Below are 57671 nucleotides of genomic sequence, written 5' to 3'. Positions count from 1 at the left end.
CTGCGCTTGGTCGTAACTTCCGTATTACGGGTATCGACTCAACGGCTGAAGCTCATAACTTGGCACTTTTACTACGTGCTGGTGCATTGATTGCACCTATCTCGATTGTAGAAGAACGTACGATTGGTCCATCTATGGGTCAACAAAACATCGATATGGGTATCATGGCGATGGTTTGGGGTATGGCTGCAGTAATGTTGTTTACTCTGCTTTACTACCGTACTTTCGGTTTGATTGCGAACGTTGCTCTGATGGCTAACTTGGTGTTGATTATCGGTGTTATGTCGATGATCCCGGGGGCTACTATGACTCTGCCAGGTATTGCCGGTATCGTATTGACGGTTGGTATGGCGGTCGATGCCAACGTACTTATCTTTGAGCGTATACGTGAAGAACTTCGAGATGGACGCAGTCCACAACAAGCGATTCACCAAGGTTATGCGAACGCATTTAGCACCATCGCCGATGCCAATATCACCACACTACTGACAGCAATTATTCTATTTGCTGTAGGTACAGGTGCAATTAAAGGCTTCGCGGTAACGCTGTCTATCGGTATCTTAACTTCAATGTTTACAGCTATTGTCGGAACACGTTGTATCGTGAACCTGATGTATGGCGGCAAACGCGTTAAGAAACTGTCGATCTAAGGCTAGGAATTAATATGTTTCAGATTCTAAAAGCAGAAAAAATGATCGACTTTATGCGTTGGTCAAAGGTTGCCTTTTTATTCTCAATCTTGATGATTGGTACTGCCATCTTTACCTTAACAACGAAATCGTTGAACTGGGGTCTAGATTTTACCGGTGGTACTCTGATTGAAGTGGGTTTTGAGCAACCAGCAAACCTACCTGATATCCGTAGTGCACTAGAAGCTGAAGGCTTTGGTGATGCTACGGTTCAGAACTTTGGTTCTGCGCGTGAGGTAATGGTACGTCTACGTCCACGTGACGGTGTTGCTGGCGAAACGCTTGGTAACCAGATCCTGTCTGCAATTAAAGATGGTACTGGTGAGCAAGTTGAGATGCGTCGTATCGAGTTCGTTGGCCCTAATGTGGGTGACGAGCTAACAGAAGCGGGTGGCCTTGCTATCCTTGTTTCTCTGATCTGTATCTTGATCTATGTGTCAGTGCGATTCGAATGGCGTTTGGCAGCAGGTGCGGTATTAGCACTGGCGCACGACGTTATCATCACACTGGGTGTGTTCTCTCTAATGCAAATTGAGGTGGATCTTACCATCGTAGCAGCCTTGCTAACGGTAGTCGGTTATTCCCTCAACGATACCATAGTCGTATTTGACCGTATTCGTGAGAACTTCCGTAAGATGCGTAAGGGTGAAGCACCCGAAGTACTGAACAGCTCAATCACACAAACATTGAGCCGTACATTGATTACTTCTGGTACAACGTTATTCGTAGTTATCGCGCTGTTCGCTCAGGGCGGTGCTATGATTCACGGCTTCGCGACTGCACTTCTATTGGGGATTACCGTTGGTACTTATTCTTCTATCTACGTTGCATCTGCACTCGCTATGAAGTTGGGTATTACGCGTGAACACCTAATGCCACCACAAGTGGATAAAGAAGGTGAAGAGTTTGACGAAATGCCTTAGGCCTTGGCTTAACAATTTTCGCTGAACCAAAAAAAACCGCTAGGCAACTAGCGGTTTTTTTACGTCTGTATTCTGTCGATAAGCTCTACGCAACTTATTGGCGAATTGCGTTGTGCTCGTCGCAGCTAACTGCCATCTTGCTCGTATCTCGTATCTCGTATCTCGTATCTCGTATCTCGTATCTCGTATCTCGTATCGCAGATACAAAAAAGCCCCGCAATAGCGAGGCTTTGAAAATCTTCTGCTCTTAACTAAAGAGCATTAACGTAAGGTCTGAATTACTTCAGCATACCTTCGTTAGAGTTCTCACGAACGTGCTTAAGAATAGACTTAACACCACGTGCGCTTGAAGCAACAACATTACCAGACGTCATGTAATCAGTACCGCCAGCAAAGTCAGTCATGATAGCGCCAGCTTCACGAGCGATTAGATCGCCAGCTGCTAGATCCCATGGCTTAAGGCCTAGTTCTAGGTAACCGTCAACACGGCCAGCCGCTAGGTAACATAGGTCAAGTGCTGGAGAGCCAGTACGACGGAAGTCCGCACAATCAACGAATAGACCAGAGATGATCTTCATGAAAGATTCAGAGTGTTGTTTTTGCTTGAATGGGAAACCAGTCGCTAGAACAGTACCTTGAAGGTCTTTAAGTTGAGTAACACGCATACGAGCGTTGTTAAGTTGAGCGCCAGAGCCACGTTGAGCTGTGAATAGCTCGTTTAGCATTGGGTCATAAACACAAGCAACTTCTGTACGACCGTTCATACGAACAGCAATAGATACAGAGAAGTGAGGGAAACCTTTTACAAAGTTGTTGGTGCCATCTAGTGGGTCAACGATCCATTGTACGTCAGAATCTTTACCTTCAGTCAGGCCTGACTCTTCAGAAATAATGCTGTGCTCTGGGTAAGATGATTTGATTGTCTCAATAATCATGTACTCAGCTTCTTGAGCAATGTTAGTAACGTAATCGTTGTTACCTTTTAGAGACGATTCGATCTTATCAGTTGTTTCTAGAGATTTAGCAATATGGTTGCCAGCTTTACGCGCAGCGCGTATCGCAATGTTTAGCATTGGATGCATATGGTTTTTCCCACAAGATGTTAAAGAACAATTTAAAGCGGCGGCGAGTATACCAAAGTTTCCCCAAAAGGGAAGTGGTTATTTTTTGAACTCTTAGTTTCACATTCCGAGAAGGGTCTGACCATTTTACTTTGCTATGTGTTAATATCTCGCGATTATTTTTAAAGTGGTGTCATATAGCATGTTAGACAATGTAAAAGTCGTTCTGGTTGGTACGTCTCATTCAGGGAATATCGGATCAGCAGCTCGCGCAATGAAAGTGATGGGTTTGAGTCAATTAGTTCTTGTAGACCCTCAATGTGAAGTTGACGAGCAGACCTTAGCACTGGCTGCGGGTGCGGGTGACATCGCAGAAAACGCGACCATTGTGTCTACATTGGATGAAGCAGTAAAAGACTGTGGTTTGGTGGTCGGTTCAAGTGCGCGTTCAAGAACGCTTGAATGGCCAATGCTAGAGCCTCGTGAGTGCGGACAAAAGTTTGCCGTTGAAGGTCAAAAGCACCCAGTCGCATTAGTCTTCGGCCGTGAGCGCACTGGCTTGACTAACGATGAGCTTCAGAAGTGCCACTTCCATGTATGTATCCCAGCCAACCCTGAGTACAGCTCATTGAACCTAGCGATGGCCGTGCAAACGCTAAGCTATGAAGTTCGCGTGGCACACCTTGATATGGTTGCGAGCCAATATCAACCACAGCAACAAGATGAGTACCCACGTCACGAAGAACTAGAAATGTTCTATGAACACCTTGAAAAAGTGATCATTGATACCCAATTTATCTCTAAGGATAAACCGGGTCAGGTGATGAACAAGCTACGTCGTCTGTTCAGCCGAGCTCGTCCTGAACTGCAAGAGATCAATACTCTACGTGGTATTTTGACTTCAATTGAGAAGAGCAAAAACGACAAATAAAGCCCACTCTAGTTGTAGGGATGAATACCTGACTAAAATAGTCAACTAAATACTTGACCAATTTAGTCGGGTATGGGAAAATTCCAACCACATAAACAATGTGGATACGGTGTGATATGAAACTTACATCTAAAGGAAGATATGCGGTAACAGCTATGCTAGATGTAGCACTGCATTCGCAAAAGAGCCCAGTTCCTCTGGCTGACATTTCAGAGCGACAAGGCATCTCGTTATCTTACTTAGAACAACTATTTTCTAAGTTACGTAAAGCTGGCTTAGTTGCTAGTGTTCGTGGTCCTGGCGGTGGTTACCGTTTAGGTGCTGAAGCGAGCGACATCGCTGTCGGAACTGTGATTGCTGCAGTAGACGAATCAGTGGACGCAACTAAGTGTCACGGTCGAGCAGACTGCCAAGGTGGTAGTCGTTGTTTAACTCACACTTTATGGCGTGATTTAAGCTCCCGAATCAGCAGCTTCTTAAACGACATTACGCTCGGTGAGCTAATGAAAGATAACGAAGTTTTACAGATTTCTGATCGTCAAGATATCGATCTTGCGGTTAATAATGGTTTTGCACATAAAAATACGAGCACTACAACGATTAGTGCAGCACCTCACGGTGTTAATGCCCGCTCTTAGCGGTCAGTTTTTACATTGGAGTAGAAAATGAAACTGCCTATTTACTTTGACTATTCAGCTACATGCCCAGTCGATCCACGTGTTGCTGAAAAAATGGTTCAGTGCATGACGATGGACGGTAACTTCGGTAACCCTGCATCTCGTTCACACCGTTACGGCTGGCAGGCAGAAGAATCAGTAGATAATGCTCGTGAGCAAATTGCCGATCTACTAAATGCAGACCCACGTGAAATTGTTTTCACGTCAGGTGCTACAGAGTCAGACAACCTTGCTATCAAAGGTGCAGCGCACTTTTACGAGAAGAAAGGTAAGCACGTAATCACGTGTAAAACAGAACACAAAGCGGTTCTTGATCCATGTCGCCAACTAGAGCGTGAAGGTTTTGAGGTAACTTACCTTGAGCCAGAAGCAAACGGCATCATTGATCTAGACAAGCTACAGTCTGCAATGCGTGAAGATACTGTTTTAGTTTCTATCATGCACGTTAACAACGAGATTGGTGTAATCCAAGATATCGGTGCAATCGGCGAGTTATGTCGTGCACGCAAGATCATCTTCCACGTTGATGCGGCGCAGTCTGCGGGTAAAATCCCACTAGACGTAAAAGAGATGAAAGTTGATCTTATCTCTATGTCTGCACACAAAGCATACGGCCCTAAAGGCATCGGCGCTTTGTACGTTCGTCGTAAGCCACGTATTCGTCTTGAAGCGCAAATGCACGGTGGCGGTCATGAACGTGGTTTCCGTTCTGGTACGCTTGCTACTCACCAAATCGTGGGTATGGGCGAAGCGTTTGCTATCGCTAAACAAGACATGCAGAAAGATTACGATCACGCACTAGCACTTCGTGAGCGCCTATTGAAAGGTGTTCAAGATCTAGAAGCAGTAACTGTAAACGGTGACTTAGACCAACGTGTACCACACAACCTAAACGTGAGCTTTGCTTTTGTTGAAGGTGAATCTCTGCTTATGTCTCTAAAAGACCTAGCAGTATCATCAGGTTCTGCATGTACATCAGCAAGCCTAGAGCCTTCATACGTTTTACGTGCTCTTGGTCTGAACGATGAACTGGCACACAGCTCAGTACGTTTCTCATTCGGCCGTTTTACAACGGAAGAAGAAATCGACTACGCGATTGCACAAATTCGTGTAGCGGTAAATAAATTACGCGACATGTCTCCTCTATGGGATATGTATAAAGAAGGGATTGATTTGAACACTGTTGAGTGGGCTCATCACTAATCTCACGGAAATAGAGGATTCGAGGTAACTATCATGGCATATAGCGAAAAAGTAATTGATCACTACGAAAACCCACGTAACGTAGGTTCGTTTGATAAAGAAGACCCAAGTGTAGGTAGCGGCATGGTTGGCGCTCCAGCTTGTGGTGACGTAATGAAACTGCAAATCAAAGTATCTGCAGAAGGTATTATTGAAGACGCAAAATTCAAGACTTACGGCTGCGGTAGCGCAATCGCTTCTAGCTCACTAGTAACTGAGTGGGTTAAAGGTAAAAGTATTGATGAAGCAGCTGCAATCAAAAACTCTGAAATCGCAGAAGAGCTTGAGTTGCCACCAGTGAAAGTTCACTGTTCAATTCTTGCTGAAGATGCAATCAAAGCAGCTGTTGCGGATTACAAAAAGAAGCACTAATCGCTTCAATACCGTAATCACGTCGAAAAAATAAGTAATATTTGGGAGCACCCTTTGTGCTCCCACCTGAGTTCTCAATTTATATAAAACACAAGGTTGTAGTATGGCCATCACCATGACAGATACGGCAGCAAGCCGAGTTCAAGCTTTCCTAGATAACCGTGGTAAAGGTCTCGGATTACGCTTAGCAGTAAAAACTACTGGCTGTTCGGGTATGGCGTATGTACTGGAATTCGTTGACGAGCTTAACGAAGAAGACGAAGTGTTTGAGCATTCAGGTGTTAAGGTCATCATTGATCCAAAGAGCCTAGTATACCTAGATGGTACTGAGCTTGATTATGTAAAAGAAGGCCTAAACGAAGGTTTTGAATTCAACAACCCGAACGCGAAAGGCGAATGTGGTTGTGGTGAGAGCTTCAATGTTTAAACGCTTGAATCGTTAAGCGTTGTAAGCGAAGAATAAAATTAGGCTCTGAACAAAGAGCCTAAACTTAGGACCACCTTTACATGAATCATTTCGAATTATTTGGGCTACCACTTCAGTTTCAACTGGATGGTAGCCTTCTTTCTTCTCAGTTTAGAGATCTGCAACGCCAATTCCATCCTGATAAATTTGCGATAGCTTCTGAGCGAGATCGCTTATTAGCCGTGCAAAAAGCGGCACAAATCAATGATGCGTACCAGGTATTGAAGAATCCAATTAGCCGAGCAGAATACCTGCTGGTTCAACACGGCGAAGACATTCGTGGCGAACAACAGACCATGCAAGATCCAATGTTCCTGATGGAGCAGATGGAATTGCGTGAAGAGCTAGAAGACATCGCAGACAGTTCTGATCCCGAAGATGCGCTATTTGCATTTGAAGGCAAGGTTAGCAAAATGTATAAACAACAATTAAGCGCTATCCAACAAGAACTCGAAAGCGAAGCTTGGCTTGAAGCTGCAGACCGAGTAAGAAAGCTTAAGTTTATTGCAAAATTAAAGAATGAAATCGAATTAGTTGAAGATCGTTTGATCGGCTAGTTTGTATAACAAGGACACCTCCATGGCACTACTTCAGATTGCAGAACCAGGGCAAAGCGCCGCTCCTCACCAGCATAAGCTTGCTGTGGGTATTGATTTAGGTACAACAAACTCGTTGGTTGCTGCAGTACGCAGTGGCGAGGCGAGTACACTCGTTGATCAACAAGGTCGAAGCATTTTACCTTCAGTTGTTCACTACCAATCGGAATCTTATACGACTGGTAATGAAGCGCGTGCAAATGCACAGACTGATCCTAAAAATACCATTATCTCAGTTAAGCGATTAATCGGTCGCTCACTGTCAGATATTCAACAGCGATACCCGTCTCTGCCATATCAGTTTGAAGAAAGTGATAATGGTTTGCCTGTGATTCGCACAGAGCAAGGCAACAAGAATCCAATTCAAGTATCAGCAGACATTCTGCGAGCGCTAGGTCAACGTGCTGAGTCAACACTAGGTGGCGAGCTATCTGGTGCAGTGATTACCGTTCCTGCGTACTTTGATGATGCACAACGTGCTGGTACGAAAGACGCGGCGCAACTGGCTGGTCTTCACGTGTTACGTCTTCTTAATGAACCTACTGCCGCTGCGATTGCTTACGGTCTGGATTCAGGTAAAGAAGGGGTAATCGCCGTTTATGACTTGGGTGGTGGTACGTTTGATATCTCTATCCTACGCCTATCTAAAGGTGTCTTTGAAGTTTTAGCTACGGGTGGTGACTCTGCGTTAGGTGGTGATGATTTTGACCATTTGATTGCAGAACATTTCCAAGCGCAAATGGGCTTATCAGAGCTAACGGCAGAACAGAACCGTATTCTTCTAGACGCAGCAACAGAAGCGAAGATTGGCTTATCTGAAGCTGAAAGTGTTGATGTTGACGTACTAGGTTGGTCTGGTTCATTAAATCGTGAAGAGTTCGAAGAGCTCATCAAGCCACTAGTTAAGAAAACTCTACTTTCTTGCCGTCGCGCACTGAAAGATGCTGAAGTTGACGCGGACGAAGTTCTGGAAGTGGTTATGGTTGGTGGTTCAACTCGTACCTTACTTGTCCGTGAAATGGTGGGTGGCTTCTTTGGTCGTACGCCATTAACCAGCATTAACCCTGATGAAGTGGTTGCGATTGGTGCGTCGATTCAAGCGGATATCTTAGTTGGCAACAAGCCTGACTCTGAGATGCTACTTCTAGATGTTATCCCACTTTCCTTAGGTATCGAAACTATGGGTGGCTTGGTCGAAAAGATCATCCCTCGTAACACCACGATCCCTGTTGCTCGCGCACAAGAATTTACCACGTTCAAAGACGGTCAAACTGCAATGACAGTGCACACCGTGCAAGGCGAGCGTGAAATGGTCGACGACTGTCGTTCACTAGCTCGATTTGCTCTGAAAGGCATTCCGCCAATGACAGCAGGTGCTGCGCATATTCGTGTCACTTACCAAGTGGATGCTGATGGCCTGCTATCGGTTACCGCGATGGAGAAGAGCACTGGCGTTCAAGCTGAAATCCAAGTTAAGCCTTCTTACGGTCTAAGTGACAACGAAGTAGCTAGCATGCTGAAAGATTCGATGACGTTTGCAAAAGAAGACATGCAAGCGCGCGCTCTGGCTGAGCAACGCGTAGAAGCGGATCGTGTTATCGAAGGCCTTATTGCTGCGATGCAAGCCGATGGTGACGAGCTGCTTGATGAACAAGGAAAACAACAACTTGTTCAAGCGATTGAAGCACTGATCGAAGTGCGTAATGGCGATAATTCCGATGCCATTGAACTAGAAATTAAGAATACCGACAAAGCGAGCCAAGACTTTGCTTCTCGTCGTATGGATAAATCAATTCGAGCTGCACTGTCAGGTCAGTCAGTCGATAATATTTAATAGTTAGAGAATAGATAAACATGCCAAAGATTATTGTTTTACCTCACGAAGATCTATGTCCAGAAGGCGCTGTTTTAGAAGCAAAAACTGGTGAGACGGTTCTTGATGTTGCACTGAAGGCCGGTATTGGTATTGAACACGCATGTGAAAAGTCGTGTGCATGTACTACATGTCACGTTGTGATTCGTGAAGGTTTCGACTCATTAGAAGAAAGTGATGACCTAGAAGACGACATGCTTGATAAAGCATGGGGTCTGGAAATGGAATCTCGTCTTGGTTGCCAAGCTAAAGTGGCGGATACTGACCTGGTTGTTGAGATTCCAAAGTACACATTGAACCTAGCTTCTGAAGAGCACTAAGAACTCAGCTCGGCTAAAACTGTTAGTAAAACTGGCATAGAATATAAATCATGAAGATGACAAATCGTCGCTGATAAATATAAGGAAGTGTTATGAGCTTGAAATGGATTGATTCGCGAGATATTGCGATTGAACTATGTGATTTATACCCAGATACCGATCCTAAAACGGTGCGTTTTACGGACTTGCATCAATGGGTGTTAGATCTCGAAGATTTTGATGATGAGCCGAATCACTCGAATGAGAAAATTCTAGAGGCCATTATTTTGTGCTGGATGGATGAGATGGACTAGCCCTCTTGTTCTATAATTTGGCCGTTGGTTGGAATTTATCCAATATAAAACACAGCCAAGTTAACAATTCTTACTAAAAAAAGCGGACCTTATGGTCCGTTTTTTTATCAAAATGACATTTTTCTCCTACATAATGCTAACATCAGTCCGCTAATAAAAAATAATCAGAACCACACACTCAAGGTGGTTCATGACAAGGAGAAATCATGTCTACACAGATGTCAGTATTTTTAAGTCAAGAAGCTGCCCAGCCTCAGTGGGGAGCAAGAGCTATTTTATCGTTTTCTGAAGCGGGAGCGACAATTCACATTGGTGAAGGCCACGATTTAGGGGCGGTTCAACGTGCTGGTCGTACGCTTGACGGACAAGGTATCGCATTGGTTTCACTTAGCGGTGAAGGGTGGGATTTAGAAAGCGTTTGGGCTTTCTACCAAGGCTACCGTGGACCAAAGAAAAAGAATGCATTGGAATGGGATACACTTTCAGAAACCGATCAAGCTGAGCTAGAAGCTCGCATTCGCTCTACTGATTGGACTCGTGACATTATCAACAAAACCGCTGAAGAAGTGGCCCCTCGTCAATTAGCGACAATGGCTGCGGAATACATCAAGTCAGTGGCTCCTGCGGGCACAGTTAAAGCGAAAATCGTTAAAGACAAAGACCTACTAACCGAAGGTTGGGAAGGCATCTACGCGGTAGGCCGCGGCTCTGAGCGTACTTCTGCAATGCTTCAACTGGACTTCAACCCTACCGGCGACGAAGACGCACCTGTATTTGCTTGTCTGGTTGGTAAAGGTATCACTTTCGACTCAGGCGGTTACAGCATCAAGCCAGGTCAATTCATGACAGCAATGAAGGCTGACATGGGCGGCGCAGCAACTATTACGGGTGGTTTAGGTCTAGCGATTGAACGCGGCTTGAACAAGCGTATTAAGCTTATTCTATGTTGTGCAGAGAACATGATCTCGGGTCGTGCATTGAAGCTTGGCGACATCATTACTTACAAAAATGGTAAGACGGTTGAGATCATGAATACCGATGCGGAAGGTCGCTTGGTTCTTGCTGATGGTTTGATGTACGCAAGTGCACAAAACCCTGAGTTGATCATCGACTGTGCAACGCTTACCGGCGCGGCTAAAAACGCACTGGGTAATGATTACCACGCGCTATTGAGCTTCGATGATGAGTTGTCTCACCAAGCACTAACGGCTGCAAATCAAGAGAAAGAAGGCCTATGGCCATTGCCTCTTGCTGATTTCCACCGTGGCATGTTGCCTTCAAATTTTGCTGATCTATCAAACATCAGCTCTGGTGATTACACTCCGGGTGCAAGTACAGCTGCTGCGTTCCTTTCTTACTTTGTTGATGACTACAAAAAAGGTTGGATCCACATGGACTGCGCGGGTACTTACCGTAAGTCATCAAGTGATAAGTGGGCTGCAGGCGCGACCGGTATGGGTGTTCGTACACTGGCTCGTCTTCTTATCGACCAAGCAAAATAATAATAAGAGTGAGCGGTATTTCGATACCGCTTATTCATCAACTCAGATCGAATGATCTCAGTAATTTCAGTATTTAATAACAAAAAAATGAAGTGAAGGAATCCCTATGGCTCTAGAAAGAACGTTCTCAATTGTTAAGCCGGATGCAGTTAAGCGTAACCTTGTTGGTGAAATCTACCACCGCATTGAAAAAGCAGGCCTACAGATTATTGCCGCTAAAATGGTTTCTCTTACTGAAGCGCAAGCAAGTGGCTTCTATGCAGAACATGAAGGTAAAGAGTTCTTTGGACCACTAAAAGAGTTCATGACTTCTGGTCCTATCATGGTTCAAGTACTTGAAGGCGAAAATGCGATCGCTCGTTACCGTGAACTAATGGGTAAAACTAACCCAGAAGAAGCGGCATGCGGCACTATCCGTGCTGACTACGCAATCAGCATGCGTTACAACTCAGTACACGGCAGTGACAGCCCTGAGTCTGCAGCTCGCGAGATCGAATTCTTCTTCCCAGAATCTGAAATTTGCCCACGTCCAGCTGAATAAGCAGACAGCAGCAAATATCAATAAAGGCTTCACTTCGGTGAAGCCTTTTTCGTATGTGGACTTTGCATTCTCGATAATCTATTTAGTCGTCATTCCCGAGAGCGACGTAGGAGTGTAATCGGGAATCTCTGTTAGTTGTTGGAGATTCCAGATACCTCGTTCCTCAGTTCTGGAATGACGGGGCCACAATCTTGTGGTAAGTACTGGTGAGCTTGTGGAGATTATTTACGTCATTCCCGAGAGCAACGGAGGAGCGTAATCGGGAATCTTTTCTTTAATTTAGGTATTCTCAGACCGAACAAAACAATTGTTCAAATTTTAATCGCTTAACTTTGAATGTCTTAATAAACACAGGGTTTTACAGCGCTTGTTGAAGTTACGTAAAGCCTGTACAATTCGCGCCCTTAATTATTGTTCCGTCATTGAGAGGCATCATGACCACAGCTAAAGTCAATCTACTCGATTTTGATCGTAAAGGTCTTCGTAAATTTTTCACAGAAGAACTGAATGAGAAAGCGTTTCGAGCAGAGCAAGTGATGAAGTGGATTTATCACTTCGGTGTCGATGACTTCGAACAAATGAACAACATCAACAAAAAATTACGTGAGAAACTGCTGCATCGCTGTGAGATTGTTGCACCTATCGTTTCTGAAGCTCAGCACTCTGCGGATGGCACCATTAAATGGGCTATGAGCGTTGGTGACCAAGACGTTGAGACGGTATACATCCCAGATGGTGACCGTGCGACGCTATGTGTATCTTCGCAAGTAGGTTGTGCGCTTGAATGTAAATTCTGCTCTACGGCTCAACAAGGCTTCAACCGTAACCTGAAAGTTTCAGAGATCGTTGGTCAAATCTGGCGTGCTGCACGTGAAATCGGTTTAGAGAAAGATACGGGTCGTCGTCCAATTACTAACGTCGTAATGATGGGTATGGGTGAGCCTCTGCTTAACATGAAGAACCTAATTCCATCATTAGAACTGATGCTTGATGATCTAGGATTCTCACTGTCTAAGCGTCGTGTGACAGTATCAACATCTGGTGTTGTTTCTGGTCTTGATCAGATGACAGACAACATCGATGTAGCTCTGGCGATTTCTCTACACGCACCAAACGATGCACTACGTAGCCAAATCATGCCAATCAACGACCGTTGGGATATCCAAGATTTCCTAGCATCGGTTCGTCGTTACATTGCTTCTTCAAATGCTAACCGCGGTAAAGTAACGGTTGAGTACGTTCTATTGGATCATGTGAATGACGATATGGACCACGCTCGTGAACTTGCTGAGCTAATGAAAGAGACGCCTTGTAAGATCAACTTGATCCCATTCAACCCTTATCCGGGTTCGCCTTACAAGAAGCCAAGCAACTCTCGTATTGATCGCTTCCAAAAAACGCTGATGGAATACAACTACACAGTAACGGTTCGTAAAACACGTGGCGATGATATTGATGCCGCATGTGGTCAGTTGGTTGGTGATGTTATTGATAGAACCAAGCGTACTAAAATGCTGAAAGCCGCCTCTGAAGCCAACTTAATCGCAGGTGATGTGATTCAAGTAAAAGCGGTTTAAATACCATTTAGATCTAAACAAGCCAGAAGGATTCCTTCTGGCTTGTTGCTTTTCTGGAAGGTGAATTTCCAAAAATTGGATTTTTTCCCCACGCTTTCTTACATTTTTCGTTAAATTTTGGACAAAACCATGAGCTGACGGTAAATTTTGTCGAAAGTGTTTTTGCCTTGTAATGGCATTAGCTTATGATTAAATAATCTTAAATTAATTTAAGTGCTCGCTTGTTACCCGATAATCGTCAATGTGTCTATTTAGGTTGGCTACTTGATAAACTAGCTTCCTGAGAAAGTCGCTCACCAACAGTGTGTGGTTTTCTACTTTAAGGGTTGATGAACCGGGTGACAGGAAAAATTCCACATAGTAGGTTGTAAGATTGAGCTTAAACGAAAATAAAAAATGCTCTCATCAACCTGCAATAATACTTTAGAAGTTCACTCTCTATGAACACAGAACAAGAAACACAAACGCAAGAAACTGTCGCTCCAGCAATTGAAGCGGGAACGCTGCTCAAAAATAAACGAGAATCTCTTGGTTTAACACAAAAGCAGATCTCTGATCGCTTGAAGCTACGCGTTACGCTTATCCAGCAAATTGAAGAAAACCAATTCGAGTCAGATCAGGTTGCCACCTTTATGCGTGGTTACATTCGTTCATACGCGAAATACGTCAATCTTGATGAAAAAGTCGTGTTGAACGCGCTTCATCATTCTGGTGATGCCCAACATCAAGAACAAGAAATGTTGAGCTTCTCTCGTAAGACTAAAACCGAGAAGCACAATAGCCGTATTATGCTCCTTACTTGGAGCATCTTTGCTGTGATTGTGGGTATCTCCTCTCTTTGGTGGTGGCAGAATCAACAGCAAGACACCTTATCTCAATCTTTAGCCAATACTGAAAGCTCGGAAGAGCTAGTGGTAGAAGAGTCGCTTGATCCTGAGCTGACTTCATTAGAAGTGATTGAAGCAGAACAAAACACAGAGACATCACCTGTTACTGAAAACTCTGATGAGCTTACTGAAGTGAGTTCAGCTGAAGATTCAGTAACTCTTGACCCTGTTGAAGTCATTGAAGAAGCACCAGAAGCAGCAGACGTTGCTTCGGTTACTGCGGAACCAGAGACTGTAGCGCCTGAAGCTGTGGTTAACGAGCTAGTGATGCAGTTTTCTGCTGATTGCTGGATCCAAGTGAAAGATGCTTCGGGCAAAACGTTATCTACTGGCATTAAAAAAGCAGGCCAGACATTAAATCTTTCTGGAACTGCACCATATAAAGTGATTCTGGGTGCGCCTGAAGGCGTATCGATGACATTTGCAAGTGAACCTGTCGACCTTTCTGGGTATACTTCAGGCAAAGTAGCTAGAATAACCTTACCTTAGAGTTAATATGCAACACGAATCTCCTATTATTCGTCGCAAATCAACCCGTATTTATGTGGGTGATGTGCCGATCGGTGATGGTGCACCAATTGCTGTGCAATCCATGACCAACACAAGAACAACAGATGTCGCCGCGACCGTCGCTCAAATTCGAGCTTTGGAAAAAGTGGGGGCAGATATCGTTCGCGTATCTGTACCGACTATGGAGGCCGCTGAAGCCTTTAAGCTAATCAAGCAGCAGGTCTCTGTTCCTTTGGTTGCTGACATTCACTTCGACTACCGTATCGCTCTTAAAGTGGCAGAGTATGGGGTTGACTGTCTGCGTATCAACCCAGGTAACATCGGTAACGAAAGCCGCATTCGCTCTGTTGTGGATTGTGCTCGTGATATGAATATCCCGATTCGTATTGGTGTTAACGGCGGTTCTCTTGAAAAAGAGATCCAAGAGAAATACACAGAGCCTACAGCAGAAGCGCTGGTTGAATCTGCAATGCGTCACGTCGATATCCTAGACCGTCTGAACTTTGATCAATTCAAAGTCAGCGTGAAGGCTTCTGATGTATTCCTAGCCGTCGGTTCTTACCGTTTGCTTGCTAAGCAGATTGATCAACCACTTCACCTAGGTATTACTGAAGCGGGTGGAGCACGTGCGGGTTCTGTGAAATCGGCTGTAGGTTTGGGCATGTTATTGTCTGAAGGTATCGGCGATACGCTGCGTATCTCGCTAGCAGCAGATCCAATCGAAGAGATCAAAGTGGGCTTTGATATTCTTAAATCTTTGCGCATTCGCTCGCGTGGCATCAACTTCATTGCGTGCCCAAGCTGTTCTCGTCAAGAGTTCGATGTTATCAACACCGTTAACGCCCTTGAAGAACGCTTAGAAGACATAGTGACTCCAATGGACGTCTCAATAATCGGTTGTGTCGTTAACGGCCCTGGTGAAGCTGAAGTGTCTCACTTAGGCCTTGCGGGTAGTGCTCGTAAGAGTGCCTTCTACGAAGACGGTAAGCGTCAGAAAGAGCGCTTCGACAACGATGACCTTGTAGACAAACTTGAAGCTAAGATTCGTGCAAAAGCGTCAGTGCTTGATAAAGCAAATCGCATTGATGTAGAAAACTTAGAAGATTAATACAACGCGATGGGGTGTGATTGTCTATTCGCACTAACACCTGGTCGTGAGAAATTACGGAATAAATACTGTGGCTAAAAATATCCAAGCAATTCGAGGCATGAACGACTGCCTTCCAACTCAATCACCACTGTGGCAGAAAGTAGAAAGCGCAGTTAAAAGTGTGGTGAGTGCATACGGTTACAACGAAGTACGTATGCCTATCGTTGAAGAAACGAACCTATTTAGCCGTGCGGTTGGTGAAGAAACTGATGTTGTTTCTAAAGAGATGTACACCTTTGATGACCGTAATGGTGATAGCCTAACGCTGCGTCCAGAAGGCACAGCAGGTTGTGTACGTTCATGTATTCAAAACAGCCTTATCAACCGTGATGAGCAGCGCCTATGGTACATGGGTCCAATGTTCCGTCACGAGCGTCCTCAAAAAGGTCGTTACCGTCAATTCCACCAATGTGGTGTTGAAGTGTTTGGCCTAGACGGTCCAGACGTTGACGCAGAACTTATCATGATGACAGCACGTCTATGGCGTGAACTCGGCATCGATAAGCACGTTCGCCTCGAGCTGAACTCAATCGGTTCTCAAGAAGATCGCGTAAGCTATCGTACAGCGTTAGTGGCTTTCCTTGAGCAACACATTGATGTGTTAGATGAAGACTGCAAACGTCGCATGCACACTAACCCTCTACGTGTACTTGATACTAAGAACCCAGATGTTCAAGCGATCTTAGGTGACGCACCTCGACTATCTGAATATTTAGGTGAAGAATCGAAGCAACATTTTGCTGGTTTGTGTGAACTTCTTGACGCTGTTGGTATCGAATACCAAGTTAATGAGCGTCTAGTACGTGGCCTAGATTACTACAACCGCACAGTATTTGAGTGGATCACTGACAGTCTTGGTGCTCAAGGTACAGTTTGTGGCGGCGGTCGTTACGATGGTCTTGTTGAGCAACTAGGCGGCAAAGCAACCAATGCTGTTGGCTTCGCAATGGGCCTAGAGCGTCTGGTTCTTATGATGGAAACGCTAGAGCTAACAGAAGTTCGCCGTAGCGTTGACGTATACGTGGTTGCTGCTGGCGAAGGTACTATGATCGCAGGCATGCAGTTAGCGAATCAATTACGCGATACCGTTGAAGGCGTACGCGTAATGAACCACTTCGGTGGTGGTAACTTCAAGAAGCAATTCAAGCGTGCTGACAAAGTAGGTGCTGTTGTAGCACTGGTACTTGGTGAGAACGAAGTTGCTGACAATACAGTTGTGCTAAAAGATCTGGTTGGCGGCGAGCAAGAAACCGTGTCTCAAACGGACGTTGCAGAGAAAGTTGCTGCGCTAATCTAATTAGCCATTGAGCAAACGCTCATCATGAATATCAACGTCAGCACTATGCTGGCGTTTAAAGAATTAAAGAGGACAGGAAGTGGAACTTTACGATAGCGAAGAGCAACAAGTTGAAGCCATTAAAGATTGGTGGAAAGAGAACGGTAAAGCCGTAATCTTTGGTGCAGTTATTGGTTTAGGCGGTCTATTTGGCTGGCGCTATTACCAAGATTCAGTCGTTGAAGCGCGTGAAGTCGCTTCAGAAGGCTACACCTCTGTAATTTCAGCTCTTGATGCTAAGGGCGTTGATGCTCAATCTGATATTCAAGCTTTTATCGACGCTAACAAAGACGCTGAATACTCTGTACTTGCTGCTATGCAATTAGCAAAAGCGCAAGTTCAAGCGGGTGAGCTTGCAGCAGCACTTGAACAGCTTGAGTGGGCAAAATCGGCAACTAAGGATGCGGCTCTTACGCCACTACTGACTTACCGTGCTGCACGTATCAAAGCTGAGCAAGGTGAATTTGACGCAGCATTGACTGATCTTGAAGCGATGACTGACGAATCTTGGACTGGCCGTGTTGCTGAACTGCGTGGTGATATCTCACTTCGTAAAGGCGATACAGATGCGGCTTACAGTGCTTATTCTGAAGCACAACAAGCAGCTGATGCGAGCCAAACGCTTCAAATCAAACTTGACGACCTAGCTAAATAAGGCGCTTTGAATGAAGAAGATGTTTCCAAAAGCGGCGTTGTGTGCGATTGCTCTTGGCCTATTGGCTGGCTGTGCGGGTGAAGAAGACACCGTAATCATGGCGCCAGTACCAACAGTAAATAGCGAATTCACTCCTAGCCAGGAATGGTCTACGTCGGTTGGTGATGGTGTTGGCCACTACTTTTCAAAACTAACGCCAGAATTGGCTTACGACAAAGTGTTTGTTGCGAGCCGTGAAGGTATGGTTAAAGCGCTTGACCCTGAAACAGGTAAAGAGCTGTGGAAAGTCGATCTTGAGAAAGAAGTACTGGCTCGTTTATCGGGTGGTTTAACGGCGGCTTACGGCAAAATATTTGTTGGTTCTGAAAATGGCGAAGTGATCGCTATGGATGAATCAACCGGTGAAGAGCTGTGGCGTGTATCAGTAAATGGTGAGGTGCTTGCATCCCCAGCAACTGAAAGCAACATGGTTATTGTTCATACCAGTCGCGGTATGTTGATCGCGTTAGATCAAGAAAGCGGCGAACAAAAATGGACGATTAGCACTGAAGTTCCAAGCCTAACACTTCGTGGCGATAGCTCGCCTGTTGCTGTTTCTGGCGGTGTATTCTGGGGAACGGCAAATGGTCGTTTAGCAGCCGCAATTGTTGACCGTGGTCAGCTTATTTGGCAACAGCCAGTAGGCACACCAAAAGGTGCAACGGAAATAGATCGTTTGGTTGATGTTGATGCATCACCGATTGTTCTTGGCGGCACCCTGTATACAGTAGGTATTAATGGTCAGCTAATCGCTATCGATCTTCGTTCTGGTAAGCCAATTTGGAAGCGTAACTATTCGTCAGCGATTGATTTAGCAAGTGACGGCAGTCGTTTGTTCGTTGTTACCGACAAAGACCATGTGGTTGCGGTTGATGCGCGTAGTGGTACTGAACTTTGGAGCACTCCATTGTTAGAAAACCGCTTACTGACAGCACCTGCTATTATTAATGGTTATGTAGTTGTGGGTGATACTGAAGGTTATCTGCACTGGTTAGATCGTTCATCGGGTGAGTTTGTTGCTCAACAGCTCGTCGATGATAGCGGCTTTGCGGTTGCGCCAATTGAAATGCCTGAAGGCTACTTAGTGACGACTCGCAATGGCGATGTAAAGAAACTAACGATTAGCCAATAAAAGCGTGATACAATTCACAGTCGGCTCCTGGTTGGTAACAGCCAGGAGCCGTTTTGTTGTTTAAAATTAATAAATCGTGTGGTTATAGGTAAGAGTTTTAACTTGAAAACAAGTGCTTACCTATAACTACATTTATAGAAGAAATTGTAGAGGTTGTTATGGTACCTGTTGTTGCTCTAGTAGGGCGTCCGAACGTAGGTAAATCTACGTTATTTAACCGATTGACTCGAACTCGTGATGCATTGGTTGCGGATTTCCCTGGCTTAACGCGTGACCGTAAATACGGTCATGCTCATTTTAGCGAGCATGACTTTATTGTTATTGACACTGGTGGTATCGACGGTACCGAAGAAGGTGTTGAAACTAAAATGGCTGAACAGTCGCTAGCGGCGATTGATGAAGCTGATGTCGTTCTATTTATGGTAGATGGCCGCGCAGGTCTAACTCCTTCAGACGTGGCTATCGCTAAGCACCTTCGTCAACTAGAAAAGCCTTCAATGCTAGTCGTAAACAAGGTTGATGGTATCGACCCTGATGCTGCAAGTGCTGACTTCTGGCAACTAGGTGTAGAAGACATGTATCAAATCGCAGCTGCGCACGGTCGTGGTGTAACAGCGTTGATTGACCTTGCTCTTAACCCGTTCGCAGAAGCTTTAAAAGCTGAGAATGGCGAAGTAAGCGATTTGACTGAGTTTGAAGACGACGAAGAAGAGCAAGTTGATTTCACTGAAGAAGAAGCAGAAGAAGAATTCAAGCGCCTTCAAGATCAACCAATTAAGCTAGCGATCATTGGCCGTCCTAACGTAGGTAAATCAACACTAACTAACCGTATTCTTGGTGAAGAGCGTGTGGTTGTTTACGATATGCCAGGTACAACTCGTGATTCTATTTATATTCCAATGCAGCGTGATGAGCGTGAATACGTTCTAATCGATACTGCTGGTGTACGCCGTCGTAAGAATATCAACGAAACTGTTGAAAAGTTCTCGGTTGTTAAAACACTGAAAGCGATTGAAGACGCTAACGTTGTATTACTGCTTATTGATGCTCGAGACAACATTTCTGATCAAGACTTAAGCTTGTTGGGCTTTGCGTTGAATGCTGGTCGTTCTATCGTAATTGCAGTAAATAAGTGGGATGGTCTAGACAGCGATGTTAAAGATCGCGTTAAGAAAGAACTAGACCGCCGTTTAGGTTTTGTTGATTTCGCACGTATTCACTTTATCTCTGCACTTCACGGTACAGGTGTTGGTCACTTGTTTGAATCTGTTCAAGAAGCTTACAAGTCAGCAACGACTCGTGTTGGTACTTCTGTGCTAACTCGTATCATGAAGATGGCGACTGATGATCACCAACCACCTATGGTTCGTGGCCGTCGTGTTAAATTGAAATACGCGCACGCTGGTGGCTACAACCCACCGATTATCGTTATCCACGGTAACCAAGTACGTAACTTGCCAGATTCATACAAACGATTCTTGATGAACTACTACCGTCGTTCACTAGAGATTATGGGTACACCTATTCGCATTCAATTCCAGAACAGCGAGAACCCATTTGAAGCTAAGACAACCAAGCTGACAATTTCTCAAGAACGTAAACGTAAGCGTATGATGAGCATGGTTAAAGGTCGTAAGTAAACCTTTCCAATAGATTTGATACCCGAGCCTGTCTCGGGTATTTTTTTAAGCAAAATTCATGTTAAGCCATAACCTCATATCTCCATATCGTGATGGGTTAACGAATTAGACTCAATTTCAAAAGAAGAACGATATGACCACTAGCGATTCCATGACACCAGCGACATCCATGAAACCAATAATAGTTATCACACCAACCATCACTCAATTTTGTCATCAGGCTTGGCAGATCAAAGCAAAGGCGTTGTACGTTGAAAACGACGACAGCAAAACCTACCTGATCACCGACATGACACCTTTCCACCCAGTGAGTCATATTTGGCCAGATCACCCTGCAGACCAAGGCTTTGTTAATGTTGGTGACGTGCAATATCCAGTTGAAGACTGTCTTGTTGGTGCAATAGAACAATCTACTGGCAAGCTTCATATCGCAGCAGATATCCCTGTTAAGCGTGATACGGAAGGGTGGGCGTTTGTGGTTGTCCACCAGCTACCTGTATCTGCTTCTATGATTAAGGTTAACGACGAAGTCATGTTGACGGTTGATAAAGAGTATCAAGCTAGTTTGAGCCGTGGTCACAGCGCTGGCCACATCGCTTTCCTAGCCTTGAATAAAGTATTGGCTGAGAGCTACTGGCGTAAAGATGCAGATAGAAAAGATCCGCTTGGCAGTTACGACTTCAATAGCTACGCGCAAGTGACTAGCTTTGTGACTCCCGAGTTGTGTACCGATAAGTATCGTTTGGGAAAAACCCTGAAGAAGCGCGGTTTGAACGTTGCAGACATGCTAACCAATCTTGATGGTATCGAAGCCGACATCAATCAGATGATTAAAGGTTGGCTCGCAGACTCGACGCCAGTAGCAATGAGACTGGAAGGTGAGGCATTAACAGACTCTCGCTATTGGGAATGGCAGTTGGATAGCGACACTTTAGTGTCTATTCCTTGTGGTGGTACTCACATCGAGAATACGTCAGAGCTTAAGTCTTTATCGGTTAAGTTAACCCAGTTAGATGACCAGCATATTGAAATGCTGACGCATGTAATACGATGATTTAGACTACAGATCGAAATGGCTTATGCTGTTTGTTTTGTTTTAATAGGTAACTTTTAATATAAATGACTATTTAAAATTGAAATGCAGCACATGTAACTTATGCTTTCGGTGTGTGGTGATATAAATATTCTTTTTGGGGTAGATCGCTGATCAAAATAGATAAAGCGAAAGATCAACCTATGATCTTCGATTGTGTGTACAGCTTATTTAGTGTGTTATTATTAACCAATAGTAAGCTTGCATAAGAACAAGCTGTACCCTATTACACAATTGAAAGCTTTAGTGAATGGAACAACAATTTTTATTAGAAGGCCATCGAGCCGTCAACAGTTTGCTGCGCAAGCTTGCTCTTGGGATGGATCGCAAAGATTTAAACCATAAGATCATTCAGCTTACCGAGCAGATTTTTGGGCAGCGCATGGCTTCAATTTTACTGCTCAACTCTGAGTCAAAGACTTTACACCTTGAATATGCCCCAAACCTGCCTGATTTTTACAATCAGCAGATAGAAGGGGTTGGGATTGGTGCAGGGATTGGTTCTTGTGGCGAGGCGGCTGCACTCAAGAAAGCAGTGATGGTCTCCAATATAAATACACACCCAAACTGGGCACCTTTCTTAGCCTTAACCAATCAAGCCAATTTACATGCCTGTTGGTCGGTACCTATCATCTCATCGCACGGTCATGTACTGGGTACCTTCGCCATTTATAGCCAGTACATATCTGAGCCGCATGAATTTGAGCTTGAGATCTTAGAGCTATTGGCCTCCCTATATTCGGTCGCACTAGAAAAGTTTGAACTGGAGAATCAGCTTAACTTTTTTGCTAATCGTGATTCTCTTACCCATTGCTTGAATCGTCGCGCATTGTTTAATGAAGCTGAGAAAGTGTTGGCTAAGCGATGTTTTGGTGACAAGGTTATGGCGTGTCTGTTTGTTGATGTCGATAAGTTCAAATCGATTAACGATACTTATGGTCATAGTTTTGGTGATGATGTGCTGTTGGCGGTTGCAAAAGTCCTCGATGAGGCTACCACAGCATGTGCCAAGATAGGGCGTTACGGTGGCGATGAGTTTGTGGTGTTCTCTTGCTTTGATGATCAAGAAAGCGTTGTTAGCTTCTACCACGACTTAGAGAAAGCACTGCAACAAGCGCTTTATATCAATGATGTGCAGTTCTCAGTGAGTGTTGGGTTGTCTTGTGAGAAAGAGCCTCAAGGATTAGACCAGTTGATCGCACAAGCTGATAAGAACATGTATCAAATCAAGCAAGCCAAGTCTCAGCGGTAGTAGATTGTAAAAATAGTAGTGAATTAGGAAATGCTAATGAGTGAAAATATCTGCCCTAAGTGCCAGTCTGATCTAACTTGGGATGGCAAGTATCACTGTGAAAGTTGTCAGGCTCACTTTACTAAAGTTGGGTTTTGCCCTGAGTGCAGTAGCCAACTTGAGAAGCTTCAAGCCTGTGGTGCGGCGAGCTATTTTTGTAATGCCGATTGCAACGAATTGAAGTCTAAGTCGAGAGTAAAATTCGAATTCCAACCAGCGGAATAGTCTTAAGCTACATGGTTTGAACGATTATCGTTGATGCTTTATCAAAGACCCAGTACCAAAGTGTTGGGTCTTTTTTGTATCTGATGAACAGGAATGTGTCATCTTGGTTCATTCTCATCGCCACTGCACCAGCATGAAACATAGTGACATGATCGCTATGCACTCCATTGGTGTTAGTTTCTTTTAACTTCCATCAATACAATTACTTATAAATAATTTTGTTGGTTTATAAGTTTGGCACTCTTCTTGTAACTCTGTAATTGAATAACAAAAATACAATTATGGAGTAATATCATGAACAAGGTGTTCAATTTATCGCTAGCTGCACTGTGTACAACACTTTCATTTTCTTCTGCAACAGTGCTTGCTGCTGATGAGACCATCAAGGTCGGTGTTCTACACTCACTCTCTGGCACTATGGCGATCAGTGAAACCACGCTAAAAGATACCGTGCTAATGCTTATCGAAGAGCAGAACAAAAAGGGCGGTTTGCTTGGCAAGAAGTTGGAACCTGTGGTTGTTGACCCTGCGTCAAACTGGCCGCTATTTGCAGAAAAAGCACGTGAGCTTATCGAAAAAGAGAAAGTGGATGTGGTGTTCGGTGGTTGGACATCGGTATCACGTAAATCCATGCTGCCTGTTTTTGAAGAACTTAACAGCATCCTTTTCTACCCAGTACAGTATGAAGGCGAAGAGTCTTCTAAAAACGTTTTCTACACCGGTGCCGCGCCAAACCAACAAGCGATCCCTGCAGTGGATTACTTGATGGAAGAGCTTGAAGTTGAGCGCTGGGTACTTGCAGGTACCGATTACGTTTATCCACGTACCACCAATAAGATCCTTGAAGCCTACCTAAAAGATAAAGGTGTCGCAGAAGAAGACATCATGATCAACTACACGCCATTTGGTCACTCTGATTGGCAATCTATCGTTTCAGACATCAAAAAGTTCGGCGAAGCAGGCAAGAAAACCGCTGTGGTTTCTACTGTGAATGGCGATGCGAACGTGCCTTTCTATAAAGAGCTAGGCGCTCAAGGCATTTCATCTGAAGACATCCCAGTTATCGCATTCTCCGTTGGTGAAGAAGAACTATCAGGTATGGACACAGAACCACTGGTAGGCCACCTAGCGGCATGGAACTACTTCATGAGTGTTGATACAGAACCCAATGAAGAGTTTGTTGAAACGTGGCAGTCGTTCATTAAAAGTGAAAAACGTGTCACCAATGACCCAATGGAAGCTCACTATGTTGGCTTCAACATGTGGGCTCAAGCGGTCACTAATGCGGGCACAACCGATCCTGAATCTGTGCAAGATGCCTTGATTGGTGTGTCTGTTCCAAATCTTTCTGGTGGCTACTCAACCATGCTGCCAAACCACCACATTACTAAACCAGTCCTGATCGGTGAGATCCAAGACGATGGTCAATTCGACATTGTTTGGGAAACCACTGGACTAGTGGCGGGTGATGCCTGGTCGAGTTACTTACCTGAATCGGCAAAACTGTTCTCTAGCTGGTCGAAGCCATTCTCATGTGGTGCGTTTAACGTCGAAACGAAGAAGTGTTCTGGCGGTAACTAGAGCGTTAAGTCAGGAATATTGAGCCTTCCTGTTTGGGAGAACGCCCTTGTTTAAGGGGCGAAGCGACCGGAAGGTTCATAGTTTCAGGTAACAACCACTATCCACACATCCTCCAAGTAAAAATAACAATATCTAACTTGGTTGGTTAAGGAAGCAGGGATGAAAAACGTATTAAACGTATTTAAGGCACTATTGCTCATGGCAGTCAGTGCTCAGTTGGCTTTTGCGGGAATAACGGATGAAGCTAGCTTTACCAAGGCGCTAGTTGGTAAGAAAACATCGGATAAAGAATTAGCTATTGATTGGGTGATTGAGACGCAAACGGAAGATGTGTCGAAACCTATTTTAGATGGCTGGTTAAACGGAAACCTTTACTACTTCAATGAGAAACAGAGCGAGCAGTACAAACAGCTCTACCTCATTCAAAACATCAAAACGGCAACGTCAGCTCAGTCAGTATGGACTGATTCAACGCTTAATATCGAGAATGCTAGACAGTTTAAAAAGGTTCGTGTGAATAACAAACTTCGCGGGATATTACGCGGGGAAATTGCTTCTATTGGACTGAACAGCGGCAACCCTGATGTGCGTTATAAAGCGGTTTTGGATTTGTTAGGAACCAAAGACGCTGACATTATCGAACGACTCACTGAACTCAGAACCAATGAATCAGATGGCAAAGTAGCTGAGCTAATGGATTTGTCGTTAGCGATTTCCACCTCTCTTAATAACAGTGCCACCATTGAAGATCGTGTGGCTTCAATTGAACGAGTTGGCGACTTCAAACACTCGGTCGTTCTGAAAACACTGAACCAACTACTGAACAGTGAGCAAGATCCAAGCATTACCGCTGCAGCAGAGCGTGCGATGGATAGCTATCAACAAAGCCAAGCACTCTATTCGGGTGTAGAAACGGTATTCTTCGGTTTGAGTTTAGGTTCGGTATTGGTGTTAGCGGGTATCGGCTTAGCGATCACTTTTGGTGTGATGGGTGTTATCAACATGGCTCATGGCGAGTTGATCATGATTGGCGCTTATACCACCTATGTCATGCAATTGTTGATGCCCAATCATATTGGTTTGGCACTGATACTCTCTATCCCTGCTGCGTTTATTGTTTCAGGTTTGGTGGGCATTGTGATCGAGCGAAGTGTGATTCGTCATCTTTATGGTCGCCCATTGGAAACCTTACTTGCGACCTTTGGTATCAGCTTGATCTTACAGCAAGCCGTTCGCTCGATTTTCTCTCCTTTGAACCGCTCAGTGAGTACACCTGAATGGATGTCTGGCGCACTTCAATTGAACCCAATGTTGTCCCTGACTTACAACCGACTTTATATCATCTTGTTCTGTGGTTTGGTGTTTATGGGCTTATTAATGGTTCTGAAAAAGACACCACTAGGCTTACAGGTTCGTGCGGTTTCTCAAAACCGTGGCATGGCTCGTGCGATGGGGATTCGTTCTGAGCGAGTTGATGCGATGACCTTCGGTTTAGGCTCTGGCGTCGCAGGTGTTGCGGGTGTAGCGCTTTCTCAACTGACTAACGTTGGCCCAAATATGGGGCAGGCGTACATCATCGACTCATTCATGGTGGTGGTATTCGGCGGGGTTGGCAACCTATGGGGCACACTAGTCGCAGGGCTCAGCCTTGGCTTATTTAATAAGATTTTAGAACCATGGGCTGGTGCGGTTCTCGCCAAAATTCTGGTACTGGTTTTCATCATTCTATTTATTCAAAAACGCCCACGCGGACTCTTCCCGCAACGTGGTCGTGCGGCTGAAGGTTAAGGACAACATCATGCAGTCAAAATCATTTGTACTTTCGGCAATGCGTGGTGACAAAGGTGGCCAACTGACCATCCTTGCCATTCTTGCGGCCGTCATTCTTATCCCACTGGCTAACACCATGTTACCAAGTGGGCACCCGCTCCATGTCGAGACTTTCACTATCTCGCTGATGGGTAAATACCTGAGCTACGCAATGTTGGCGTTGGCGCTCGATCTTGTGTGGGGCTATCTCGGAATCTTGAGCCTCGGCCACGGTGCTTTCTTTGCGCTTGGTGGTTATGCGATGGGCATGTACTTAATGCGTCAGATTGGTGACCGTGGGGTTTATGGTGATCCAATCCTGCCTGACTTTATGGTGTTCCTTGATTGGTCGGCGTTGCCGTGGTTCTGGCAGGGTTTTGATCAGTTCTGGTTCGCGTGCTTAATGGTGGTGTTGGTGCCGGGCGCATTGGCTTACTTGTTTGGTTACCTTGCTTTCCGCTCTCGCGTATCAGGGGTTTACCTTTCTATCATGACTCAGGCGTTAACTTACGCATTGATGCTGGCATTTTTCCGCAACGAGATGGGCTTTGGTGGTAACAATGGACTGACAGACTTCAAAGACATCATAGGTCTGAGCTTGCAGAGTGATGCGGTCAAGATAGGTCTGTTTGTCGCGACTGGTATTGCGCTTATTCTCAGCTACATCGCTTGTCGTATGGTGGTGACCAGTCGATTAGGTCGTGTGGCATTAGCGATTCGTGATACGGAATCACGTACTCGTTTTATGGGCTACGACGTCGATGGCATCAAGCTGTGGGTCTTCGTTCTTTCTGCTGTTATCGCGGGTATTGCTGGGGCTTTATATGTCCCTCAAGTTGGTATCATTAACCCGGGAGAATTTGCCCCGCTTAACTCGATTGAGATTGTGGTTTGGGTTGCATTAGGCGGTCGTGCCACTCTGTTTGGTGCCATTGTTGGGGCTCTGATCATCAACTACGCCAAGAGCTGGTTTACGGTTGAGTTCCCAGAGGTGTGGTTATTTGCTCTGGGTGGGCTATTCGTTCTTTCGACCATGTACTTCCCACAAGGTGTGATTGGTTTTGTCAGTGAAAAGTGGCGGCAGCTGCGCAAGGCATCGAATGGGAAAAACCAAGATAAAGATAAGGATGATCAGCACAAAGCCAAGGAGGTGATCGCATGACCACATTTAATAGCGTAAAGGAATCGGTTCAGGCGTTCACTCGTCGAGACCAAGTCTTTGATTACCTCAAACCCGATATTCATCCCGCCATCGATACCCGTCATAACGTGCTGTTGTATGTAGAAGGCGTTAACAAAAGCTTCGATGGTTTCCAAGCGATAAACGATCTGAACCTTTACATCAAAGAGGGAGAGCTTCGCTGCATCATCGGTCCTAATGGCGCAGGTAAAACCACCATGATGGACATCATCACAGGGAAAACTAAGCCGGACACTGGTGAAGTGTGGCTAGGTTCGAACATCAATCTACTCAAGATGAACGAAGCTGAAATTGCTAATGCAGGCGTTGGGCGTAAGTTCCAAAAACCGACCGTGATTGAGTGTTTAACCGTGTGGCAGAACCTTGAGTTAGCGATGGCCGGTGACCGCTCAGTGTGGGCAACTTTCATTGCTGTGATGTCTGGTGAGCAGAAAGACAAACTGACCTCGGTACTTGAGCTGATTCATTTAAAAGACGAAGCGGCGAATTTGGCAGGTAACCTGTCTCACGGTCAGAAACAGTGGTTAGAGATCGGCATGTTATTGATGCAAAACCCCAAGCTGTTGCTGGTGGATGAGCCCGTTGCAGGCATGACTCACCAAGAGATGGACCGTACCTCTGAGTTACTTAACTCACTAGCAGGCAAGCACTCGGTTGTGGTAGTCGAACACGATATGGACTTCGTGCGCTCCATTGCAAGCCATGTCACCGTGCTTCATCAAGGTCATGTGTTGGCCGAAGGCACTATGGATCAAGTGCAGGCTCACCCAGAAGTTAAACAAGTTTATCTCGGAGAATAGGATGCTAGAGGTTAAATCAGTTAATCAATATTACGGTGAGAGCCACACCTTGTGGGATTTAGACATGCAGATCCCAGAAGGCAAATGCACGGTATTGATGGGACGCAATGGCGTTGGTAAAACGACTCTTCTGCAATGCATCATGGGGCTAGTTAAAGTCAAAAGTGGTGACATTTCGTTATCGGGTGAATCGCTTTTGAAAACCGATGCCGAAGATCGTGCTCGCCAAGGAATCGGTTATGTGCCGCAGGGACGTCAGATCTTTCCGATGCTTACTGTGCAAGAAAATCTAGAAGTCGGTTTGCCGATTCGCGACAAGGGTGACCGTAAGATCCCAGAGTTTATCTTCGATATCTTCCCTGTATTAAAAGAGATGCTGCATCGACGTGGTGGCGACTTATCTGGTGGTCAGCAACAACAGCTCGCGATTGGTCGTGCGTTGGTGGTTAATCCTAAGCTATTGATCTTGGATGAACCGACAGAAGGTATTCAGCCCAATATCGTGCAAGAGATTGGCGACATCATTCGTATGCTCAACGAGAAGATGGGACTCACGGTTCTGCTTGTTGAGCAGAAGCTACCATTTGCGAGAAAGGTCGGTGACCGTTTTTGTATTCTCGACCGTGGGCGTCAGGTAGCAGAAGGTGAAATGAAAGGGCTTAATGAGTCCTTGATCAAGGAGTACCTGACCGTATGAGTGCTTTATTTTCTTTGAGCGAAGAAAGGGACGCTTCTCTAACCGAGGCTTTGTCTCTGAATGAAACCATCGAACAAGATATCCGAGACGGTTGGCAGGCGAGCTTAAACCTCACCTTTGTTGACCGTGGTGATAAAACCGTTTTAAAGAATCGTCAGCAGTCTGGTCCGCTTGCGGTGCAACGCCCCTTGTATCCTGATGGGGAAACGTGTCACACCTACTTACTTCATCCCCCCGGCGGAGTCGTAGGTGGTGACACACTCAATATTGAAGCGACCATCGAAAGCGGTGCACATGCGTTGATCACCACACCCGGTGCGACCAAGTTTTATCGTTCTAATAATAAGTACGCCAAGCAGAAGCAGACACTGCGAGTGAAGAAAGATGCACGCTTAGAATGGATGCCGCAAGAGAACATTTTTTTCCCTAATGCACACGTACGTTTAGACACTGAAATTCGGCTAGAAAAGGGTGCACAGTTTTGGGGTTGGGAGATGCACTGTTTTGGGCGACCTGCACAGAATGAGGGATTCGAGCATGGTCACCTTGTTGGGAAAACGGAAATCTATCTTGATAATCAAAGGCTTCTCACCGAAGGTTTTAATTTTCATGGTGGCGATAAGCTCATGATAAATATGGGGTTACTTGATTTTTCAATGATGGGTACCTTTTATATTACGTCAAATGAGAAGCAAGATTTAGAGTTGGTACAGAGCTTGCTCTTATCTATTACACAGCAAGCTTCACAGCAATCAGTTACATCGAAAATGCCGAATGAGCCCACATTAATAATGGGTGCGACGCAAATCGAGGGATTGATTGTGGTGCGAGCCTTGGGTAATTGGAGTGAAGACATCCTCCAAGCCTTTGGTCAGATATGGCAAGCAACTCGCTCTCATTTGTGTGGTACGACTCCTGATTTACCAAGGATTTGGGCGACTTAGCGATTAGCCCTATTTGTACCGAGGGCGACTTCCGGCCCTCGGTACATTTTTTCAAGCTTGCTGTGATTGAATCCCACTTACTGCTCATGTGTTTCTGAGCAATAAGAAAACAACACTAACAGCGGGCGTCTAAATGGAATTAACACCAAGAGAAAAAGATAAGCTACTTATCTTCTGCGCAGGAATGCTGGCACAGCAGCGCAAACAAAAAGGCTTAAAACTCAACTATCCAGAATCTATTGCACTGATCAGCAGTGCCATTCTCGAAGGTGCCCGCGAGGGTAAAACCGTTTCAGAGTTGATGGATTTTGGACGCACACTGCTTACTGTCGATGACGTTATGGAGGGGATCCCTTCTATGATCCCTGATGTACAAGTCGAAGCCACTTTTCCTGATGGCACCAAGTTGGTGACCGTTCATGAACCTATCGTGTAGGGAGAAGTAATATGGCTGGTTCCACAAAAAAATACTCAGGATTCGTTCCCGGCAAAGTAGAAACCGCTCCCGGTGACATCACCTTAAATGAAGGCCGTGAGACGACGTCCGTTAAGGTGCAAAACATTGGCGATCGTCCTGTTCAAATTGGCTCTCATTACCACTTCTATGAAGCAAACCCTTCGCTGATCTTTGACCGAGAAGCCACTAAAGGCTTTCGACTCAATATTCCTGCTGGTACTGCAACCCGCTTTGAGCCGGGTCAGTCGCGCAGCGTCGAGTTAGTGCGTTACGCCGGTAAATTAGAGATCTATGGCTTCCAAGGAAAGGTGATGGGCAAGCTTTAAGCGCTCTTCACGGAAATAATTAAAACAACAAAGGATTGATCATGGCGACGATATCCAGACAGGCTTACGCCGAAATGTTCGGGCCAACAGTTGGAGACCGAGTGCGTCTTGCTGACACCGATTTATGGCTAGAAGTTGAAAAGGATTACACCGTATACGGCGACGAAGTGAAGTTCGGCGGCGGTAAAGTTATCCGTGATGGACAAGGGCAAAGCCAACGTCCAAGTGCCGAAACTCCAGATTTGGTGATCACTAATGCGATTGTATTAGACTACTGGGGCATCGTGAAAGCCGATGTCGCAATTAAAGGTGGGCGAGTTCTGGCATTAGGCAAAGCGGGTAACCCAGATGTTCAACCGGGTGTTGATATTGTGATTGGTCCGGGCACCGAAATTTTAGCGGGTGAAGGCTCTATTCTGACGGCAGGTGGCATTGATTCACACATCCACTTTATTTGCCCGCAACAAATTGAAGAAGCGCTAGCGTCGGGTGTGACAACCATGATTGGCGGTGGCACTGGGCCAAATACGGGTACCAACGCAACCACATGTACGCCGGGGCCTTGGAACATGCACCGCATGCTGGAATCACTCGATCAATTCCCAATGAACTTTGGTTTGCTCGGTAAGGGTAATGCCAGCCAACCGGAAGCTCTACGTGAACAAGTCGCCGCAGGCGCAGTCGGTTTGAAGTTACACGAAGACTGGGGAACCACACCTGCGTCAATCGATACCTGCTTGAGCGTTGCTGACGAGATGGACGTACAAGTTGCGATTCATACCGATACCTTGAATGAATCTGGCTTTGTTGAATCGACACTTGGCGCAATCGGCGACCGCGTGATTCATACCTATCACACCGAAGGTGCGGGCGGTGGTCATGCTCCTGATATTATTCGTGCTGCAGGTGAGCCGAACGTTCTGCCTTCTTCAACTAACCCAACACGACCTTACACCATAAACACCGTCGATGAGCATTTGGACATGTTGATGGTATGTCACCACCTTTCCCCGTCTATTGCTGAAGATGTGGCGTTCGCCGAGTCGCGTATTCGTCGTGAAACCATTGCCGCTGAAGACATTCTTCATGATTTAGGCGCGTTCTCTATGATCGCTTCGGATTCTCAAGCGATGGGGCGAGTGGGTGAAGTAATAACTCGAACTTGGCAAACTGCGCACAAGATGAAAGTACAGCGTGGCAGCCTAAAAGAAGATTCTGACTACAGCGATAACTTCCGTCTAAGACGTTACGTCGCTAAGTACACCATCAACCCTGCGATTACTCATGGCATGTCGCATGAAATCGGTTCTATTGAAGCGGGGAAATTAGCTGACTTAGTGTTGTGGAAGCCCGCTTTCTTTGGTGTGAAACCCAGTGTGATTTTGAAAGGCGGCATGATCGCCATGGCGCCGATGGGTGATCCCAATGCTTCTATCCCAACCCCTCAGCCAGTTCACTATCGCTCTATGTTTGGTAGCTATGGCAAGGCGTGTCAGAACACATCGATGTTGTTTGTCTCTAAGGAAGCCAAAGCGCAGAACATTGATAAGCAGTTGGGTCTGCAGAGCTTGATTGGCGTAGTGAGCAACTGCAGAAACATCAGCAAAGCCGACATGAAACTCAATGATTGGATGCCGAAGATTGAGGTGGATTCTCAGACGTACCAAGTGCGCGCCGATGGTGAATTACTGACGTGTGAGCCTGCTGAGGAACTGCCAATGGCTCAGCGATACTTTCTATTTTAAGAGCTCGGCTGAAGGCTCTTGTTTTAAGGCTTAGCTGAGGGGGCTCATTTTAACTCTGAGCTGAAGACTCCTAATTTAAACGTTATAAATCTCACAAGGAGATTGAGGTAATAGCATGATTGAACTGACTCAACTGAATACTCAAATACAAAATGCACCGGACGGCTACTTGAGCCTACCGATCGATAGCCGCATCAAAAGCCGTCTTAAGGTGATGCTCGATGACGGGCGCAATGCAGGGCTGTTTCTACCACGAGGTCATATCTTGCGTGGCGGTGAACAACTCTCAAGTGAATGCGGCTTGGTCGTGGAAGTGAAAGCGGCACCTGAAACCGTTTCGACGGTTTACTGTGAAGACCTGCTCCTGTTAACGCGAGTGGCGTACCACCTTGGCAACCGACATGTTCCGTTGCAGGTGGAAGCGGGCTGGGTTCGTTATCAACACGACCATGTTTTGGATGAAATGGTTGAAGGCTTAGGCGCTAAAGTGACTACCGAGAAACAACCGTTTGAACCAGAAGGCGGCGCTTATGGCGGTCGCTCAGGTGGTCATCATCACCATCATTAATCGAGTCATTGATGACTCAAAAAAACATTGATTTAAACACCAACGATATTAATAACAATAATACCAATCATAGTAAGTAAGTGATCAACAATAGCGCAGAAAAAAGGCTTGAGAACAAGGCATAATTTTTCGATAAGTAGTTATTCTACAATCAAAAATTATAACGCAGTTATCGAGCATTTTAGCAAGCTAGGGTGAGCAATTATTTACTACGATTGGTATAAAGCAAGGAACTCGCGATGAACTTTAAAACAGCTGCAGGCTTATGCACTTTCACAATAGCTTCTCTAACAACATCAACATTGGCTTTAGCTCACCCAGGGCATGGAGCGCACTCGGTTCATGAGTCTCACTCGTTTATGTCTGGCTTAACTCACCCTGTGACTGGTATGGATCACCTGATCATGCTGATCGCTTTTGGTCTATTAATTGGCGCACTGTCGTTTTCAACCAAGATAAAAGCCGCTCTGATTGGCGGTGGATTGGCGTCTTTAGTGGTAGGGCTTATTGCAGGCCAAGCCTTAGGTTTCTCTGTAATTGTTGAGCCAGCCATTATCGCTTCTCTGTTCGTCGTCAGCTTATGTTTATGGCACGTGTTCTCACCATCAACCAAGCGTGTAAACAGCGTATTAGTCGCTTCTATTGCTATGCTGTTTTTCCATGGTTACGCACACGGTGTTGAAGCCGCGAGCAATCTGACTCAATTTGCAACCGGTATGAGCATCAGTGCTCTGGCATTAATGGTTATCGGTACTTTTGTTGGCCGCGCGGTTTACTCTAAATGGATGTCGGTCGGTGTGGCTTCAGCAAGCGCACTATTGCTGTTAGGCGCGTAAGCTCTCGAACTTTTTGATTCTAGAAGACAGAGAGCAAGAGTATGACCACAACAGAAAATGTCGCCATTTATCGTCTCTTTCAATTGATCAGTCCATCGTTGCCGATTGGTGGTTTCACTTATTCGCAAGGCTTAGAGTTAGCGGTTGAAGCGGGGTGGGTAACCAATCGCGATAGCATGGAACAGTGGCTTAATACCATTGTCAGTTCCAGTGTCGCGACCTTGGAATTACCCATCTTAGAGCGTCTTTATCATGCTCTAGAAAAGGGTGAAATCGATGAGATTGAGCATTGGTGTAACTACTTATACTCAAGCCGCGAAACCAGTGAATTACGAGCGGAAGAAAAGCAGCGCGGGCATGCATTGAACACCTTGTTGAAGCGCTTAGATATCGATATTTCGCTGGTGGATTCTGTTGATAGTCATCCAAACCAATTGTTGGGCATGTGTATGGCGGCTCAGCATTGGGGCATTGATTTAGAAAGTCTCAAGCAAGGTTACTTATGGAGCTGGCTTGAAAATATCGTTACCGCAGGCGTGAAACTGGTGCCTTTGGGACAAACCGATGGGCAGTTGGCATTGATTAATATCACCAACACGTTTCCCGAGATCATTGAGAAAGCACGCACGATAGAAGATTGGATGATAGGCAGCTTTTCGCCTTCGATGGCATTAGCGAGCTCACTGCACGAAACACAATATACGCGACTATTTCGTTCGTAGCGGTTAGCACGAGCGATGTAGCAAAAAGAATATAAGGAAGTAGACAATGGAAAGTTATAAGCAACCCCTTCGAATTGGTATTGGCGGCCCGGTAGGCTCTGGTAAAACAGCGTTATTAGAAGTGCTATGTAAAGCGATTCGCGACAAGCTCAACATTGCGGTGGTAACCAACGACATCTACACCCAAGAAGATGCCAAGATACTTACGCGAGCAGAGGCTCTAGAACCGGATCGTATTATTGGTGTAGAAACGGGTGGCTGTCCGCACACTGCGATTCGTGAAGATGCCTCGATGAACCTCGCGGCAGTAGAAGAGCTGGCTAAGTTACACAAGAACCTCGATGTGGTATTCGTCGAAAGCGGTGGTGACAACCTGAGTGCCACGTTCAGTCCTGAATTAGCCGACCTTACTATCTATGTAATCGATGTGGCGGAAGGGGAGAAGATCCCACGTAAAGGCGGGCCGGGTATTACACGATCGGATCTGTTGGTTATCAATAAAATCGATTTAGCGCCGTATGTTGGAGCGTCGCTTGAGGTAATGGAGCAAGACACGCAGCGCATGCGACCAACCAAGCCATATGTGTTCACCAACCTAAAAGAGAGCCAAGGCTTAGATTTCATCATCAACTTTATTGTGACGGAAGGGATGCTCACCATGAAGGAGCCTTCTACGGCTGAGTAGGATTTGAATCAGGTCGTTTCTTTTGAAGCCAGTAGATACAAAAAAGCCCTGTCGATTATTCGATAGGGCTTTCTGGTTTTAAATGATTTTTAACGTCCTAGTTGAATCTAAAGCTCGCTCTTCGCGACTCTTGTTGTCACTTGCGATTCAATCACGCCATCTTCAACTTGAGTGGTGATCACTTCACCCACCTCAACATCATTAATCGATGACACGGTCTTGCTCGATGCTGAATGAGTAATGCTGTAGCCACGCTTTAGGGTTGCAAGTGGACTAACGGTCTCTAACTTCTCGGCAGCCATGGCTAGCTGGTGGCGAGTGGTTAGCAGTGTTTTATCCATTGCATCCAATAGCTTTTGCTCTGAACGTTGCAGATGCAGTTTTTGTTCACCAAGGCGCTTTACTGGTGAGTTCAGCTGAAGTTGGTGCTGCTTACGCTCAACACGCTGTGCATGCTGCTTTAAGTATTGAGTCATACCACGACGCAAACGCATGTCTAAGTCATCAAGCTGCTGACTCTGCTTTTGCAGTTGGTAGCTCGGGTGTTGTTTCTCTAAGCGGTATTTCAACGTTTGAGTTGATTGCGCTTGTTTGATTAACACATGACGAATCGCACTCACTAAACGAGCACGTTTAGAGGCATAAGCTTGTTCTTTATGACTATTGTCACGGCTAACCAATTCAGCGGCTGCTGATGGCGTTGGAGCACGCATATCTGCGACGAAATCGGCGATAGTGACATCAACTTCGTGGCCAACGGCGCTGATGATCGGGATCTGACTTGCTGCAATGGTGCGAGCAACGATCTCGTTATTGAAGCACCATAAGTCTTCTAATGAACCGCCGCCACGCCCCACGATCAATACATCACATTCGTTGCGCTCATTGGCACGTCCAATCGCTTGAGCGATCTGAATCGAAGCTCCTTCACCTTGTACCATGGTTGGATACACGATGACTGGCAATGACGGGTCGCGTCTTTTCAGTACATCGAGAATATCGAAGAGGGCTGCGCCGGTTTTCGAGGTGATGACACCAACGCACTTAGGATGTTCTGGCAGAGTTTGTTTACTGGACTGAGCAAATAGCCCTTCTGCAGCGAGGTTCATCTTCAGCTTTTCAAACTCTTGCTGAAGTTTACCATCACCTTCTGGCTGCATGCTTTCAATGATTAGTTGATAGTCACCACGTGGCTCATAAAGAGAAAGACGAGCTTTGACTAGAACTTGATTACCGTTCTGAGGCTTAAAAGTCACACGACGGTTATTGCCACGAAACATAGCGCACTTAACTTGAGCGCGAGAGTCTTTAAGCGTGAGGTACCAGTGACCAGAGACAGGTGCAGAGAAATTTGAGATTTCACCAACGAGCCAGACTATTCCCATTTCGTTTTCTAATAGGAGACGAACCTCTGAGTTGAGGCGAGAAACAGTAAAGATGTTTGGATTAGTCATAGAAGCACTATCTTTCCTTGAAGGAAGGTCTTTCTTGGAATCTCACAGGGCGTGAGTATGGAAGATAGCGGCAATATAATACATAGCAAGGGGGTAAATGCAAATTAAAAATACAAAAAATGTGTAGCCAAGCGATTTCGTTGGCCGTATAATCCGTCCGCAATATCTAATCCAAATGCAGTTTGATTTTCCTTAATTGGCTGCCCTCATTAGGCGAAACGATGAGATTGGATTGTTTCTTTTTACTCCTATTATTGTGAGATATTGCAAATGCTAAGAATTGCCAAAGAAGCGCTGACATTCGACGACGTACTGCTAGTGCCAGCACACTCCACCGTTCTCCCTAATACAGCTGATCTTCGCACTCAGCTGACGAAGAATATTTCCCTAAACATCCCAATGATCTCTGCATCGATGGATACTGTGACAGAAGCTCGCCTAGCGATTGCACTGGCACAAGAAGGCGGAATAGGCTTCATTCATAAGAACATGTCTATTGAACAGCAAGCTGAAATGGTTCGCCAGGTTAAAATTTACGAAGCAGGTGTGGTTTCTCACCCTGTGACTGTAAACCCTGACGCGACAATCGCTGATGTTGTAGCCCTTACTCAAAAACACGGCTTCGCCGGTTTCCCTGTTGTTACTGAAACAAACGAACTTGTTGGTATTATTACTGGCCGTGACGTTCGCTTTGTGACTGACCTTTCTAAGAAAGTTGACGTAGTAATGACGCCTAAAGCTCGCCTTGCTTCTGTTAAAGAAGGTGCAACTCGTGAAGAAGTTCAAGAGAAAATGCACGAAGCGCGTGTTGAAAAAGTTCTTGTTGTAAATGATGACTTCCAACTAACTGGAATGATCACTGCGAAAGATTTCCATAAAGCAGAACGTAAACCAAACGCTTGTAAAGATGAGCGCGGCAGCCTACGTGTAGGTGCAGCTGTTGGTGCTGGTGCTGGTAACGAAGAGCGCGTTGCTGCTCTTGTTGAAGCTGGCGTAGACGTTCTACTTATCGACTCTTCACACGGTCACTCTGAAGGCGTACTTAACCGTATCCGTGATACGCGTGCTGCATACCCTGATCTACAAATCATCGGTGGTAACGTAGCAACTGGCGCTGGCGCTCGTGCTCTTATCGAAGCGGGTGTTAGTGCGGTTAAAGTAGGTATCGGCCCGGGTTCAATCTGTACGACTCGTATCGTTACTGGTGTTGGTGTTCCTCAAGTAACAGCAATCGCAGACGCAGCTGAAGTGGCTAACGAATACGGTATTCCAGTAATCGCAGATGGCGGCATTCGCTTCTCTGGCGATATCTGTAAAGCTATCGTTGCTGGCGCATCTTGTGTGATGGTTGGTTCAATGTTCGCGGGTACTGAAGAAGCACCGGGTGAAGTTATCCTTTACAACGGTCGTTCTTACAAGTCTTACCGTGGTATGGGCTCTCTTGGCGCTATGTCTCAAGGTTCTTCTGACCGTTACTTCCAATCTGACAACGCTGCAGACAAGCTTGTTCCAGAAGGTATTGAAGGTCGTATCGCATACAAAGGTCGTCTAAAAGAGATCGTTCACCAACAGATGGGCGGCTTACGCTCAAGCATGGGCCTAACGGGTTCTGCAACTGTTGAAGATATGCGTACTAAAGCTGAGTTTGTTCGTATCTCTGGTGCGGGCATGAAAGAATCTCACGTACACGATGTTCAAATCACGAAAGAAGCACCTAACTACCGTTTAGGTTAATAATACGTCCAAACGTTTGAATAATGTGCTGATTTAGTCGGCACATTATTTTATCTACCGTCTGTTTTGTTAAAAGTCCGATTTTCTCAAAGCACGTGGTTAAAGATAACCAACGAAAACGTTTGCTTTATTTCTTGAAGAGTTAATCAGAGGTGAGTAAACTCGCCTCCGTTTTATCACATAGCCAATAAGACTGCTTACAATGACTAAAAATATTCATGACCAACGTATTCTAATTCTGGACTTCGGTTCTCAATACACACAGCTAGTAGCTCGTCGTATTCGTGAGATCGGTGTTTACTGTGAACTTTGGAGCTGGGACGTAGAAGAAGCGGATATTCGTGAATTCAATCCAGACGGTATCATCCTATCTGGTGGCCCTGAAAGTGTTACGGAAGAGAATTCTCCACGTGCACCTCAGTACGTATTTGATTCAGGTGTTCCTGTCTTCGGTATCTGCTACGGCATGCAAACGATGGCTGAGCAACTTGGCGGTAAAGTAGCAACGTCTACTGAGCGCGAGTTCGGCTACGCAGCAGTACAAGTAACGGGTGAATCTGCACTTTTCGCTGACCTTGAGACGACTCAAGATGTTTGGATGAGCCACGGTGACAAAGTGGTTGAAATCCCTGCTGATTTTACAAAAATCGCAGAGACAGACACTTGCCCATACGCAGCAATGGCAAACGAAGATAAGAAATACTACGGTGTTCAATTCCACCCAGAAGTAACGCACACTAAAAACGGCCTAAAAATGCTTGAGAACTTCGTTCTTAACGCGTGTGGTTGTGAAGGTCTGTGGACTTCAGCGTCTATCATTGAAGATGCAGTTGCACGTATTAAAGAGCAAGTAGGTGACGACGAAGTCATCCTTGGTCTTTCTGGTGGTGTTGATTCATCTGTAGTTGCGATGCTTGCTCACCGCGCTATCGGCGACAAACTAACATGTGTATTTGTTGATAACGGCCTTCTTCGTTTAAACGAAGGCGAGCAGGTTATGGACATGTTTGGTGACAAATTCGGCCTTAACATCATTAAAGTTGATGCTGAAGATCGTTTCCTTAACGCTCTGGAAGGCGAAGCTGAACCAGAAGCGAAACGTAAGATCATCGGTCACGTATTCGTAGATATCTTCGACGAAGAGTCTAAGAAACTGAAGAATGCTAAATGGCTTGCTCAGGGTACTATCTACCCAGACGTAATCGAGTCTGCAGCATCTAAGACTGGCAAAGCACACGTAATCAAATCTCACCACAACGTTGGTGGCCTTCCTGATGATATGGAAATGGGCCTTGTTGAGCCTCTACGTGAACTGTTTAAAGATGAAGTACGTAAGATCGGCCTAGAGCTTGGTCTTCCATACAATATGCTTTACCGCCACCCATTCCCGGGTCCAGGTCTAGGTGTTCGTGTACTTGGCGAAGTGAAGAAAGAGTACTGTGATTTACTGCGTCGTGCTGATGCTATCTTCATTGAAGAGCTTCATGCTGCTGACCTTTACCACAAAGTGTCTCAAGCATTCACGGTATTCCTACCTGTACGTTCAGTTGGCGTAATGGGCGATGGCCGTAAGTACGATTGGGTTGTATCTCTACGTGCAGTAGAAACTATCGATTTCATGACTGCTCACTGGGCACACCTACCATACGACTTCCTAGGTAAGGTTTCTAACCGTATTATCAACGAAGTTAACGGTATTTCGCGTGTTGTTTACGATATTTCTGGTAAGCCACCAGCAACTATCGAGTGGGAATAATCTCTTAGAGATTTAACCAGTTTTGATTAAGCTCTTAAGCCTCGAACTTGTTCGGGGCTTTTTTCTTTCTGACTCAGGGTATTAAAAGCTTATAGCTGACAACTAAACACCAAATCAGTTGGAAACTAGATATCACCTCAATAACCTATGAGACACACTGTTGTGTTTAACTATACATAAAACTATCACTCGCAATTTTTATAAATTCATACCGCAACAGCTAGGCTATTTCCCATGTGCCACATACTCTTTGATGGACTTATTAAGGACAGATAAGAGAATCCATCATGTTAAAAATCAAATATTTGGCGACAGTACTGGGCTGCACCTTAGCAGCACAAAGTCATGCGTCTTTGAACATTCAACCTGATCCGCAAAACCCGAATGGTTACCTTGTTGAAAAGTCGGCATTACAAGCCGCTGAACAAGCAAAAACCTCGGATCCTATGTATGCGATCTGGTCACAAGCTTTACAAACTCGTTCGAACACCATCGTTGAAGCGATTGAACCCGGTTCACCTTCCAACCCTGAGAACGTAAAACGGGTTGAGCGTGTATTCCCTCAATCTGAATGGGACTTTCTCACTCAGATGGCAGCGCCAGAATACACCTACACTCGCTTCTTACGTGCGATCGGTAAATTCCCAGCTTTCTGTGGAGAGTACAGCGATGGTCGTGATTCCGACGCCATCTGTAAAAAATCCATCATCACCGCTTTTGCTCACTTCTCTCAAGAGACGGGCGGTCACATCGCGATAGACAATACCTCTGATAACCCATTAGCTCTCGAAGAGTGGCAGCAAGCGCTGGTGCATGTTCGCGAAATGGGTTGGTCTGAAGGGCAAGAAGGTTACACCACGGGTTGTGGTCAGAACGATTGGCAGAATGCACGTTGGCCATGTGCCGCGGGGCAGGGTTACTTCGGACGTGGTGCTAAACAGCTTTCTTACCATTTTAACTACGGTGCGTTCTCGGAAGTGATGTTTGATGGTGATGCGACGGTTCTATTGAATAACCCGCGGTTAGTGGCGGATTCTTGGTTGAACTTGGCTTCTGCTATCTGGTTCTTCCTTACGCCTCAAGCCCCTAAACCAGCAATGCTGCACGTGATCGACCGTACTTGGACACCTTCTCAGCGAGAATTGGATGCGGGTATTGGTTATGGCTTTGGTACCACCATTAATGTGATCAACGGTGGGATTGAATGTGGTGAACAGAATAAGGACAAAGGCCAACCCGTTAACCGTATTCGTTACTGGGAAGGGTTAGCGGCGCACGATGAAATTCCTGTAGAAGCGGATGAAGCCAATACTTGTTGGCAGCAAACGCCTTACGGAAGCTTGAATCTCAACGGCGCGACCGATGTGTTGTACACCAACTGGGATGGAAACTGGAAATACTACTCAGACCGCCCAGAAGGCTACTCATTTGAATGTGAGCTTGTGGGCTTCCAAACCGCTTATTCTGCGTTGGTGGCTGGCGATTACGAGAAGTGTGTGACCAATTTTTATGGATCTCATGCGAGCTGGCCTGAAGTGAAAGTGGTCGACAAGCTTGATCCGGTAGACCCTGGTACTGATCCCGGTGGTAACGGTTGGAGTGCGACCAAGGTTTACAACGCTGGAGACCAAGTTACTCACAACGGTGCAACCTACGAAGCGAAATGGTGGACACAAGGGGATGACCCTGCCAATGGCGGCCCTTGGAAATTGGTTGCTGGAGAGCCAACTCCACCCGTGACAGATCCATCGCCAGTTGACCCTGCACCTGTCGATCCTACTCCGGTAGACCCAACACCTGTTGACCCACCAATCACAGAACCGCCTGTCGTCGTTGACCCATCGGTGTTTATCACATGGCAAGCGGGCGTTAGCCAAGTGAGTAACGGTGATAAAGTGACGCATAACGGCAAGTGTTTCGTGGCTAAAAACGGCCCAGGTGTATGGGAAAGCCCTGTTCAGTCGAATTGGTTCTGGGATGAAATTAGCTGTAATTGATCGTCTGAATACTGAAAATCGGTCTAACCGACGAGTTCAGTAGTACGACCATTATGATACAAATAATCAAAAGCCGAAAGTTTCTACTTTCGGCTTTTTTTCGTTTCGAACTTGGCTATCTAAGGAGGGCTATTGGTCTATTTGGCTATGTTGAAGCGCATTTAAAGACTAATTATTCAGTTAGAGGATAAAGTTCTGTACAAATAGTGATTGTGAATTTATATTCAAATTTAATTTATATTTATTCTTTTTATTTTAGGGTTAAGGTGTACCTATGGAACAGACAGATATCACGTCACTCATCCCCATTGTGATTACTTTGGTGTTGTCGTTGGCGACAAGGAATGTAGTGATAGGCCTATTTGCAGGTGTGCTGAGTGGTGTGGCAATGCTCACTGGTATGTTTAGCGAACTTAACCCGCTTGATACGTTTGGTACTATGGTTAAAGGTTACCTAGTCCCTCAACTTACCGACAGCTACAACGCAGGTGTGATCATGCTGTTGGTGTTCATCGGTGGCTTTGTTGCTCTGATGGAGAAATCAGGTGGTGGCGTTGCATTTGCCAAGCGTGTTACTCAATGGGTAAGCAACAAATGCCAATCTCAAATCTCAGCATGGTTGGGTGGAATCGTTATATTTTTCTCAGACTTAGGCACCCCTTTAATTGTTGGCCCTGTTTTTCGTCCCCTTTTCGATAAACTGAAACTCTCAAGACAGAAGCTAGCATTCATCATCGACTCAACCTCGTCGCCCGTTGCTATTCTTATCCCTTTCATTGGATGGGGCGTTTACATCATGAGTCTGATTCAAAAAGAATTCACGGCGTTGAATGTCAACATGTCTGATTGGGATGCCTTCATCGGTGCGATTCCTTTTCAGTTCTACGCATTCCTAGCGATTTTCATAGTCCCGTTAGTGTCCGTTAAAGGTTTAGACTTTGGGCCAATGGCAAAAGCCGAGCGTGATTGCCAAGCGGGAATCGATACTGGCGTGAATAGCGACTCACTGAATCCATTCTCGCATAAAAATGCAAAGGCATCTTTTGTTTGGGCTCCATTGTTAGTGATGCTGGTGGTGTTGTGTGCCATGTTAGTTCCACAAGGCTTCCCGTTTCAAAAGGTCGCGGGTTCATCGTTCAGAGCGGCTTTATCATCGGCTTATTTCTTTGCGGCGATTACCTTGATCTCGCTAATGGCTTACTACGGTGTAAGAAAGCTGTCTGATGGTGTTGCAGTGTATTTAAAAGGCATGGGAAACATGATGCCCGTAGCGATCATCTTAGTATTGGCATGGGCGTTAAGCACAGTCGGTAAAGAGCTAGGTGCAGCGGCCTATATCGCCGAGCAAGCACAGAGCGGCTTTCCATACTGGTTAGTACCAGCGGTCGCTTTTTTGTTGTCGGCGATTATTTCATTCGCAACGGGATCGTCGTGGGGAACCTTCGCGATAATGATGCCATTGGTTATTCCAACCGCGATTGCGATTGATGCACCGCTACTCGTCGCAATTGGCGCTGTGTTGTCTGGTGGTTTGTTTGGTGACCATTGCTCACCGATCTCTGAAACAACGATTCTTTCTTCAACAGGGGCAGGGTGTGACCAGTTTGAACACTTTAAGACACAGCTTCCTTATGCGTTGATGAACGGCTCTATCGCTTTGGTTAGTTTTGTAGTGGCAGGCTTTACTGGAAGTGCACTGGTTGTGTTGGGCGCTCTTGTTGCTCAACTTATCCTTGTGACTCTGTTAGCTAAACGCGATGCGAGTAAAAACGCTTCTTCAGAAGTTCAATCTCAAGTATCTGAATCTAAACCACAACAAGCGTAATTTAAGATTACAAATGAGAGACTAGATACGGGATGCGAGTAAACGAGTAGCGAAAAGCTCGCTCCCTATCGTTCGTCACTTTATACCTCATATTCCTTACTCTATCCGTCATTCCCTATAGCGAGGTATGAGCGTAGTAGGGAATCTCTCGCGTTTACTGTTGGTGTATATATTGAAAGGCAGATTCCAGATATCTCGTTCCTCGATTCTGGAATGACGCTCTAATGAGTAGATACGGGATGCGAGTAAACGAGTAACGAAAAGCTCGTCTTATTATTACTCGTGTTTGCTATTTAGTTTCTCGCTTACTCAATCTAAACACGCTCTTCGTATCCCGCTTAATCGAATCTAAAGACTTTTTCGCATCTCGTATCTCGTTACTCGCATCTTTTTTATAGCGTGATAGGGAATCTGTTTATTGATAGTTTCGGTGAATTAAACAAGCTGGTTATGAAACTAATTTTCCATAAGATCATTTGTACAATCTTAGTTTGCGATAACTGGATTACCTAGTTGTACGGTTTATAGATTAAAATTTTCTGATAATTTTTATCGTTTTTTTTTAATCAACCACTTTAATAAGGTAAATTCGCAATGTCCACCAAACTAGCTAACCCAGCGCCACTAGGCTTAATGGGTTTCGGTATGACCACTATTCTTCTTAATATCCACAACGCAGGTTTCTTCCCAATCGATTCTATGATTCTTGCAATGGGTATTTTTTACGGTGGTTTGAGCCAAGTTATCGTGGGCACTATGTGTTTCAAACGTGGTGACACGTTCGGTACGACAGCATTTACTTCATACGGCTTATTTTGGTTATCTCTAGTTGGTTTGATCGTGATGCCTTACATGGGTCTTCCAGCAAGCCCTGCTGCATTCATGGGTTGGTACCTACTACTATGGGGCATCTTCACAGGCTTCATGTTCATCGGTTCTCTATGTTACCCAGTTGCGAAGCAAGTAGTATTCGGTTCACTAACGATCCTGTTCTTCCTACTTGCAGCTCGTGATTTCACTGGCAGTGAACTAATCGGCACTATCGCTGGTTTTGAAGGTATTTTCTGTGGCGCTTCAGCTATCTACTTTGCAATGGCACAAGTAATCAACAACGAGTACGGCCGCACAGTACTGCCTATCGGTGAGAAGAAAGCACCTCAAATGGCAACACAAGAAATCGCTGCTTAATACTCTAACTCGGGAACAGTTAGTTTGTTATAAGCCGTTTATTGGTTATGAATAAAACAAAAGGGGTTAGCCGAAATGGCTAACCCCTTTTTTATGCGTTATTAATAGCGCTATTTGTTAAAGCGATCTATTTGCTAAGGAAAGCTTAAGCTGAAGGTTGCTCTACAGGTTTAGTGTCTGCAGCTTCTGCTTCAGGAGACTTACCTGTTTTACGCTTGTACTTCTCTTCCCAGTAAGTAGCACCTTTGATACCTAGTTTTACAGGATTAAATGTGTACTCAGTTACGCCTTGTTTCTGTTGCTCTTCATAATCAGCAAGTGCTTTAAGCGCTGGCTTCGACATGAAGAAGATGATCAGAATACCTACGATGTTTAACCATGCCATCAAGCCAACACCAACATCACCCATTGCCCATGCAAGGTTAGCTGTTTTGACTGTGCCATAGAAAACCGCAGTGATAAGAACAAGCTTAAGTACGAACATCATGCCAGGGATCTTGATGGTACGACGTAGGTAAGCAATATTCGTTTCTGCGATGTAGTAGTAAGCAAGAATCGTTGTAAATGCGAAGAAGAACAGAGCAAATGCGATGAATGGCTTACCAATGCCTGGTAGCGCACTTTCAATAGCAAGCTGTGTAAATACAGGACCATTCGCGCCAATGTTTGCTGCTAGGTTCTGAACAAGGAACACGCCTTCAGCGCCGCCGTGAACGTTGTAAGCACCAGTGATGATGATCATGAACGCTGTAGCAGAACATACTAGAAGAGTATCGATGTAGATAGAGAACGCTTGTACCAAACCTTGCTGAGCTGGGTGATCGACATTTGCCGCTGCTGCCGCGTGAGGACCAGTACCTTGACCCGCTTCGTTTGAGTAAACACCACGCTTAACACCCCAACCAATTGCAGCACCAAAGCCCGCCATAGGTGTGAATGCATCGCCAAGAATCATTCCGAAAACAGCTGGCACTTGGCCGATGTTTAGCAAGATGATAACGAACGCGATAATGATGTAAGCCAATGCCATGAATGGAACAACAATTTGTGTGAAGTTCGCAATACGTTTAACACCACCAAAGATGATGAAAGCAAGGATGATAGCAACAACAGTACCAGTGAAAATTTTAGCGAAACTGAATGTACCGATAGCTGTTTCAATCATGTCGCCTGAACCAAATGCAGCTTCTACAGCATTACCAATACTGTTTGACTGAACACCTGGAAGCAAAATACCACATGCAAAAATAGTTGAGATAGCGAAGATCCATGCGTACCACTTCTGGCCCATCGCTTTTTCAATGTAGTAAGCCGGACCACCACGGAACTGGCCTTCGTCTTCTTCTTTGTAGATTTGCGCTAGCGTAGATTCTGCGTAAGCAGTCGCGGCGCCAAAGAAGGCTACAACCCACATCCAGAATACTGCACCCGGACCACCGAAACCGATAGCGGCAGCAACACCGGCAATGTTACCTGTACCTACACGGCCAGATAGCGAAACGGCAAGAGCTTGGAAAGACGAGATGCCTTTTGCAGAGCTTTTACCTGATAGTAGCAAGCGCCACATTTCAAAGAAGTGACGGATTTGAACAAATCGAGTCATGATGGAGTAGAACAAACCTGCACCTAAACATAGGTAGATAAGTACTGGGCTCCAGATTATTCCATTCAAAAAATCAACGAATGACTGCATGAGTATTTTCCCTGTTAGTTTTGCTTATGATTGTTTTTCGAACAACACAATACTTCACTTGTAACCCAAGTGTTAAATTATTTAACTGCGCATTAGGATTACTGTGACATAAAGCAAGTTACAGAGGGGGTTTGTTAACGCTTAGTTCTAATTCGATAATCGTTCCATTTAACTTTATATGCAACCGTGTGTATTTGTTGGCGTTTGCAGAGTGAATAAATAGTGATTAATACAAAAATGGAAATTTGAGCCATGCAGAAGAGACAAAATCGAGAAAAACAGCGGTGAAAACCGATTAGCATGAACGGCTGATATATGAGTGGCGAGATGGATTTGATTGGAATATATCACCTTCATCGAGTGATCTCGCAGGCCTAAGAAACTGTGCCTTTGAAGGCTCGATAATTCTGGCCTTAATGTTTACTGAGTAAAAGTGGCTAGTTTGATGCGTGTTTCAAACAACCACAAACCCTCGCGCCTGTAGTTCTTGAGCGAACTCAGACTGAGTATTTGGTTCGCCATGTATCAAATGCAGCTCTTTTGGTGGAACGGAAATTCCTGCTATAAATCGGTTGAGATCCTCTTTATCGGCATGAGCCGAGTAGCCAGACATGCCATGAATTTGAGCATTAACCTCAACGTCTTTGTTATCAATAAAAACCTGTGTTTTACCTTGTTGCAACTCGCGCCCGAGCGTTCCGTGTGCTTGATAGCCCGCTAAAATCAAATCGGTTCGTTTATCGGGAAGCAAGGCGGATAAGTAGTTCATTATCCTGCCGCCCTGACACATTCCAGAAGCTGCGACCACAATTGCGGGTTCACCTGTCGAACGCAGGCGATTGACGATTTTTTTGTGCATTCGATGCCCATCAACGGTAATGCATTGCTCAAAAGCGAGTGGGTGACGTTTCAGCTCTAGGCGCTGTTTAGCTTCTTGATCCCATAACTCTTTAAAGCGTCGGTATGAACGCGTTACTTTCTCTGCCATAGGCGAATCGAGGATGATAGGAATATCGGCGCTGAGTTGATGCTCAAAGATCAGGTTTTCAATATCAAACAACAGTTCTTGTGTTCTTCCGATACTAAATGCCGGGATCAGGATGACACCACCATCGAGTAGTGAACGGTCAATAATTGCTTTGAGACGCTCAGAGCGTGTTGCAATATCGTCGTGCGTGCTGGTGCCATAAGTGGATTCAATAAATAGGTAATCGGCTTGTTGTGGTGGTTTTGGATCCGGCAGCAGTGGCGTGTTACTTGGGCCCAAGTCGCCTGAAAAGACCACCACTTCTTGGTTTGGTAACTTAAGCTCAATATAGGCGGAGCCTAAGATATGCCCAGCAGTTTGAAAACGAGCATACAGAGTATTTGGCCTATGATGATCCCTTCCGTCGTTTTGCTGTTTAGAGACAATTGGAAACCACTCTCCATAAGGCTTGGGAGCAATCAACGAATGAATTTTTTTAAGGATGAGTTTGGATTGTTTATGGCTGAGCCCTTGCAGTTTTAAGCCGTCTTCAATCATTAAAGGAGCGAGTTCAGCCGTCGCCTGAGTGCAATAAATCGGTTGGTTAAAGCCACTGGCGAGTAACCAAGGTAATCGACCAATATGATCAATGTGAGTATGAGTCAGCAGCAGAGCGTTAAGGTGGGACGTTTCAAATTCAATATCAAGAGGGCGTGCGTCTTCCCCTTGAAGCTTTTTACCTTGAAGATCTAAACCTTGAAAAAGGCCACAATCGATGAGCACCGCTTGGCCCGAATCTCTTAATTCGTGACAAGATCCGGTGACAGTATGTTTGCCACCATGGTGAATCACTTCCATCGTTTACTCCCATTGCTCTATAAAGCCGTTAACGCCTGTTTTTATTTTGCGGATAAGCGCCAGCAAGTAAAACAAGAACAGTGAGAGTTGCGATCGTTGAGCCTCTTTTTAAGTAACTGAGCGATGACTCAGTGTATTCGTTGCGAGTTAGCTCCTGTTCCCTCTGTGGCTACCTTATTAACGCGTAGAAGAACGGTCTGAATCCAACTCTGGATTTTGTTGCGCCTCTAAACGAGCTACTTCGGCATCAAGCTCTGCTATTTTTTCTGCCATGATTGCGTGACAGCGATTGGCCAGCTCTCTCGCATCGCTGATCTTGTAGCCAGTCACATCGATAGGTTCAAGCATCTCGGTTATCACAATGCCATTATTAACTCGGTTGAGGTCAATCTTATTGTGCGTGGTGCTGGTACACATTGGGGTAATAGGTACGCCGGCTTCAATCGCCATCCGGAAAGCCCCTGTTTTGAATGGCAATAGTCCACGCCCTTTACTGCGTGTTCCTTCAGGGTAAACCCAAACAGACAGATCTCGCTGATGAATGGCTTCCGCCACTTGCTTGATCGTATCGCGTGCTTTGGACTTGTCTTCACGGTTAATCATGATGTTACCGGTGATCCAATACAGCAGACCAAAGAAAGGCACATACAACAAATCACGCTTGCCTAAAGAAACGGTACGAGGCCTTAGCATCCCTGGGTCAGTCACAAAGTCTAATATGCTTTGGTGGTTAGAGATGTATACGCTTTTTTCTGACGTTGGCGCATTGTCTAGGCCGCGCTGCACCAGTTTTACACCGACGATCTTTTGTAGCTGATTGAACCAACGACAGAAAACGTACACATGCTTGGGATTCTTGGGGCTAAACAAGCAGTAAACAAAAGCACAGAGGGTGGTGAAAATAATAAACACCGTAGCCAAAATTATACGAAGAACAGCAAGCACAATTCACTCCTTACTCACCGCAAGATTGCAGTGATTAAATAGTTTTAGATGCTTGAAGTTTTCACTCTATTTAACCGAATTGCAACAATTAACTGTTATAGGGTTCTGTTTTTAGATCTTTATATAAAACAAGGACTAACAATGGGTGTTTGACACGATCATCGAGCTTACACGTGTTCACTAGTAGCGAGGCATGTTCACCAATACTGTTTATTTGGATCCAACTTTTCTACCCATTCAGGATCTTGACGCGATTCCAAGTAGAGTTGTAGGCCGTTATAAGACATGAAAGCTGCAGGGCCACCAAGATGTTCGAAATAGTCAAAATAATCATCTTCGAGTGAACAAAGGTGAGCTAAATCTTTAACGTTATTCATCATTGCCCATTGAATGGCAAATACAGGCGCTATTGAACCTGAAATACTGACCTCTTCGACATTTGGGTTGAACAGTGAATTTGCTTGTTCAAGCTGTATCTCTTCTTGTTCAGACTCTTGTTGTAACACCTCTTCGATGATCTCTGAGCGCTTGGTATTAGAGACATTCTTGTTTAGTTTGGCGATTCGCAACGCGTAGCTAAAACGGTCTGTTGAAACGATGTCGACAAGTTGCGATAGCAGCTCTTTGTCTACGCCCGCAGCCTTGGTGAAATAATCGATACACGAATTGATTGAAGCATAACGAGTACCGTCAAATTCAAAGCCACTGGTTTCGTCGTAGACCTCTATTACAATGTCATCAACCGATAAAGGCCAACCTTTATAGTCGACTCGCTGCTTGGCTATTTGATACATCTTCCAAGCACTACGCCCAAACCCGCCAAGCGTCGAGCCCGAGAAATCAGAATCGATCAGTTCTTGCTCCGTCCAGTTCTCACCAATACCAAGGTGCTTTGCGTACTTATCTATGAGAGTGTGCTTTATCTGATCGCGCACAGCCCAGATCGAAGTTAGATCTTTTGCATACCTAACACTCGCGCACTCCTTACAAGCTGGCAGTGCAATCGGTGAATAGTCTATCTTGGCAATAGCCTGTGCAGTCTTAGGGAATTCAACAACATCATTGGAAGGTTCACCACAAAACCAACAGGTGTGGCGCAGGTTGAATGGGATGTCTATGTACGAGTATGTGGTCATTAGTCTTTTATCGGCTGGGTGCTTGAGGTTGGTTTAATTATCAAAACAATTATCCCTGTTCGGACTTGTCCTTGCACGCTGTTTGTATGACTTTCCTGACGATAATGGTTCGAGATGTGACTCGCCTGATGAGCTCATTAGGTAGATGTTGATATAAAACAGTCACTAACGATTAATGTCGATTGGTGTTGCTGAACTTACATGTGCTGCTAGCAATCACCCAAGCTCCCCATTACTATTGAGATAGGCTCCTTACTCTAATTGCGCATATGTCCTCATCGATTTCTTTTTACGATAAAAATGCTCACACACTTTGTGAACAGTACAACTCAGTAACCTTCGAAACGGTACATAAAAGCTGGAAGGCTTATTGGCCTTTAGAGGGCGATAAAGTACTAGATGTCGGTGCAGGAAGTGGTCGTGATGCGCTATGGATGTACAAAGCCGGAGCCGATGTTATTGCGATAGAACCCAGTGACTCATTACGCCAACAAGGCTCTGAATATACCGGGCCAAGTGTCACCTGGATTGATGATTCACTTCCCTCGCTTAGCCGCACTGAAAACCTCGGAATGCGTTTTGACTTGATATTGGTGAGTGCTGTTTGGATGCATCTCGCTCCGTCTCATCGAGAGCGTGCATTTAGAAAGTTGTCTAACTTGCTAGCTCCAAATGGCAAGCTGGTGATCACTCTACGTCATGGAGAGTTTCAAGACAGTCGGCAAGGGTATCAAGTCTCGGTTGAAGAGCTTGAGCGTTTATCAAAAAACAGCGCCTTGTTGGTTCGTCATGTCGATGATAGCCAAGATACATTGAACCGCAGTGAAGTGTGGTGGCAAACCGTTGTGATGACATTACCAGATGATGGTTCTGGCGACTTGAACAAGGTGCGCCACATTATTGTGAATGACAACAAGTCGGCGACATACAAGTTGGCTTTGTTGAGAACATTACTGCGAATTGCGGATGCTCATTCAGGCGCTGTGATTGATCGAACTGATGGGAAAATTTCTCTACCAGTGGGCTTGGTTGCTTTGTATTGGGTTAGGCAGTTTAAGCGACTGATTGATATCGACATAGAAGGCACTGGGATTCAGCAAAATAGCAACACAACGAAGGGACTTGGGTTTGTAAAAGAGGATGGCTGGAACAAACTCAAACACCTAAGTGCTGATGACCTAGCGATAGGCGCTATGTTTTTCGGCGATGAAGCTAAGGCATTGCAGAAGTTGTTTTCACAGACGATCAGCACTATTAAATCAGGACCTGTGACTTTTATTTATCAAGGTTCGAAAGACAACCGACTATTCGATATATACCCTCCTCAAAAACGACGGAAGAGCCGAGAATCATTGGTTATGGATAGTGAGTTCCTAGAAAGCTTTGGCTATTTCACTCTCGATGAAAGCCTGTGGGAGTGCTTTAGAATCTACCACTCTTGGATTGAACCGCTGGTGGTGAATCAATGGGTCATGGAGATGCAGCGTTTCGAGTTGAACCGACAGCGAAGTATCTCACTACAGACTTATCACGATTGCTTGGTATGGATCGATCAAAACCACGACACTCGCGATGTGCGTAAACGTGTCGAGCAACTTAGATCTAATCGTGCCGACATTGTCAGCGTCTGGAGTGGAAAGTCATTGAAAAATGAGTATCACGTTGATCACTGTTTGCCTTTTGCTTACTGGCCAAACAACGATAAGTGGAACCTCTTTCCAACTACGAGCAAAGAGAACCTAAGTAAAAGTGATAAAGTTCCCACAGCGGAAAAGCTTCGTTCGTCTAAGTCTCGGATTCTCGAATGGTGGCAATTGGCGTGGAGCGATTCTGCTCATTTTGAACAGCAGTTCTTTTCTGAAGCGGCACTTTCTTTACCCAACATACCAGCACAGTGTCGAGACTTTGAAGAGGTGTTTGATGCAATGGGCTTGCAAGTACGTGGAGTAAAAAGTCGACTTCTGATCAGTGAGTGGAACTGAGCAGCAAATAAACGAGTTATTGAGGCGATTTACTATCAAGAAAACAATGAAATACATCGGAATTGATGGCTGCAAGGCGGGTTGGATCGCTTGGATTGTCTCTGATAACGCAGTGCCAGCGTATAAAGTGGTAAACACGCTCGATGAGTTGGTTGATGAACTTGCAGGTTCGACGACGTTAATCGATATGCCGATTGGTTTTAGCGATTCACAGACTCCGGATAGATTATGCGACAAAGCAGCAAGGCGTTTTCTCACTAGCAAGCGTGGGTCTTCAGTGTTTCCGGTACCATGTCGTGAGGCGGTTTACCAAACCGATTATATCGCAGCGTGTGATGCCAATGTGGAGAAGCTTGATAAGAAGTTCTCTAAGCAAACTTGGGGGATTGTTCCTAAAATCAGAGAGTTGGATAAACTTATCGATGATCACCCAAACTTATTGATCAGAGAGTCTCACCCTGAAGTGGTGTTCGCAGCATTGAAAGGCGAGCCGCTGACGTTTTCCAAACGAACACAAGAAGGCAAAGAGGAACGGCTTTCTATTATTCAGCGACTCGCTCCGCAATGGATTGAAGGCTTAGCGTTGGCCATTTCAAACACAAAGCGTAAAGACGTCGCGATAGACGATATTTACGATGCGTTCGTACTTATGTTGGTTGCCTATTACGCTCCGCAATTATCAAGCTTACCTGAACCTTCTGCTGCTGGTGGAGAAGTTGATAAGGATCAGAACGGACGAGTTCGAGAGATTGTTTATTGGAACAAAACGCGCTAACAAAGCGTGCGCTCAACTTGGCTTAATATGTTACTTTCCAACTTCTGCTATTTTTCACTCTTACTATTTTTTGAGTCTTTGATATGAAACGTTTTATTGTCGGCTGGCTGGCTATTGTGCTCAGTGCAGTGAGTTATGCTCAAGTTGCTCCTATATCTCAATGGCAATGCGACATGATGGAAAAGAACAACGTCTTGAGTAGTGGTGCGCCCGTCGGTTGTGAGCGACTATCCAAAGTGGATTTCGATTTGATTAATTTCAAAGGGGAAACGCAACAGGGCAATATGATCGTGCTTGATGTTATTGCGCCTGCTGTTGAACAAATCTTTTCAGAGCTTAAACAGCGCAATTTCCCTCTTCATTCCGCTCGCCTAATGCGTGAATTCAGAGGTGACGACAACGCCTCAATGGACGCGAACAACAGCAGCGCCTTTAACGCTCGTCCTATTACTGGCGGAGGGGGTTGGTCGAAACATGCCTATGGTGTGGCGATAGACATCAACCCAGTTCAAAATCCTTTCTTAGAGTTTGATAGCAACGGAAGAATCACGGTAAAGCCTTCACAATCTGCGACAAGTTATGTGAACCGTACTCGCTTTCGTGCGCGTGATGAAATAGAACGCAGCGGCATGGCAGAAGATGTGGTGGAGCTGTTTGCCCATCACGGATTTATGATCTGGGGAGGGGATTGGAATAGCCCCATCGATACTCAGCATTTTGAGGTCGGCTCAAGAAAATTTGTTAACCAACTGCTTTCTAAACCACAACCTGAAGCCAAAGTGTTATTTGAGCGCTACGTCGAATCTTATCGACAATGCTATCTCAAAAATAAAGGTGAGGACGCAGAAAAAGCTCGAGCTATCTGTGCAAAGAAAACAGTCGGGACTTTTTAGTGCTATGTTTATCTAGAACCGTTTGTGTTTTAGCAAGTTAAACTCGCTTCAGGTGTGTTTTGAATCGCTAAGGTCAGCGCTTGTCGTTGGCCTTTTTTGTATTCATTTCTCCAATAGAACACCGAGTATTGAAAAGATTATTGGGTATCCATTAGTCAATAATCGATAAGCGAATGCAGCGCAAAGTCATCGGTTTGTCATTGAAAAACTCATAGCGTTAACGTTTTGTGAGAACCATTACTGGTGGGGGAACTCTTTACCGAATCGCCAGTATTATTAGTGAACTGATCACAACGGACCAACTAATGAAAAAGATACCTTTGGCTCTAACTCTTTTAAGCACTCTACTTTTTTCACAATATACTTTGGCTACTGATACTTCACCTACCACTCAAAACCCGACTTACGAACTCGATGGTAAGGCGGTATTAGGCCGTACAGAGAATGTGTACCTCTCTAGTGTTCAAGGGCTTAAAGACGTTCCTTTCATTGGTAAAATTGATACCGGTGCAGAAACCACTTCTATGCATGCGGAAGACATTCATGTGAAGAGCTCTAATCCCGACTACCAAAACCTCAAAGACAAAGAGCTGATGGCGGCGTTAACCGAAGACCTGTTGAACAATTCCGATGTTGATTACGATGATTGGGATGGCAGCACCTTTGCGAAATATGAGGCTGTGGTGTCTTTTAAGGTTCAAAACCCGCGCACGGGAGACATGGTATTAATCGAAGCGCCTTTAGAGCGTGTCAGCATGATACGCAGTCGCACTAGCAGCACGCCTTTGCTTCGTCCTACCGTAAAAATGTCGCTCACCATTGCAGACCAAGAGCTAAAAACCGATGTTAACCTGACCGACAGAAGCCATTTCTCTGCGCCAGTGTTGATTGGTAAAACCTTCCTTGCTGACAACGCTTTAGTATTTGCGGGCTATGACTACTTGCAAGAGCAGGAAAACGCGACAGTTGTTGGCCGCAAAGAGGTGGTGTCTATCTCCGGAATGGCGATGAACGCGACCTTCTCATTAAAGAATCGATACAGCATTCTTCATGCAAAAGACATCGATGTAGATAAGAAGAACAGTGAAGTGACGTTTGATATGTTCGACAACGATGGCAAACAGAAAGAGATGACACTGCCATTGGTTCGTATGTTAAGCGTGAGTGGTAAGAAAAGACCTTTGGTATATGTACCAGTCCAACTCGATGAAAACACAACCAAAGATGTTCTGGTGTACCTACGTGACCGCTCGAGTAGCGAGTCGCAGTTGAGGTTTGGTACAAGCACCGCTAGCGAACTTTTCATGATCGATACCAACGCTGAGAATATTCTTTCTGAAGGCTCTGAGAACTTCAGCGAGGTCGCGAAAAAGACTGAGCCATTAATTATCTCACCGGAAGAAGATATCACATTAGATGGTTTCCCTATGAAGGCTGTTGCTTCATTTACTGTCAACACGCCTTTGCTGAAGGTCGATAGTTTTGAAATGACAGGTAAAGGCAAAGAGGCTTCTGTTGAATTTTATCTTACAGATGTAAACGGTGAGAAGCAGAAGATAACAAAGCCAATTATTAAGAAGCTTAAGGTCGGTGATGATACTCGTCCGGTTGTAAGTGGTGAGTTTTTGGGAGCTGGTAAAGTTCGCCAACAAGAGTTTGCTATCGACGTGCTTAACAGCAATGAAAAAGAAGCGTACTTCATTCTAGGTAAGAAGATGGCGAAAGATGGAGTATATGTGAATACTCGATCTGATTATCTTTTGAAATCGGAGCCTTTGTTTAAAGTAGGGCACATTGAAGTTGTTGAAGTCAACGGCATGAAGTTCCCGGCCAAGTTGGATACTGGCGCAGATGTAAGCTCAATGAACGCAGTCAACATCAAACGATTTAAGAAAGACGGCCAAGACATGGTGAGCTTTACCTATCAAAACAACCAAGGCGATAAGCAAGACTTCACTAAGCCAGTGATTGATGTCATGCGCATCAAAGCCAAGAAAGGCGAGAAGGTGAACATTCGTCCTGTCGTCGAAATGAAGGTGAAGTTAGGTGACTTAGAGAAAGAGGTGAGGGTAAACCTTCAAGATCGCTCTCGCTTTGAATACAGCATGATCCTAGGTAAGAACTTCCTGAAACACGGCGCAGTAGTGAGCAGTGATGAAGATTACTTGCTGGGCGATATGGAGTAACACCTAAACTTATTTAAGTTCGTTCTAGAACAGTTTTAGACAGCCACACATTTCAGTATTGGGATGTGTGGTTTTTTATTGAGAGCCTAAACGGCTAACCATCAATGCCTTGTGAACAAGTTAAAAAAAGCGGCTCCTTAGAGAGCCGCTTATTACTTAGTCATCACCTAAATAATCATCATTATTTGGGTTATGTGCATCAGACCAATCATCCATATCAGCATCGTTGTTTGGGTTGTTGATATCTGACCATACATCGAGCTCGTCTTGAGACATATCACTTGAGTTTGGCATATTATTTCTTCCCTTGTTGATTAGGGTTTAGTTGTTTACCGCGGTTGCCTTTGTTCTGATCATGCTGACGGTTAGTGCCGCTTGTTCCCTTGTTGGCATTAGGGATGTTTGCTGCATTGTCTGCTGGTGTGATTTTCTTAGCCATTGTCAATTTCCTTGTTTAATAACTAGCCTTGCGGATTTGTTTAATGATTCGCTCAAATCCTTGCCTAGTTGTGATTGCTTTGGGATAAAGCCCATCAGGAGCAACACGCCAAACAAACCGGAACCCTCTACCCAACTTAAACCTAATATAGGTCGGACAAGAGCGGATCTTCTTACCCCCTAAATTTGGGTATAAAGCTCCAGCTCGGAGTTGGGCTTCAATACTGAAAGCTCGCTCTGCATAGCATGGAGGAAGTTGAGATTGGAATGTATCAATAAGCTGTTTAGTTGAAGTCATTCTTGCTCTCCCTGATGAACTGATAGCAAGAATGATTGAGTGCACTGCACTCGCAACAACTAATTTAATAAATTATTTAATAGGTCATCGAACTCGACGGCTTCGAGGTATTTCTGCTTGATAAGGATTTGGTATTGAGCCAGCGCAGGAGTTG

General features: G+C 45.2%; 55 protein-coding genes (2 of these 55 only partly in view). 45 read left to right on the top strand and 10 right to left on the bottom strand.

The annotated features are described in order from the left end of the window. Together secD and secF are read left to right on the top strand one after the other, a co-directional pair. Nucleotides 1–650, top strand: partial view of a protein translocase subunit SecD gene (gene secD / locus L3V35_RS12175; RefSeq protein ID WP_004735088.1) — the 3' portion only. Its footprint begins 1207 nt before the window's first position; only the last 650 of its 1857 coding nucleotides appear in the window; the start codon falls outside the window, past its left edge; the stop codon is at nucleotides 648–650. A gap of 14 nt (nucleotides 651–664) precedes the next feature. Then, the gene (gene secF, locus L3V35_RS12170; protein ID WP_004735089.1) at nucleotides 665–1612 is read left to right on the top strand and encodes a protein translocase subunit SecF; all 948 of its coding nucleotides are present in this window, start codon (nucleotides 665–667) and stop codon (nucleotides 1610–1612) included. A 278-nt stretch (nucleotides 1613–1890) separates the two neighbouring features. Here secF and suhB read toward each other — a convergent pair whose 3' ends face one another. Continuing rightward, entirely contained in the window at nucleotides 1891–2694 is an 804-nt protein-coding gene (gene suhB / locus L3V35_RS12165) for an inositol-1-monophosphatase (RefSeq protein WP_004735090.1), read from the bottom strand. Between the two features lie 181 nt (nucleotides 2695–2875). On the opposite strand from suhB, the gene trmJ reads away from it, so the two are divergent. The 34 genes from trmJ to ureG all read left to right on the top strand — a co-directional run bounded on the left by trmJ (nucleotide 2876) and on the right by ureG (nucleotide 35392). Further along, entirely contained in the window at nucleotides 2876–3604 is a 729-nt protein-coding gene (trmJ, locus tag L3V35_RS12160; RefSeq protein ID WP_004735091.1) for a tRNA (cytosine(32)/uridine(32)-2'-O)-methyltransferase TrmJ, read from the top strand. A 116-nt stretch (nucleotides 3605–3720) separates the two neighbouring features. Beyond that, nucleotides 3721–4242: a Fe-S cluster assembly transcriptional regulator IscR gene (gene iscR / locus L3V35_RS12155; protein WP_017079865.1), complete on the top strand. Its 522-nt coding sequence runs from the start codon at nucleotides 3721–3723 to the stop codon at nucleotides 4240–4242. Nucleotides 4243–4269: 27 nt separating this feature from the next. Then, entirely contained in the window at nucleotides 4270–5484 is a 1215-nt protein-coding gene (locus L3V35_RS12150) for an IscS subfamily cysteine desulfurase (protein WP_004735093.1), read from the top strand. A gap of 33 nt (nucleotides 5485–5517) precedes the next feature. Continuing rightward, entirely contained in the window at nucleotides 5518–5895 is a 378-nt protein-coding gene (gene iscU, locus L3V35_RS12145; protein ID WP_004735094.1) for a Fe-S cluster assembly scaffold IscU, read from the top strand. 103 nt (nucleotides 5896–5998) lie between these two features. Continuing rightward, the gene (gene iscA / locus L3V35_RS12140) at nucleotides 5999–6322 is read left to right on the top strand and encodes an iron-sulfur cluster assembly protein IscA (RefSeq protein ID WP_004735095.1); all 324 of its coding nucleotides are present in this window, start codon (nucleotides 5999–6001) and stop codon (nucleotides 6320–6322) included. An 80-nt stretch (nucleotides 6323–6402) separates the two neighbouring features. Next, nucleotides 6403–6918 carry a co-chaperone HscB gene (gene hscB, locus L3V35_RS12135; RefSeq protein ID WP_009848288.1) on the top strand — a complete coding sequence of 172 codons (516 nt, stop codon included), beginning with the start codon at nucleotides 6403–6405 and terminating at the stop codon, nucleotides 6916–6918. Nucleotides 6919–6940: 22 nt separating this feature from the next. After that, a complete protein-coding gene (gene hscA / locus L3V35_RS12130) occupies nucleotides 6941–8791 on the top strand; it encodes a Fe-S protein assembly chaperone HscA (protein WP_237299838.1) in 1851 nt (616 codons plus the stop codon). Nucleotides 8792–8811: 20 nt separating this feature from the next. Continuing rightward, complete coding sequence (fdx, locus tag L3V35_RS12125; RefSeq protein WP_004735098.1) at nucleotides 8812–9150, top strand: ISC system 2Fe-2S type ferredoxin; 339 nt, start codon at nucleotides 8812–8814, stop codon at nucleotides 9148–9150. Nucleotides 9151–9242: 92 nt separating this feature from the next. After that, nucleotides 9243–9443 carry a Fe-S cluster assembly protein IscX gene (gene iscX, locus L3V35_RS12120; protein WP_004735099.1) on the top strand — a complete coding sequence of 67 codons (201 nt, stop codon included), beginning with the start codon at nucleotides 9243–9245 and terminating at the stop codon, nucleotides 9441–9443. 206 nt (nucleotides 9444–9649) lie between these two features. Continuing rightward, nucleotides 9650–10945 carry an aminopeptidase PepB gene (pepB, locus tag L3V35_RS12115; protein WP_065606557.1) on the top strand — a complete coding sequence of 432 codons (1296 nt, stop codon included), beginning with the start codon at nucleotides 9650–9652 and terminating at the stop codon, nucleotides 10943–10945. A 106-nt stretch (nucleotides 10946–11051) separates the two neighbouring features. Further along, complete coding sequence (gene ndk / locus L3V35_RS12110; RefSeq protein WP_004735101.1) at nucleotides 11052–11486, top strand: nucleoside-diphosphate kinase; 435 nt, start codon at nucleotides 11052–11054, stop codon at nucleotides 11484–11486. A 434-nt stretch (nucleotides 11487–11920) separates the two neighbouring features. Beyond that, a complete protein-coding gene (locus tag L3V35_RS12105) occupies nucleotides 11921–13063 on the top strand; it encodes a bifunctional tRNA (adenosine(37)-C2)-methyltransferase TrmG/ribosomal RNA large subunit methyltransferase RlmN (RefSeq protein WP_004735102.1) in 1143 nt (380 codons plus the stop codon). A gap of 440 nt (nucleotides 13064–13503) precedes the next feature. Then, nucleotides 13504–14439, top strand: coding sequence for a cytoskeleton protein RodZ (gene rodZ, locus L3V35_RS12100; RefSeq protein WP_017084407.1), 936 nt, complete (start codon nucleotides 13504–13506; stop codon nucleotides 14437–14439). Nucleotides 14440–14446: 7 nt separating this feature from the next. Continuing rightward, the gene (ispG, locus tag L3V35_RS12095; RefSeq protein WP_004735104.1) at nucleotides 14447–15568 is read left to right on the top strand and encodes a flavodoxin-dependent (E)-4-hydroxy-3-methylbut-2-enyl-diphosphate synthase; all 1122 of its coding nucleotides are present in this window, start codon (nucleotides 14447–14449) and stop codon (nucleotides 15566–15568) included. 70 nt (nucleotides 15569–15638) lie between these two features. Next, nucleotides 15639–16907, top strand: coding sequence for a histidine--tRNA ligase (hisS, locus tag L3V35_RS12090; protein ID WP_054548098.1), 1269 nt, complete (start codon nucleotides 15639–15641; stop codon nucleotides 16905–16907). Nucleotides 16908–16986: 79 nt separating this feature from the next. Further along, nucleotides 16987–17601 (top strand): YfgM family protein, encoded by a 615-nt coding sequence (locus tag L3V35_RS12085; protein WP_054548097.1) that lies wholly within the window; start codon nucleotides 16987–16989, stop codon nucleotides 17599–17601. Between the two features lie 10 nt (nucleotides 17602–17611). Next, nucleotides 17612–18772, top strand: coding sequence for an outer membrane protein assembly factor BamB (bamB, locus tag L3V35_RS12080; protein ID WP_004735107.1), 1161 nt, complete (start codon nucleotides 17612–17614; stop codon nucleotides 18770–18772). Between the two features lie 158 nt (nucleotides 18773–18930). Further along, nucleotides 18931–20412 (top strand): ribosome biogenesis GTPase Der, encoded by a 1482-nt coding sequence (der, locus tag L3V35_RS12075; protein ID WP_171317020.1) that lies wholly within the window; start codon nucleotides 18931–18933, stop codon nucleotides 20410–20412. A gap of 133 nt (nucleotides 20413–20545) precedes the next feature. Continuing rightward, nucleotides 20546–21466, top strand: coding sequence for an alanyl-tRNA editing protein (locus tag L3V35_RS12070; RefSeq protein WP_171317017.1), 921 nt, complete (start codon nucleotides 20546–20548; stop codon nucleotides 21464–21466). Between the two features lie 289 nt (nucleotides 21467–21755). After that, on the top strand, nucleotides 21756–22757 hold the full coding sequence (locus L3V35_RS12065; protein WP_054548095.1) for a sensor domain-containing diguanylate cyclase: 1002 nt from the start codon (nucleotides 21756–21758) through the stop codon (nucleotides 22755–22757). Between the two features lie 36 nt (nucleotides 22758–22793). Next, the gene (locus L3V35_RS12060; RefSeq protein WP_054548094.1) at nucleotides 22794–23021 is read left to right on the top strand and encodes a zinc ribbon domain-containing protein; all 228 of its coding nucleotides are present in this window, start codon (nucleotides 22794–22796) and stop codon (nucleotides 23019–23021) included. Between the two features lie 294 nt (nucleotides 23022–23315). Continuing rightward, entirely contained in the window at nucleotides 23316–24602 is a 1287-nt protein-coding gene (urtA, locus tag L3V35_RS12055) for an urea ABC transporter substrate-binding protein (RefSeq protein ID WP_237299836.1), read from the top strand. Between the two features lie 159 nt (nucleotides 24603–24761). Beyond that, nucleotides 24762–26390 (top strand): urea ABC transporter permease subunit UrtB, encoded by a 1629-nt coding sequence (urtB, locus tag L3V35_RS12050; protein ID WP_237299834.1) that lies wholly within the window; start codon nucleotides 24762–24764, stop codon nucleotides 26388–26390. 10 nt (nucleotides 26391–26400) lie between these two features. Then, on the top strand, nucleotides 26401–27573 hold the full coding sequence (urtC, locus tag L3V35_RS12045; protein WP_237299833.1) for an urea ABC transporter permease subunit UrtC: 1173 nt from the start codon (nucleotides 26401–26403) through the stop codon (nucleotides 27571–27573). Further along, complete coding sequence (gene urtD, locus L3V35_RS12040; protein ID WP_237299831.1) at nucleotides 27570–28412, top strand: urea ABC transporter ATP-binding protein UrtD; 843 nt, start codon at nucleotides 27570–27572, stop codon at nucleotides 28410–28412. Before urtC ends, urtD begins: the two co-directional genes overlap by 4 nt. A gap of 1 nt (nucleotide 28413) precedes the next feature. Next, complete coding sequence (gene urtE, locus L3V35_RS12035) at nucleotides 28414–29109, top strand: urea ABC transporter ATP-binding subunit UrtE (RefSeq protein WP_010440573.1); 696 nt, start codon at nucleotides 28414–28416, stop codon at nucleotides 29107–29109. Then, entirely contained in the window at nucleotides 29106–30053 is a 948-nt protein-coding gene (locus tag L3V35_RS12030; RefSeq protein WP_237299829.1) for an urease accessory protein UreD, read from the top strand. Before urtE ends, L3V35_RS12030 begins: the two co-directional genes overlap by 4 nt. A gap of 133 nt (nucleotides 30054–30186) precedes the next feature. Then, complete coding sequence (gene ureA / locus L3V35_RS12025) at nucleotides 30187–30489, top strand: urease subunit gamma (protein ID WP_004735119.1); 303 nt, start codon at nucleotides 30187–30189, stop codon at nucleotides 30487–30489. A gap of 11 nt (nucleotides 30490–30500) precedes the next feature. Then, nucleotides 30501–30836 (top strand): urease subunit beta, encoded by a 336-nt coding sequence (locus L3V35_RS12020; protein WP_237299827.1) that lies wholly within the window; start codon nucleotides 30501–30503, stop codon nucleotides 30834–30836. Nucleotides 30837–30877: 41 nt separating this feature from the next. Continuing rightward, nucleotides 30878–32581, top strand: coding sequence for an urease subunit alpha (ureC, locus tag L3V35_RS12015; protein WP_237299797.1), 1704 nt, complete (start codon nucleotides 30878–30880; stop codon nucleotides 32579–32581). Between the two features lie 115 nt (nucleotides 32582–32696). After that, on the top strand, nucleotides 32697–33149 hold the full coding sequence (ureE, locus tag L3V35_RS12010) for an urease accessory protein UreE (RefSeq protein ID WP_004735122.1): 453 nt from the start codon (nucleotides 32697–32699) through the stop codon (nucleotides 33147–33149). Nucleotides 33150–33388: 239 nt separating this feature from the next. Then, nucleotides 33389–33985 (top strand): HupE/UreJ family protein, encoded by a 597-nt coding sequence (locus L3V35_RS12005; protein ID WP_237299795.1) that lies wholly within the window; start codon nucleotides 33389–33391, stop codon nucleotides 33983–33985. A 41-nt stretch (nucleotides 33986–34026) separates the two neighbouring features. Next, nucleotides 34027–34707: an urease accessory UreF family protein gene (locus tag L3V35_RS12000; protein WP_237299794.1), complete on the top strand. Its 681-nt coding sequence runs from the start codon at nucleotides 34027–34029 to the stop codon at nucleotides 34705–34707. 46 nt (nucleotides 34708–34753) lie between these two features. Next, entirely contained in the window at nucleotides 34754–35392 is a 639-nt protein-coding gene (ureG, locus tag L3V35_RS11995; RefSeq protein ID WP_050651463.1) for an urease accessory protein UreG, read from the top strand. A gap of 107 nt (nucleotides 35393–35499) precedes the next feature. On the opposite strand, the gene xseA is transcribed toward ureG, so the two are convergent. After that, the gene (xseA, locus tag L3V35_RS11990) at nucleotides 35500–36846 is read right to left on the bottom strand and encodes an exodeoxyribonuclease VII large subunit (protein WP_102326951.1); all 1347 of its coding nucleotides are present in this window, start codon (nucleotides 36844–36846) and stop codon (nucleotides 35500–35502) included. Between the two features lie 270 nt (nucleotides 36847–37116). On the opposite strand from xseA, the gene guaB reads away from it, so the two are divergent. From guaB to L3V35_RS11965, 5 genes are all read left to right on the top strand, one after another. Beyond that, nucleotides 37117–38580, top strand: a complete 1464-nt coding sequence (gene guaB, locus L3V35_RS11985) for an IMP dehydrogenase (protein ID WP_004735127.1) — start codon at nucleotides 37117–37119, stop codon at nucleotides 38578–38580. Between the two features lie 202 nt (nucleotides 38581–38782). Then, complete coding sequence (guaA, locus tag L3V35_RS11980; RefSeq protein WP_065206933.1) at nucleotides 38783–40336, top strand: glutamine-hydrolyzing GMP synthase; 1554 nt, start codon at nucleotides 38783–38785, stop codon at nucleotides 40334–40336. A gap of 287 nt (nucleotides 40337–40623) precedes the next feature. After that, nucleotides 40624–42333, top strand: a complete 1710-nt coding sequence (locus L3V35_RS11975) for a chitinase (RefSeq protein WP_237299792.1) — start codon at nucleotides 40624–40626, stop codon at nucleotides 42331–42333. Nucleotides 42334–42607: 274 nt separating this feature from the next. After that, the gene (locus L3V35_RS11970; RefSeq protein ID WP_237299790.1) at nucleotides 42608–44158 is read left to right on the top strand and encodes a Na+/H+ antiporter NhaC family protein; all 1551 of its coding nucleotides are present in this window, start codon (nucleotides 42608–42610) and stop codon (nucleotides 44156–44158) included. Between the two features lie 594 nt (nucleotides 44159–44752). Further along, nucleotides 44753–45346: a GPR1/FUN34/YaaH family transporter gene (locus L3V35_RS11965; protein ID WP_010440610.1), complete on the top strand. Its 594-nt coding sequence runs from the start codon at nucleotides 44753–44755 to the stop codon at nucleotides 45344–45346. 145 nt (nucleotides 45347–45491) lie between these two features. Here the strand turns inward: L3V35_RS11965 and L3V35_RS11960 are convergent, their stop codons facing one another. The 4 genes from L3V35_RS11960 to L3V35_RS11945 form a co-directional block, all read right to left on the bottom strand. Next, complete coding sequence (locus L3V35_RS11960; protein WP_017084421.1) at nucleotides 45492–47039, bottom strand: alanine/glycine:cation symporter family protein; 1548 nt, start codon at nucleotides 47037–47039, stop codon at nucleotides 45492–45494. Between the two features lie 454 nt (nucleotides 47040–47493). Further along, nucleotides 47494–48864 (bottom strand): MBL fold metallo-hydrolase, encoded by a 1371-nt coding sequence (locus tag L3V35_RS11955; protein ID WP_237299788.1) that lies wholly within the window; start codon nucleotides 48862–48864, stop codon nucleotides 47494–47496. Between the two features lie 177 nt (nucleotides 48865–49041). After that, entirely contained in the window at nucleotides 49042–49809 is a 768-nt protein-coding gene (locus tag L3V35_RS11950; RefSeq protein WP_054548080.1) for a 1-acylglycerol-3-phosphate O-acyltransferase, read from the bottom strand. 197 nt (nucleotides 49810–50006) lie between these two features. After that, a complete protein-coding gene (locus L3V35_RS11945) occupies nucleotides 50007–50945 on the bottom strand; it encodes a hypothetical protein (RefSeq protein ID WP_237299786.1) in 939 nt (312 codons plus the stop codon). A gap of 269 nt (nucleotides 50946–51214) precedes the next feature. Here L3V35_RS11945 and L3V35_RS11940 point away from each other — a divergent pair, with 269 nt between their 5' ends. The 4 genes from L3V35_RS11940 (at nucleotide 51215) to L3V35_RS11925 (ending at nucleotide 56781) form a co-directional block, all read left to right on the top strand. Beyond that, complete coding sequence (locus L3V35_RS11940; protein WP_054548078.1) at nucleotides 51215–52927, top strand: class I SAM-dependent methyltransferase; 1713 nt, start codon at nucleotides 51215–51217, stop codon at nucleotides 52925–52927. A gap of 46 nt (nucleotides 52928–52973) precedes the next feature. Next, nucleotides 52974–53702: a DUF429 domain-containing protein gene (locus tag L3V35_RS11935; RefSeq protein WP_237299785.1), complete on the top strand. Its 729-nt coding sequence runs from the start codon at nucleotides 52974–52976 to the stop codon at nucleotides 53700–53702. A gap of 83 nt (nucleotides 53703–53785) precedes the next feature. Beyond that, on the top strand, nucleotides 53786–54595 hold the full coding sequence (locus L3V35_RS11930; protein WP_237299783.1) for a M15 family metallopeptidase: 810 nt from the start codon (nucleotides 53786–53788) through the stop codon (nucleotides 54593–54595). Between the two features lie 305 nt (nucleotides 54596–54900). Then, nucleotides 54901–56781 carry a RimK/LysX family protein gene (locus L3V35_RS11925; RefSeq protein ID WP_237299781.1) on the top strand — a complete coding sequence of 627 codons (1881 nt, stop codon included), beginning with the start codon at nucleotides 54901–54903 and terminating at the stop codon, nucleotides 56779–56781. Between the two features lie 156 nt (nucleotides 56782–56937). Here L3V35_RS11925 and L3V35_RS11920 read toward each other — a convergent pair whose 3' ends face one another. The 4 genes in view from L3V35_RS11920 to L3V35_RS11905 are tightly spaced (at most 59 nt apart) and all read right to left on the bottom strand, a layout consistent with a single transcriptional unit that may run on beyond the window. Next, nucleotides 56938–57075: a hypothetical protein gene (locus tag L3V35_RS11920; RefSeq protein ID WP_165689832.1), complete on the bottom strand. Its 138-nt coding sequence runs from the start codon at nucleotides 57073–57075 to the stop codon at nucleotides 56938–56940. Nucleotide 57076: 1 nt separating this feature from the next. Continuing rightward, the gene (locus tag L3V35_RS11915; RefSeq protein WP_170964600.1) at nucleotides 57077–57220 is read right to left on the bottom strand and encodes a hypothetical protein; all 144 of its coding nucleotides are present in this window, start codon (nucleotides 57218–57220) and stop codon (nucleotides 57077–57079) included. A 15-nt stretch (nucleotides 57221–57235) separates the two neighbouring features. Continuing rightward, a complete protein-coding gene (locus tag L3V35_RS11910; protein ID WP_065682674.1) occupies nucleotides 57236–57517 on the bottom strand; it encodes a hypothetical protein in 282 nt (93 codons plus the stop codon). A gap of 59 nt (nucleotides 57518–57576) precedes the next feature. Further along, nucleotides 57577–57671: the 3' portion of a hypothetical protein gene (locus L3V35_RS11905; RefSeq protein ID WP_237299779.1), read on the bottom strand. The gene runs 607 nt beyond the window's last position; 95 of the gene's 702 nt are visible here — the last part of the coding sequence; its start codon lies beyond the right edge, outside the window; it ends in the stop codon at nucleotides 57577–57579.

It is taken from the genome of Vibrio sp. L5-1 (genome assembly GCF_021728315.1).
Taxonomy (GTDB): Bacteria; Pseudomonadota; Gammaproteobacteria; order Enterobacterales; family Vibrionaceae; genus Vibrio; species Vibrio splendidus_K.
This window is presented reverse-complemented; position numbering and strand designations above follow the sequence as displayed.

Excerpts from the sequence above, each read along its gene's own strand:
- hscA (WP_237299838.1), top strand. The coding sequence starts at position 6,941 with ATGGCACTACTTCAGATTGCAGAACCAGGGCAAAGCGCCGCTCCTCAC.
- L3V35_RS12060 (WP_054548094.1), top strand. The coding sequence starts at position 22,794 with ATGAGTGAAAATATCTGCCCTAAGTGCCAGTCTGATCTAACTTGGGAT.
- L3V35_RS11910 (WP_065682674.1), bottom strand. The coding sequence starts at position 57,517 with ATGACTTCAACTAAACAGCTTATTGATACATTCCAATCTCAACTTCCT.
- hscB (WP_009848288.1), top strand. The coding sequence starts at position 6,403 with ATGAATCATTTCGAATTATTTGGGCTACCACTTCAGTTTCAACTGGAT.
- urtA (WP_237299836.1), top strand. The coding sequence starts at position 23,316 with ATGAACAAGGTGTTCAATTTATCGCTAGCTGCACTGTGTACAACACTT.
- fdx (WP_004735098.1), top strand. The coding sequence starts at position 8,812 with ATGCCAAAGATTATTGTTTTACCTCACGAAGATCTATGTCCAGAAGGC.
- L3V35_RS12000 (WP_237299794.1), top strand. The coding sequence starts at position 34,027 with ATGACCACAACAGAAAATGTCGCCATTTATCGTCTCTTTCAATTGATC.
- secF (WP_004735089.1), top strand. The coding sequence starts at position 665 with ATGTTTCAGATTCTAAAAGCAGAAAAAATGATCGACTTTATGCGTTGG.
- bamB (WP_004735107.1), top strand. The coding sequence starts at position 17,612 with ATGAAGAAGATGTTTCCAAAAGCGGCGTTGTGTGCGATTGCTCTTGGC.
- urtB (WP_237299834.1), top strand. The coding sequence starts at position 24,762 with ATGAAAAACGTATTAAACGTATTTAAGGCACTATTGCTCATGGCAGTC.
- iscX (WP_004735099.1), top strand. The coding sequence starts at position 9,243 with ATGAGCTTGAAATGGATTGATTCGCGAGATATTGCGATTGAACTATGT.
- urtE (WP_010440573.1), top strand. The coding sequence starts at position 28,414 with ATGCTAGAGGTTAAATCAGTTAATCAATATTACGGTGAGAGCCACACC.
- L3V35_RS11955 (WP_237299788.1), bottom strand. The coding sequence starts at position 48,864 with ATGGAAGTGATTCACCATGGTGGCAAACATACTGTCACCGGATCTTGT.
- L3V35_RS11920 (WP_165689832.1), bottom strand. The coding sequence starts at position 57,075 with ATGCCAAACTCAAGTGATATGTCTCAAGACGAGCTCGATGTATGGTCA.
- guaB (WP_004735127.1), top strand. The coding sequence starts at position 37,117 with ATGCTAAGAATTGCCAAAGAAGCGCTGACATTCGACGACGTACTGCTA.
- ureE (WP_004735122.1), top strand. The coding sequence starts at position 32,697 with ATGATTGAACTGACTCAACTGAATACTCAAATACAAAATGCACCGGAC.
- L3V35_RS11965 (WP_010440610.1), top strand. The coding sequence starts at position 44,753 with ATGTCCACCAAACTAGCTAACCCAGCGCCACTAGGCTTAATGGGTTTC.
- guaA (WP_065206933.1), top strand. The coding sequence starts at position 38,783 with ATGACTAAAAATATTCATGACCAACGTATTCTAATTCTGGACTTCGGT.
- ispG (WP_004735104.1), top strand. The coding sequence starts at position 14,447 with ATGCAACACGAATCTCCTATTATTCGTCGCAAATCAACCCGTATTTAT.
- L3V35_RS11940 (WP_054548078.1), top strand. The coding sequence starts at position 51,215 with ATGTCCTCATCGATTTCTTTTTACGATAAAAATGCTCACACACTTTGT.
- iscR (WP_017079865.1), top strand. The coding sequence starts at position 3,721 with ATGAAACTTACATCTAAAGGAAGATATGCGGTAACAGCTATGCTAGAT.
- ndk (WP_004735101.1), top strand. The coding sequence starts at position 11,052 with ATGGCTCTAGAAAGAACGTTCTCAATTGTTAAGCCGGATGCAGTTAAG.
- ureC (WP_237299797.1), top strand. The coding sequence starts at position 30,878 with ATGGCGACGATATCCAGACAGGCTTACGCCGAAATGTTCGGGCCAACA.
- suhB (WP_004735090.1), bottom strand. The coding sequence starts at position 2,694 with ATGCATCCAATGCTAAACATTGCGATACGCGCTGCGCGTAAAGCTGGC.
- iscA (WP_004735095.1), top strand. The coding sequence starts at position 5,999 with ATGGCCATCACCATGACAGATACGGCAGCAAGCCGAGTTCAAGCTTTC.
- rodZ (WP_017084407.1), top strand. The coding sequence starts at position 13,504 with ATGAACACAGAACAAGAAACACAAACGCAAGAAACTGTCGCTCCAGCA.
- L3V35_RS12065 (WP_054548095.1), top strand. The coding sequence starts at position 21,756 with ATGGAACAACAATTTTTATTAGAAGGCCATCGAGCCGTCAACAGTTTG.
- L3V35_RS11945 (WP_237299786.1), bottom strand. The coding sequence starts at position 50,945 with ATGACCACATACTCGTACATAGACATCCCATTCAACCTGCGCCACACC.
- pepB (WP_065606557.1), top strand. The coding sequence starts at position 9,650 with ATGTCTACACAGATGTCAGTATTTTTAAGTCAAGAAGCTGCCCAGCCT.
- urtD (WP_237299831.1), top strand. The coding sequence starts at position 27,570 with ATGACCACATTTAATAGCGTAAAGGAATCGGTTCAGGCGTTCACTCGT.
- xseA (WP_102326951.1), bottom strand. The coding sequence starts at position 36,846 with ATGACTAATCCAAACATCTTTACTGTTTCTCGCCTCAACTCAGAGGTT.
- urtC (WP_237299833.1), top strand. The coding sequence starts at position 26,401 with ATGCAGTCAAAATCATTTGTACTTTCGGCAATGCGTGGTGACAAAGGT.
- trmJ (WP_004735091.1), top strand. The coding sequence starts at position 2,876 with ATGTTAGACAATGTAAAAGTCGTTCTGGTTGGTACGTCTCATTCAGGG.
- ureG (WP_050651463.1), top strand. The coding sequence starts at position 34,754 with ATGGAAAGTTATAAGCAACCCCTTCGAATTGGTATTGGCGGCCCGGTA.
- L3V35_RS12030 (WP_237299829.1), top strand. The coding sequence starts at position 29,106 with ATGAGTGCTTTATTTTCTTTGAGCGAAGAAAGGGACGCTTCTCTAACC.
- L3V35_RS12150 (WP_004735093.1), top strand. The coding sequence starts at position 4,270 with ATGAAACTGCCTATTTACTTTGACTATTCAGCTACATGCCCAGTCGAT.
- L3V35_RS11935 (WP_237299785.1), top strand. The coding sequence starts at position 52,974 with ATGAAATACATCGGAATTGATGGCTGCAAGGCGGGTTGGATCGCTTGG.
- iscU (WP_004735094.1), top strand. The coding sequence starts at position 5,518 with ATGGCATATAGCGAAAAAGTAATTGATCACTACGAAAACCCACGTAAC.
- L3V35_RS11930 (WP_237299783.1), top strand. The coding sequence starts at position 53,786 with ATGAAACGTTTTATTGTCGGCTGGCTGGCTATTGTGCTCAGTGCAGTG.
- L3V35_RS12020 (WP_237299827.1), top strand. The coding sequence starts at position 30,501 with ATGGCTGGTTCCACAAAAAAATACTCAGGATTCGTTCCCGGCAAAGTA.
- L3V35_RS11975 (WP_237299792.1), top strand. The coding sequence starts at position 40,624 with ATGTTAAAAATCAAATATTTGGCGACAGTACTGGGCTGCACCTTAGCA.
- ureA (WP_004735119.1), top strand. The coding sequence starts at position 30,187 with ATGGAATTAACACCAAGAGAAAAAGATAAGCTACTTATCTTCTGCGCA.
- L3V35_RS12105 (WP_004735102.1), top strand. The coding sequence starts at position 11,921 with ATGACCACAGCTAAAGTCAATCTACTCGATTTTGATCGTAAAGGTCTT.
- L3V35_RS12005 (WP_237299795.1), top strand. The coding sequence starts at position 33,389 with ATGAACTTTAAAACAGCTGCAGGCTTATGCACTTTCACAATAGCTTCT.
- L3V35_RS11915 (WP_170964600.1), bottom strand. The coding sequence starts at position 57,220 with ATGGCTAAGAAAATCACACCAGCAGACAATGCAGCAAACATCCCTAAT.
- L3V35_RS12070 (WP_171317017.1), top strand. The coding sequence starts at position 20,546 with ATGACCACTAGCGATTCCATGACACCAGCGACATCCATGAAACCAATA.
- L3V35_RS11960 (WP_017084421.1), bottom strand. The coding sequence starts at position 47,039 with ATGCAGTCATTCGTTGATTTTTTGAATGGAATAATCTGGAGCCCAGTA.
- L3V35_RS11970 (WP_237299790.1), top strand. The coding sequence starts at position 42,608 with ATGGAACAGACAGATATCACGTCACTCATCCCCATTGTGATTACTTTG.
- der (WP_171317020.1), top strand. The coding sequence starts at position 18,931 with ATGGTACCTGTTGTTGCTCTAGTAGGGCGTCCGAACGTAGGTAAATCT.
- L3V35_RS11925 (WP_237299781.1), top strand. The coding sequence starts at position 54,901 with ATGAAAAAGATACCTTTGGCTCTAACTCTTTTAAGCACTCTACTTTTT.